Source organism: Lysinibacillus sp. G1-3, assembly GCF_056322905.1.
In genome coordinates this window covers 115,344-173,014 of the sequence record NZ_JBWHYQ010000006.1, presented here as the reverse complement: position 1 = coordinate 173,014, position 57,671 = coordinate 115,344, and the positions used below count along the sequence as shown (strand labels likewise).

The 57,671-nt window shown below is 36.7% G+C and carries 63 protein-coding genes and 4 pseudogenes (2 of these 67 cut by a window edge); 13 read left to right on the top strand and 54 right to left on the bottom strand.

Going from position 1 to position 57,671, the window contains the following annotated elements:
• Both ACVYAD_RS08100 and ACVYAD_RS08095 read left to right on the top strand, forming a co-directional pair.
• Positions 1-457, top strand: the 3' portion of a protein-coding gene (locus ACVYAD_RS08100) for a cysteine hydrolase family protein (protein WP_476425720.1). Its footprint begins 89 nt before the window's first position; only the last 457 of its 546 coding nucleotides appear in the window; its start codon lies beyond the left edge, outside the window; the stop codon is at positions 455-457.
• Positions 458-671: 214 nt separating this feature from the next.
• Positions 672-929: a GlsB/YeaQ/YmgE family stress response membrane protein gene (locus tag ACVYAD_RS08095; protein WP_079562065.1), complete on the top strand. Its 258-nt coding sequence runs from the start codon at positions 672-674 to the stop codon at positions 927-929.
• A 343-nt stretch (positions 930-1,272) separates the two neighbouring features.
• Here ACVYAD_RS08095 and ACVYAD_RS08090 read toward each other — a convergent pair whose 3' ends face one another.
• A complete protein-coding gene (locus ACVYAD_RS08090) occupies positions 1,273-1,971 on the bottom strand; it encodes a lytic transglycosylase domain-containing protein (protein ID WP_476425718.1) in 699 nt (232 codons plus the stop codon).
• 171 nt (positions 1,972-2,142) lie between these two features.
• Here ACVYAD_RS08090 and mscL point away from each other — a divergent pair, with 171 nt between their 5' ends.
• A complete protein-coding gene (gene mscL, locus ACVYAD_RS08085; protein ID WP_349661408.1) occupies positions 2,143-2,532 on the top strand; it encodes a large conductance mechanosensitive channel protein MscL in 390 nt (129 codons plus the stop codon).
• A gap of 79 nt (positions 2,533-2,611) precedes the next feature.
• On the opposite strand, the gene ACVYAD_RS08080 is transcribed toward mscL, so the two are convergent.
• Positions 2,612-3,160 carry a Rossmann-fold NAD(P)-binding domain-containing protein gene (locus tag ACVYAD_RS08080; protein WP_476425716.1) on the bottom strand — a complete coding sequence of 183 codons (549 nt, stop codon included), beginning with the start codon at positions 3,158-3,160 and terminating at the stop codon, positions 2,612-2,614.
• 200 nt (positions 3,161-3,360) lie between these two features.
• Here ACVYAD_RS08080 and ACVYAD_RS08075 point away from each other — a divergent pair, with 200 nt between their 5' ends.
• Together ACVYAD_RS08075 and ACVYAD_RS08070 are read left to right on the top strand one after the other, a co-directional pair.
• Positions 3,361-4,476 carry a methionine biosynthesis PLP-dependent protein gene (locus ACVYAD_RS08075; RefSeq protein ID WP_476425714.1) on the top strand — a complete coding sequence of 372 codons (1,116 nt, stop codon included), beginning with the start codon at positions 3,361-3,363 and terminating at the stop codon, positions 4,474-4,476.
• A 2-nt stretch (positions 4,477-4,478) separates the two neighbouring features.
• Entirely contained in the window at positions 4,479-5,639 is a 1,161-nt protein-coding gene (locus ACVYAD_RS08070) for an aminotransferase class I/II-fold pyridoxal phosphate-dependent enzyme (RefSeq protein WP_349661462.1), read from the top strand.
• 59 nt (positions 5,640-5,698) lie between these two features.
• Here the strand turns inward: ACVYAD_RS08070 and ACVYAD_RS08065 are convergent, their stop codons facing one another.
• On the bottom strand, positions 5,699-6,127 hold the full coding sequence (locus ACVYAD_RS08065) for an NUDIX hydrolase (protein ID WP_476425711.1): 429 nt from the start codon (positions 6,125-6,127) through the stop codon (positions 5,699-5,701).
• A gap of 68 nt (positions 6,128-6,195) precedes the next feature.
• Between ACVYAD_RS08065 and ACVYAD_RS08060 the strand changes: the two genes are divergently transcribed.
• Positions 6,196-6,684, top strand: a complete 489-nt coding sequence (locus ACVYAD_RS08060; RefSeq protein WP_476425709.1) for an N-acetyltransferase family protein — start codon at positions 6,196-6,198, stop codon at positions 6,682-6,684.
• A gap of 45 nt (positions 6,685-6,729) precedes the next feature.
• Here the strand turns inward: ACVYAD_RS08060 and ACVYAD_RS08055 are convergent, their stop codons facing one another.
• From ACVYAD_RS08055 to ACVYAD_RS08005, 11 genes and pseudogenes are all read right to left on the bottom strand, one after another.
• The gene (locus ACVYAD_RS08055) at positions 6,730-7,068 is read right to left on the bottom strand and encodes a cupin domain-containing protein (RefSeq protein WP_349661413.1); all 339 of its coding nucleotides are present in this window, start codon (positions 7,066-7,068) and stop codon (positions 6,730-6,732) included.
• A 15-nt stretch (positions 7,069-7,083) separates the two neighbouring features.
• Entirely contained in the window at positions 7,084-7,962 is an 879-nt protein-coding gene (locus tag ACVYAD_RS08050) for a YwqG family protein (protein ID WP_476425707.1), read from the bottom strand.
• A gap of 132 nt (positions 7,963-8,094) precedes the next feature.
• Entirely contained in the window at positions 8,095-8,247 is a 153-nt protein-coding gene (locus tag ACVYAD_RS08045) for a YpzG family protein (RefSeq protein WP_068984661.1), read from the bottom strand.
• Positions 8,248-8,318: 71 nt separating this feature from the next.
• Positions 8,319-9,116, bottom strand: coding sequence for a nucleotidyltransferase domain-containing protein (locus ACVYAD_RS08040; protein WP_476425705.1), 798 nt, complete (start codon positions 9,114-9,116; stop codon positions 8,319-8,321).
• A gap of 28 nt (positions 9,117-9,144) precedes the next feature.
• Complete coding sequence (locus tag ACVYAD_RS08035; protein ID WP_476425703.1) at positions 9,145-10,800, bottom strand: sensor domain-containing diguanylate cyclase; 1,656 nt, start codon at positions 10,798-10,800, stop codon at positions 9,145-9,147.
• 121 nt (positions 10,801-10,921) lie between these two features.
• Positions 10,922-11,170: a hypothetical protein gene (locus ACVYAD_RS08030; protein ID WP_349661418.1), complete on the bottom strand. Its 249-nt coding sequence runs from the start codon at positions 11,168-11,170 to the stop codon at positions 10,922-10,924.
• Positions 11,163-11,696 (bottom strand): annotated as a pseudogene (locus tag ACVYAD_RS08025) (RNA polymerase sigma factor). Before ACVYAD_RS08025 ends, ACVYAD_RS08030 begins: the two are co-directional and overlap by 8 nt.
• Positions 11,677-12,055: pseudogene (locus ACVYAD_RS08020) on the bottom strand (group-specific protein). The pseudogenes ACVYAD_RS08025 and ACVYAD_RS08020 overlap by 20 nt, the downstream one beginning before the upstream one ends.
• A gap of 90 nt (positions 12,056-12,145) precedes the next feature.
• A pseudogene (locus tag ACVYAD_RS08015) lies at positions 12,146-12,628 on the bottom strand (ABC transporter permease); the annotation flags it as partial.
• A gap of 28 nt (positions 12,629-12,656) precedes the next feature.
• Entirely contained in the window at positions 12,657-12,800 is a 144-nt protein-coding gene (locus ACVYAD_RS08010) for a hypothetical protein (RefSeq protein WP_476425701.1), read from the bottom strand.
• On the bottom strand, positions 12,797-13,519 hold the full coding sequence (locus ACVYAD_RS08005; protein ID WP_476425699.1) for an ATP-binding cassette domain-containing protein: 723 nt from the start codon (positions 13,517-13,519) through the stop codon (positions 12,797-12,799). The genes ACVYAD_RS08010 and ACVYAD_RS08005 overlap by 4 nt, the downstream gene beginning before the upstream one ends.
• A gap of 270 nt (positions 13,520-13,789) precedes the next feature.
• Between ACVYAD_RS08005 and ACVYAD_RS08000 the strand changes: the two genes are divergently transcribed.
• Together ACVYAD_RS08000 and ACVYAD_RS07995 are read left to right on the top strand one after the other, a co-directional pair.
• Entirely contained in the window at positions 13,790-14,380 is a 591-nt protein-coding gene (locus ACVYAD_RS08000; protein ID WP_476425697.1) for a hypothetical protein, read from the top strand.
• Between the two features lie 385 nt (positions 14,381-14,765).
• Positions 14,766-16,185: pseudogene (locus ACVYAD_RS07995) on the top strand (IS1182 family transposase).
• Positions 16,186-16,320: 135 nt separating this feature from the next.
• Here ACVYAD_RS07995 and ACVYAD_RS07990 read toward each other — a convergent pair.
• The 16 genes from ACVYAD_RS07990 to ACVYAD_RS07915 form a co-directional block, all read right to left on the bottom strand.
• The gene (locus ACVYAD_RS07990; protein WP_476425695.1) at positions 16,321-17,412 is read right to left on the bottom strand and encodes a C45 family autoproteolytic acyltransferase/hydolase; all 1,092 of its coding nucleotides are present in this window, start codon (positions 17,410-17,412) and stop codon (positions 16,321-16,323) included.
• An 86-nt stretch (positions 17,413-17,498) separates the two neighbouring features.
• On the bottom strand, positions 17,499-18,347 hold the full coding sequence (locus ACVYAD_RS07985) for a MerR family transcriptional regulator (protein WP_349661426.1): 849 nt from the start codon (positions 18,345-18,347) through the stop codon (positions 17,499-17,501).
• Between the two features lie 886 nt (positions 18,348-19,233).
• On the bottom strand, positions 19,234-19,554 hold the full coding sequence (locus ACVYAD_RS07980; RefSeq protein ID WP_349661427.1) for a hypothetical protein: 321 nt from the start codon (positions 19,552-19,554) through the stop codon (positions 19,234-19,236).
• Between the two features lie 98 nt (positions 19,555-19,652).
• Positions 19,653-21,221, bottom strand: a complete 1,569-nt coding sequence (locus tag ACVYAD_RS07975) for a hypothetical protein (RefSeq protein ID WP_476425692.1) — start codon at positions 21,219-21,221, stop codon at positions 19,653-19,655.
• Positions 21,190-21,927 carry an ABC transporter ATP-binding protein gene (locus ACVYAD_RS07970; protein ID WP_476425812.1) on the bottom strand — a complete coding sequence of 246 codons (738 nt, stop codon included), beginning with the start codon at positions 21,925-21,927 and terminating at the stop codon, positions 21,190-21,192. The genes ACVYAD_RS07975 and ACVYAD_RS07970 overlap by 32 nt, the downstream gene beginning before the upstream one ends.
• A 203-nt stretch (positions 21,928-22,130) precedes the next feature.
• Positions 22,131-22,226: a DUF3784 domain-containing protein gene (locus ACVYAD_RS07965; RefSeq protein ID WP_476425810.1), complete on the bottom strand. Its 96-nt coding sequence runs from the start codon at positions 22,224-22,226 to the stop codon at positions 22,131-22,133.
• Positions 22,227-22,258: 32 nt separating this feature from the next.
• Positions 22,259-23,551, bottom strand: a complete 1,293-nt coding sequence (locus ACVYAD_RS07960) for an alpha/beta hydrolase (protein WP_476425690.1) — start codon at positions 23,549-23,551, stop codon at positions 22,259-22,261.
• Between the two features lie 13 nt (positions 23,552-23,564).
• A complete protein-coding gene (locus ACVYAD_RS07955) occupies positions 23,565-24,644 on the bottom strand; it encodes a DUF1648 domain-containing protein (RefSeq protein ID WP_476425689.1) in 1,080 nt (359 codons plus the stop codon).
• Between the two features lie 7 nt (positions 24,645-24,651).
• The gene (locus ACVYAD_RS07950) at positions 24,652-25,029 is read right to left on the bottom strand and encodes a GntR family transcriptional regulator (RefSeq protein WP_349661431.1); all 378 of its coding nucleotides are present in this window, start codon (positions 25,027-25,029) and stop codon (positions 24,652-24,654) included.
• A 489-nt stretch (positions 25,030-25,518) separates the two neighbouring features.
• On the bottom strand, positions 25,519-25,896 hold the full coding sequence (locus ACVYAD_RS07945; protein WP_349661432.1) for a carboxymuconolactone decarboxylase family protein: 378 nt from the start codon (positions 25,894-25,896) through the stop codon (positions 25,519-25,521).
• Positions 25,897-26,108: 212 nt separating this feature from the next.
• Complete coding sequence (gene argH, locus ACVYAD_RS07940) at positions 26,109-27,482, bottom strand: argininosuccinate lyase (protein ID WP_476425687.1); 1,374 nt, start codon at positions 27,480-27,482, stop codon at positions 26,109-26,111.
• An 86-nt stretch (positions 27,483-27,568) separates the two neighbouring features.
• Entirely contained in the window at positions 27,569-28,759 is a 1,191-nt protein-coding gene (locus tag ACVYAD_RS07935) for an argininosuccinate synthase (RefSeq protein WP_079562025.1), read from the bottom strand.
• Positions 28,760-29,385: 626 nt separating this feature from the next.
• Positions 29,386-30,729: a serine hydrolase domain-containing protein gene (locus ACVYAD_RS07930; RefSeq protein WP_476425685.1), complete on the bottom strand. Its 1,344-nt coding sequence runs from the start codon at positions 30,727-30,729 to the stop codon at positions 29,386-29,388.
• On the bottom strand, positions 30,716-31,168 hold the full coding sequence (locus tag ACVYAD_RS07925) for a MarR family winged helix-turn-helix transcriptional regulator (RefSeq protein ID WP_476425684.1): 453 nt from the start codon (positions 31,166-31,168) through the stop codon (positions 30,716-30,718). Before ACVYAD_RS07925 ends, ACVYAD_RS07930 begins: the two co-directional genes overlap by 14 nt.
• A 133-nt stretch (positions 31,169-31,301) precedes the next feature.
• Positions 31,302-32,057 carry an SDR family NAD(P)-dependent oxidoreductase gene (locus ACVYAD_RS07920; RefSeq protein WP_476425683.1) on the bottom strand — a complete coding sequence of 252 codons (756 nt, stop codon included), beginning with the start codon at positions 32,055-32,057 and terminating at the stop codon, positions 31,302-31,304.
• 8 nt (positions 32,058-32,065) lie between these two features.
• The gene (locus ACVYAD_RS07915; protein WP_476425681.1) at positions 32,066-33,013 is read right to left on the bottom strand and encodes an MBL fold metallo-hydrolase; all 948 of its coding nucleotides are present in this window, start codon (positions 33,011-33,013) and stop codon (positions 32,066-32,068) included.
• 452 nt (positions 33,014-33,465) lie between these two features.
• On the opposite strand from ACVYAD_RS07915, the gene proC reads away from it, so the two are divergent.
• Both proC and namA read left to right on the top strand, forming a co-directional pair.
• A complete protein-coding gene (gene proC / locus ACVYAD_RS07910; protein ID WP_476425679.1) occupies positions 33,466-34,272 on the top strand; it encodes a pyrroline-5-carboxylate reductase in 807 nt (268 codons plus the stop codon).
• A gap of 45 nt (positions 34,273-34,317) precedes the next feature.
• The gene (gene namA, locus ACVYAD_RS07905; protein WP_476425677.1) at positions 34,318-35,328 is read left to right on the top strand and encodes an NADPH dehydrogenase NamA; all 1,011 of its coding nucleotides are present in this window, start codon (positions 34,318-34,320) and stop codon (positions 35,326-35,328) included.
• 74 nt (positions 35,329-35,402) lie between these two features.
• On the opposite strand, the gene ACVYAD_RS07900 is transcribed toward namA, so the two are convergent.
• The 5 genes from ACVYAD_RS07900 to ACVYAD_RS07880 all read right to left on the bottom strand — a co-directional run bounded on the left by ACVYAD_RS07900 (position 35,403) and on the right by ACVYAD_RS07880 (position 39,721).
• Positions 35,403-35,681, bottom strand: coding sequence for a YuzB family protein (locus tag ACVYAD_RS07900; RefSeq protein WP_476425675.1), 279 nt, complete (start codon positions 35,679-35,681; stop codon positions 35,403-35,405).
• Between the two features lie 246 nt (positions 35,682-35,927).
• Positions 35,928-36,281, bottom strand: a complete 354-nt coding sequence (locus ACVYAD_RS07895) for an immunity 51 family protein (protein WP_476425673.1) — start codon at positions 36,279-36,281, stop codon at positions 35,928-35,930.
• A gap of 282 nt (positions 36,282-36,563) precedes the next feature.
• Complete coding sequence (locus ACVYAD_RS07890; RefSeq protein WP_476425671.1) at positions 36,564-37,424, bottom strand: alpha/beta fold hydrolase; 861 nt, start codon at positions 37,422-37,424, stop codon at positions 36,564-36,566.
• 439 nt (positions 37,425-37,863) lie between these two features.
• Positions 37,864-38,190: a DUF5713 family protein gene (locus ACVYAD_RS07885; RefSeq protein ID WP_349661450.1), complete on the bottom strand. Its 327-nt coding sequence runs from the start codon at positions 38,188-38,190 to the stop codon at positions 37,864-37,866.
• 649 nt (positions 38,191-38,839) lie between these two features.
• Positions 38,840-39,721, bottom strand: coding sequence for a LysR family transcriptional regulator (locus tag ACVYAD_RS07880; RefSeq protein WP_476425669.1), 882 nt, complete (start codon positions 39,719-39,721; stop codon positions 38,840-38,842).
• A 122-nt stretch (positions 39,722-39,843) separates the two neighbouring features.
• Between ACVYAD_RS07880 and ACVYAD_RS07875 the strand changes: the two genes are divergently transcribed.
• Positions 39,844-40,863 (top strand): DUF2332 domain-containing protein, encoded by a 1,020-nt coding sequence (locus tag ACVYAD_RS07875; protein ID WP_476425667.1) that lies wholly within the window; start codon positions 39,844-39,846, stop codon positions 40,861-40,863.
• A gap of 76 nt (positions 40,864-40,939) precedes the next feature.
• On the opposite strand, the gene ACVYAD_RS07870 is transcribed toward ACVYAD_RS07875, so the two are convergent.
• The 5 genes from ACVYAD_RS07870 to cdaS all read right to left on the bottom strand — a co-directional run bounded on the left by ACVYAD_RS07870 (position 40,940) and on the right by cdaS (position 44,746).
• On the bottom strand, positions 40,940-41,506 hold the full coding sequence (locus tag ACVYAD_RS07870) for an NADPH-dependent FMN reductase (RefSeq protein ID WP_476425665.1): 567 nt from the start codon (positions 41,504-41,506) through the stop codon (positions 40,940-40,942).
• Positions 41,507-41,518: 12 nt separating this feature from the next.
• Entirely contained in the window at positions 41,519-42,574 is a 1,056-nt protein-coding gene (locus ACVYAD_RS07865) for an LLM class flavin-dependent oxidoreductase (protein ID WP_476425663.1), read from the bottom strand.
• A gap of 14 nt (positions 42,575-42,588) precedes the next feature.
• The gene (locus tag ACVYAD_RS07860) at positions 42,589-43,530 is read right to left on the bottom strand and encodes a ring-cleaving dioxygenase (RefSeq protein WP_476425661.1); all 942 of its coding nucleotides are present in this window, start codon (positions 43,528-43,530) and stop codon (positions 42,589-42,591) included.
• Between the two features lie 53 nt (positions 43,531-43,583).
• A complete protein-coding gene (locus ACVYAD_RS07855) occupies positions 43,584-44,027 on the bottom strand; it encodes a MarR family winged helix-turn-helix transcriptional regulator (RefSeq protein WP_476425659.1) in 444 nt (147 codons plus the stop codon).
• A gap of 98 nt (positions 44,028-44,125) precedes the next feature.
• Positions 44,126-44,746: a sporulation-specific diadenylate cyclase CdaS gene (cdaS, locus tag ACVYAD_RS07850; RefSeq protein ID WP_349661457.1), complete on the bottom strand. Its 621-nt coding sequence runs from the start codon at positions 44,744-44,746 to the stop codon at positions 44,126-44,128.
• A gap of 289 nt (positions 44,747-45,035) precedes the next feature.
• Between cdaS and ACVYAD_RS07845 the strand changes: the two genes are divergently transcribed.
• Positions 45,036-45,182: a hypothetical protein gene (locus tag ACVYAD_RS07845; protein WP_476425657.1), complete on the top strand. Its 147-nt coding sequence runs from the start codon at positions 45,036-45,038 to the stop codon at positions 45,180-45,182.
• A 274-nt stretch (positions 45,183-45,456) separates the two neighbouring features.
• Here the strand turns inward: ACVYAD_RS07845 and ACVYAD_RS07840 are convergent, their stop codons facing one another.
• On the bottom strand, positions 45,457-45,687 hold the full coding sequence (locus ACVYAD_RS07840) for an acyl-phosphate glycerol 3-phosphate acyltransferase (protein WP_349661459.1): 231 nt from the start codon (positions 45,685-45,687) through the stop codon (positions 45,457-45,459).
• A gap of 208 nt (positions 45,688-45,895) precedes the next feature.
• Positions 45,896-47,326: a DHA2 family efflux MFS transporter permease subunit gene (locus tag ACVYAD_RS07835; protein WP_476425655.1), complete on the bottom strand. Its 1,431-nt coding sequence runs from the start codon at positions 47,324-47,326 to the stop codon at positions 45,896-45,898.
• A gap of 163 nt (positions 47,327-47,489) precedes the next feature.
• Here ACVYAD_RS07835 and ACVYAD_RS07830 point away from each other — a divergent pair, with 163 nt between their 5' ends.
• Entirely contained in the window at positions 47,490-48,029 is a 540-nt protein-coding gene (locus ACVYAD_RS07830) for a TetR/AcrR family transcriptional regulator (protein ID WP_476425653.1), read from the top strand.
• Between the two features lie 145 nt (positions 48,030-48,174).
• Here ACVYAD_RS07830 and rnz read toward each other — a convergent pair whose 3' ends face one another.
• From rnz to cobI, 12 genes are all read right to left on the bottom strand, one after another.
• Positions 48,175-49,107 (bottom strand): ribonuclease Z, encoded by a 933-nt coding sequence (gene rnz / locus ACVYAD_RS07825; protein WP_476425652.1) that lies wholly within the window; start codon positions 49,105-49,107, stop codon positions 48,175-48,177.
• Positions 49,108-49,205: 98 nt separating this feature from the next.
• Positions 49,206-50,042 (bottom strand): class I SAM-dependent methyltransferase, encoded by an 837-nt coding sequence (locus tag ACVYAD_RS07820; protein WP_476425650.1) that lies wholly within the window; start codon positions 50,040-50,042, stop codon positions 49,206-49,208.
• Positions 50,039-51,538: a cobyric acid synthase gene (locus ACVYAD_RS07815; protein WP_476425648.1), complete on the bottom strand. Its 1,500-nt coding sequence runs from the start codon at positions 51,536-51,538 to the stop codon at positions 50,039-50,041. Before ACVYAD_RS07815 ends, ACVYAD_RS07820 begins: the two co-directional genes overlap by 4 nt.
• Positions 51,539-51,554: 16 nt before the next feature.
• Positions 51,555-51,740, bottom strand: coding sequence for a hypothetical protein (locus ACVYAD_RS07810; RefSeq protein ID WP_476425646.1), 186 nt, complete (start codon positions 51,738-51,740; stop codon positions 51,555-51,557).
• 10 nt (positions 51,741-51,750) lie between these two features.
• Entirely contained in the window at positions 51,751-52,287 is a 537-nt protein-coding gene (locus ACVYAD_RS07805) for a cob(I)yrinic acid a,c-diamide adenosyltransferase (RefSeq protein WP_476425644.1), read from the bottom strand.
• 14 nt (positions 52,288-52,301) lie between these two features.
• Positions 52,302-52,862, bottom strand: coding sequence for a nitroreductase family protein (locus tag ACVYAD_RS07800; RefSeq protein ID WP_476425642.1), 561 nt, complete (start codon positions 52,860-52,862; stop codon positions 52,302-52,304).
• A 32-nt stretch (positions 52,863-52,894) separates the two neighbouring features.
• Entirely contained in the window at positions 52,895-53,662 is a 768-nt protein-coding gene (gene cobA, locus ACVYAD_RS07795; protein ID WP_349660479.1) for a uroporphyrinogen-III C-methyltransferase, read from the bottom strand.
• Complete coding sequence (locus ACVYAD_RS07790; protein WP_476425640.1) at positions 53,659-54,297, bottom strand: precorrin-2 dehydrogenase/sirohydrochlorin ferrochelatase family protein; 639 nt, start codon at positions 54,295-54,297, stop codon at positions 53,659-53,661. The genes cobA and ACVYAD_RS07790 overlap by 4 nt, the downstream gene beginning before the upstream one ends.
• Entirely contained in the window at positions 54,290-55,657 is a 1,368-nt protein-coding gene (locus ACVYAD_RS07785; RefSeq protein ID WP_476425638.1) for a cobyrinate a,c-diamide synthase, read from the bottom strand. The genes ACVYAD_RS07790 and ACVYAD_RS07785 overlap by 8 nt, the downstream gene beginning before the upstream one ends.
• A gap of 11 nt (positions 55,658-55,668) precedes the next feature.
• Positions 55,669-56,790, bottom strand: a complete 1,122-nt coding sequence (locus tag ACVYAD_RS07780) for a cobalt-precorrin 5A hydrolase (RefSeq protein WP_476425636.1) — start codon at positions 56,788-56,790, stop codon at positions 55,669-55,671.
• Entirely contained in the window at positions 56,783-57,568 is a 786-nt protein-coding gene (gene cobM, locus ACVYAD_RS07775) for a precorrin-4 C(11)-methyltransferase (RefSeq protein ID WP_197143132.1), read from the bottom strand. Before cobM ends, ACVYAD_RS07780 begins: the two co-directional genes overlap by 8 nt.
• Positions 57,568-57,671: the 3' portion of a precorrin-2 C(20)-methyltransferase gene (gene cobI, locus ACVYAD_RS07770; protein ID WP_349660483.1), read on the bottom strand. It continues 604 nt past the right edge of the window; the window shows 104 of its 708 coding nt (coding positions 605-708); its start codon lies off the right edge, out of view — the gene reads right to left on this strand; its stop codon occupies positions 57,568-57,570. The genes cobM and cobI overlap by 1 nt, the downstream gene beginning before the upstream one ends.

Sequence of the window (57,671 nt, the reverse complement as noted above, 5' to 3'; positions counted from 1 at the left end):
AGATCAAAAAATTTCTTCTTTAATTCACCAATTTATTGCTGAAAAAGAATTTGTTGTTTTTGCAAATGATTTACATGAGGAAGATGACCCATTCCACCCTGAAACCAAACTCTTTCCTCCTCATAATATTCGCGGCACTAAAGGACGCCATTTATTCGGGCAAGTTGGTGAACTGTATAACCTTCACAAAGATAAAGTGATGTGGCTCGATAAAACGCGTTATAGCGCATTTGCAGGAACTAATTTATCGATTTTATTGAATGAGCGAGGGATCAAAGAAATTCATTTAGTTGGTGTTTGTACTGATATTTGTATTTTACACACTGCGGTTGATGCTTATAATTTGGGCATATCAACGATCATTTATGCAGATGGTGTTGCAAGTTTTGATGCTGCAGGTCATGAATGGGCATTGCGTCATTTTGAGCACACATTAGGTGCAACTGTTATTAAGTAATCCATTTCGCGTTGGCGTAATGTAGTTTATTCGCTACAGAAAACACTTACAAATGTTTTTTCACAAAAGTGAGGTATCAGCATAAGCTAAATATTAATAAAACCTTTTTGTGAATTTGTAATAATTGCTAAAGAAGCGAGGCGCGTTTAATATACTCCATTCAGGGCATAACTAAGCAATCGCCATTATATCTTAGTTTAAGGAGATGAAAAAAATGATTAGCTTCATTTGGTATTTAATCATCGGCGGAGTATTAGGTTGGTTAGCTGGCGTAATTTTAGGTAAAGATGTACCTGGCGGCATTATTGGAAATATTGTTGCTGGGGTTGTCGGTTCGTGGATCGGTAGTATGGTTCTTGGCAACTGGGGTTGGCGAGTTAGTAATTTTTACGTATTCCCAGCATTGATTGGTGCTGTAGTGCTGATCTTTATCGTAAGCCTTATTTTAAAAGGTATGCGTAAAGCAACCTAAATATGTAATAAAGAGCCATCATTTTTGATGGCTCTTTACTTGTTGTAAAAAAATTGTGTCCATACATAAAAATTAAATGGCTCTTCGGCAAAACAGAAGATTGATTTCCGCTCCGGCTGTGCGCTTAGTTGTTGCTGTCGCACAGTTAAAACATTTGTTGCTGTCGCTTCGCTTTCGCACAGTTAAAACATTTGTTGCTGTCGCTTCGCTTTCGCACAGTTAAAACATTTGTTGTTGTCGCGCAGAGCAAAGCTTCCCGGTGGAATTTGATAAGTCGCTTGGGGCCAAGCCATAACGAAGATCAACAAAGATGTATCTTCTGTCATTGCACCCATAAAGTAGTTTACTTTTCTTTATATAGGACTACTTCTTTTAGCTCATCATGATAATCATTATATAAATTAAAATAATGTAACACCTTATTAACATATTCATCACTGTGATTGTATGTATAGACCGCCTGCCGAATATGACCATCTACTGCACCATTTTTCGATAAATAATTCGCGGCACTAAATATAGCGTCCTCAATATCATAAGGATCTGCTATTCCATCTCTATTTGCATCTACTCCGTATCCACCATATTTTTGAATGATTTCTGGATTCATTAATTCAGTCTTCGATATATCCCCTTTTCCTAACCCCGAGCAGGATGAATGTTTCCATCCGACAAATGTACAAGGCATAAATTGTAAATGTCCTTCTGCCCCAGCTGGTGAAACGAGCGAACTCATTGAGGAAAATCGTGTTTCAACTCGATGATGGGCGGCAAGCAACGTCCAAGGCACACCGTATTTCTCTTCCGCTGCTACATAGATGGGAATATATTGCTCAGGAATGTTCATATCGAAATTTTGTTGAATTTCTTCTAGTTCTTTTTGCTTTGCTAATTTTTCAAATATAGTTAATGTTTGTAGCTCCTTCCATGCAAAAAAGGCGAAAACACAAACAGTTATCGCAATTGGTATTAGTAAAGCTATCATGCCTAATTGAACGGAAGGCGATAGCTTCGGTTGGTTTTTCTTCTTTTTATTCGCCATATGTCACACCTAATCTCTCTAATACTATTTCTATTTTACCAAAATTACCGTTATTTGTAGTAGATTTTTCTGAATATAATTACCACTATTTTAGTAGTTGAAAAGATAGGGAAAAATATAGTAAAATATAATTCGATTAATTTTATGGATAATTACAGGGAGGAATTTGTTTTGTGGAAAGACTTTAAAGAGTTTGCTATGAAAGGCAATATTGTCGATCTAGCAGTGGCAGTAGTAATCGGTGGTGCTTTCGGTAAAATTGTTACCTCCTTAGTTGAAAATATCATTATGCCATTAGTCGGTATCTTAACTGGTGGTATTGATTTAACAAAAAGCTTTAAGTATGGTTCAGGTGATGCGCAAATTCAGTTAGGCGTATTTTTACAGTCGATTCTTGACTTTTTAATTATCGCCTTTGCAATTTTCATGGCATTACGAATTATGACTAAACTATCTCGTAAAAAAGAAGAGGCTGTTGTGGAAGAACCAGCACCAGAATTAGATTCTAAAGAAGAGCTTCTAAAAGAAATTCGAGATTTATTAAAAAAAGAACAAGCTTAAACCATATTCAAAAAAATCTGCCCATTACCACGGATAAGCCGAGGTAATGGGCAGATTCTTTTTTATTGAAGAGATTTATTTATGGACGCAAATTCCATGGTTCAAATACTCCCACATGTTTTTCCGGTATTTCTTGTTTTATTGCATCAATAATTCCTTGTGCAATTTCACTATTTATTAGCCATCTTGAAGAGTTGTTCTTTTCTATGACAAATCCAAGTTGCACTTCTCGATAAACTATATTAGGAAGTAAATAACTTTTGATACCGTCATTTTTTATGAAAGAGCTACTTCCTTTTATATGGTATAAAATTATATTTTTTGTAGTAGGAATCGCTTCTAACAGTGACTCCCAAACTCTTTTATCAGAACCATGAATCCAAGCAATAATACAATCAAATGTTCCATTTTTTTGCTGAGACTCTGTTAATGCCAATTTAAAGTGATTGTAATTCGTATAATCAACTAATATAGGTGATAATTTCGAATCATTTTTAACTTCATCTATCAAATTTTGCATTTTCTTTTGTTGTCTACCGATAACGGTTACATAATTACCTTGCTGTATAAGCCATAAAGAAACATCCTTTAGCATTCCTGTCCCACCTATCACTAACCAATTTTTCATTTTATTTTCCTCCCTCACTTATCTCCTACTATTCCTAGATGATTAAATTTAAATAATCTCTCTAATTTTCTGAAATTATCTTGTTCTTCTTTAGTATACATGTTAAATTGGTAACTATTATTGAGAATATTGGGACAAGAAGTTCTAATCTTTTAGATATTTTGACTCCCCATTATTATGATGAAGAAAAGAGTGACGACATGACAAACAGCAGAAGTATTGAAACAAAACTTGTACAACTTGGCAATTTAAGTGATCCGTTAACAGGTGCTGTTAACCCACCAATCCATTTATCGACAGCTTACAAACATACAGGTATCGGTGAATCCACTGGTTTTGATTACACACGAACAAAAAATCCAACTCGTGCACTATTAGAAGCCGGAATTGCGGATTTAGAGGGCGGAGATATGGGCTTTGCCTGTAGCTCTGGTATGGCGGCGATTCAATTAGTTTTATCATTGTTTAAGCCTGGGGATGAATTAGTGGTGCCTGATGATTTATATGGTGGTACATATCGACTTTTTAATTTCTTTGAAGAAACATATAATATTAAGCCTGTCTACTCAAAATTCGAATCGGTTGAGCAGGTAGAAGCATTAATCACCGACAATACGCGTGCCCTATTCATTGAAACGCCGACAAATCCGCTTATGCAGGAATTTGATTTGAAATTATATGCGGAATTAGCTCACAAGCATGGGGCATGGTTAATTGTCGATAACACGTTCTATACACCTTATTTCCAACGTCCAATCGAATTAGGTGCAGACATTGTCATTCATTCAGCAACTAAATATATTGGCGGTCATAATGATGTGTTAGCTGGTTTAGTCGTCGCTAAGGGTGTTGAATTAGCAGAACGCATTGGCTTTATTCACAATGGTAGCGGTATGGTATTAGGTCCGATGGATTCCTGGTTACTTATTCGTGGATTAAAAACATTGCATCTTCGATTAAAGCAGCACGATGCAAACGCAAAAGCAATTGCTGCCTATTTAGAGGAAGAAGAGCTTGTAACAGACGTGCTCTACACAGGAAAAGGTGGTATGCTTTCATTCCGCTTGAAAAAAGCCGAGTGGATTGACCCATTCCTTCGAAACTTGAAGTTAATTACATTCGCTGAAAGTCTTGGTGGTGTTGAAAGCTTTATTACATATCCTGCTACTCAAACACATGCGGATATGCCTTATGAAGAACGTATTGAACGTGGAGTTTGCGACCGATTACTTCGCTTCTCTATTGGCGTTGAAGAAGCTGAAGATTTAATTGCGGATTTAAAACAAGTATTCGATACCCTTAGAAAAGAGGCTTAATGATGAAGCAGCATATTGAAACAAGTTTAATTCACGCAGGTGTTCGTGACGGCTATGAAAATAAAAAAGGTGCAGTCAATGTGCCTATGTATTTATCATCTACTTTCCATCAGGAGCGTATCGATGAATTCGGCGAATATGATTATGCACGTTCTGGCAACCCTACGCGGGATGCATTAGAAAAAGCAGTAGCAGAGCTTGAAGGTGGGGTCAGAGCCCATGCATACTCTTCTGGAATTGCCGCAGTATCTGCAGCATTAATGCTATTATCTCAGGGTGATCATATAGTTATTACAGAGGATGTTTATGGAGGAACTTACCGCTTCGTCTCAAAAGTCTTACCACGCTTCGGTATTTCACATACTTTCGTCGATTTCACAGATTTAGCGGCGGTAGAAGCTGCCATTACACCAGCTACAAAGCTTCTCTATATGGAAACACCGTCTAATCCAACACTTGGCATCACAGATATCCGTGGAGTAGTAGCACTTGCCAAGCAGCATAATTGCTTTACGTTTTTAGATAATACTTTTATGACACCTTTACACCAACGCCCACTAGAGCTAGGTGTCGATGTTGTTATTCATAGTGCTACAAAGTTTTTATCTGGGCATTCCGATATTATTGCAGGATTAACAGTCACTGCTGATGAAAAGATTGGTCAGGACCTTTACTTTATCCAAAATTCATTCGGCAATATATTAGGTGTACAGGACTGCTTTACTTTATTGCAAAACATGAAAACAACAGATGTGCGTTTTAGTCGATCTACTCAATCGGCACAAAAGATTGCGGAGTTTTTAGACACAAATGCTCTTGTCGAGCAAGTATACTACCCTGGGCTTGCATCACATCCTGGTTATGAGATTCATCAAAATCAGTCAACTAGTACAGGTGCAGTATTATCCTTCCGCCTCCCAAACTATGAAGCTGCAAAAGCACTTGTAGAAGCGATGAAAATTCCGGTGTTCGCCGTCTCTCTAGGTGGCGTAGAATCGATTTTATCCTACCCTGCTAAAATGAGTCATGCAGCAATGGAGCCTGAGGAACGTGCAAAACGTGGTATTACTGATGGTTTATTACGTTTCTCAGTAGGGCTTGAGCATGTTGACGATCTGATCGCGGATTTCGCTCAAGCATTAGAGGTTGCCGCAAAGAAATAATAAAACAAACGCGTTTCCCAAATTTGGAAACGCGTTTTATTTATGACCTTCTAGATGATTCAATTGTTCACACGAGCTAGTACTCGATATAAATAATCTCCATGTCCCTTCGCTAGCGTTACTTCTTGTTCATCTGATATCCAGTAAAATGAAAATTCTAAGTCTGCCTCGTTTACACCTGTCGGACAATGCTTCCACGAATCTCGTTTTTCATTTGCCGTTAAATGATAAAAATAACGCTTTTGTAATACCCCTGAATGATGATTAAAAAAATCTTGGGCAATTAACCCCTTCACTACTAAATAGTCTAACCCCGTCTCCTCAAACATTTCCCGAGTTACTGCTTCTAGCGGTGTTTCCCCTTCCTCTACCGTGCCTTTCGGAATCTGAATCCCTGCTCCTTCTGTATTTTGCTCAAATACTAGCACTTGTAACTGACCCTCATGCTCTCTCGTAATATAGCCAAATGCTTTTTCAACAACTTGCATGAAGTCATCCCCCTTCTCGTGATTTATGTTACAATAAATAGAAAAATTGGAATTGCAGGTGATAAGTATTGAGTTCAATTATACGACATATGCAAAAGAATGACATCATTTCTGTGCAAGAAATTGCCAAAAAGAGTTGGCACCAAACATATGAAGGAATTATCCCTCCTGAGGTTCAAAATCGTTTTTTACAAGCCGCTTATAGTAGAGACCGATTGCAAGGTCGTTTGGAAAAAAGTTTATTTTTAGTTGCTATAGTTGGAGAATCGATTGTAGGCTTTGCCAATTTTTCAAATGTTATAAATGGAGAGGCAGAACTTTGCTCGATATATTTACTTCCTGAAACTCAGGGCAAAGGAATTGGTACGGCTCTATTACAGGAAGGGATCAAAATGCTTCCAAATTTAATGTCACTTTTAGTTTGTGTAGAAAAGGAAAATACGATTGGTATGAACTTTTACGAGGCAAAGGGCTTTAAAAAAACAGAAGAATATGACGAGTTATTTGATGGCCACTTATTGAAGACAGTTAAACTTAGCTTATCACTAACTGCTTAGTGTAACGGAGTTAAAACTTACTCCGTTACACATTTTATATGTAAACTATGCAAGATGGATTTGCTCAGATTGGATAACAAGTGCTGTTAAGCCTGAATGACTCCCAGATTCATGGGCCTCTCCTGTTTGCCAAAGAACACCTTCTCCAGTCTTTAAAATTACTTTCTCTTGATCCTCACCACAAACCCATCCTTCTCCTTGAATGACAATAAACAACTGTGGTACAGGCGCCTCGTGCATCCCAACAACACCACCAGGTTCTATATAAATGAAGCCCATATTAGCAGGCTCCACAGTCTTCATGATTTTCGTATAAAAAGCATCTATCGATTGATAATTATTGATTTGTTTGGCCAATTCTTGTGTGAAATTATATTTTTCCATGTACATTACCCTCCTTTAAAAACACTGTAATACTACCCATGCTTTATCAAATTGTTTATTTTTACAATCTTCCTCACGTATCCAGAAGTACAATCTGCCACTATCGCCCCACATAAGCCCTAAATCATCCTCTGTATCAAATTGGAGTAATAATCGCCAATCAGTTGCGCCTGCCTCTAATTCCTTTCGCAAAGGATCGTCATATCCTGTTGAGTCTCCACAATATAAACCATTTGTCACCAGTTGACATTCTAAATACATATCACCTTGAATCGCATCTGGATAACCGTCTATGCGATGAGTAGTCATAGACAAATTATCTTCCTCCATCCACTCGTATTCAAAATCTCTGTAGCTATCAGCTTCTTCTTCACTTAATATCTCTTCTAAATACATCGAGTATGGCGATTCCCAAGATGGAAGTGTCAATTCATTCTTAAATTGTAGCGTCGCACTGTCGATGTTACCATGCTCGAGTAATGATACGGGAATTTCCATTCTATTCAGGCTACTAGTATCTTGAGAGAAATAGAAAACTTTAAAGCCATCATGATCTTTCGGGTCGTATCCCCAAGGTTGCTCGACAGCATCATAGAAAAAGGAAAGCACACCATCCACAGGTAATAAGCTGTTTGTATCATAAGCCTTGATTTCTGCTAGATTTAGTTGGCAAAGAAAATACAACGGTCTATTGTCGTTTGTATGTGGCCATGAGAAATCAGATGGTACATCCGGACAGCCACCAACTTTTGAGCCGCCAATCTGTATTTTTTCTTCATGTATTTGATTTACCATCATTCGAATGGATTCTTTTGCGAGAGGTAATAATTCCTCCGTTTTATGCGCTAAGCCAAATTCCTTTAATCCCTTCTTTATTTTTTCTACGCTGCTCATTTACTTCCGCCTCCTAAAATTGTCTTTTTTTTCATATATTCATTTTATCAGAACAAGAATGAAAAGCCCCGTAAACAACAAAAAAACCCAGAATATGTTCTGGGCTTGATGACACTTACATTTCTAGCATGATTAAAACTGTCGGGCTTTTGCTTCACTTCTCAAGATACGGTTATGGAGAGTAATCTCCGTTTCACCATTTACTTGAGATTTTGAATGCTTAATCCTTGACCAGTTGCGGTGGATTTTTTGAGATTTTGGGTCTAAATGTTCGAACCTACTCATTCGCGCCATCCTCCTCATCAATATAGATTTCATAAGTGAAACCTTTTTTAGTATGACCTTGCGATTTAAAATTATTCAGTTTTCGATCCCCATACTTCTTGCAATGTACTTCTAAATAACGCATCTAATTTTTGTGTAGGATCATCGACTTTAACGTGGAGGTTTTTACAGTATGCCTCAATATGCTCTATTTCTTTATCTAAATACTCATTAATACTTTCAATACGCGGCTCCATATTTAGTTCGTCACCAGCCATTTTCCTCTGCAAAAGTTGCTCAATTTCGGTTTTTAAAGGACCTTCAGAGATAATTGCATTTAACAATTCCTGAAAATCAATTGGTGGAACCGTATTGTTTTTCTCTATCCATTTACATGCTAAAACTGGTCTGAGGACATAGAAATATTTTTTTATTTTTACTTCTGATCCCTGTAAATACTCTCGATAATTGTTTTTAGCCATGTTTAAATAGTGATATAAACTTGCATTTGGATAAAATACTTCACTTTCCAGTAATAGTACATTGTCAATAAATGAATATTGTTGGTCATACACTATATTGCTTCGTAACCATTCTAATAGCGGTGGATTACTTTTGCGAAATAGTCTTAATGCCTTTGTTATTTCCCATCCACTAATATCCAACAAATCATTAATCGGTACTTCTATAACATCCCTTTTAGCACCAATACCTTGAGGGTCAATTGAAAGATACCACTGAGGTTGATGAATATATATAAAACGAACATCATAATCACTATCCTTGGAAGGAAATCCCCAAACACGACTACCTGATTCTACTGCATATAAAATTTTCACTTGATACTCTTTTTCAATTTCTTTTAATTTACTTAGTATAATTTCCTTCATGTAAATACCACTTCCCAAATTTAGTCTTCTAAAGTATCTGATTTGTATCAACTTTACCTGTATGATCACATACTCTCAGTTGGTTTCGACCGCTTTCTTTTGCAATATAAAGTGCTTGATCCGCCTTGTCAAGTAACTCATAAAATGTTGAAATGTTTTTAGAATGACCATACCCTGCGATGCCAATACTCACTGTCACATTGATCTCAACATCATCCGCATAATAAGGATGATGTTCAACATGCTTTCGAACTCTTTCCGCTATCTTTACTGCGCTCTCTAACGTAGTATTTGGAGATAAAATGACAAACTCCTCTCCCCCATATCTTGTAATAATGTCGATTTTTCGCACAGAATTTGTAATGATATTTGCGACGTGTTTTAGGACTTCATCACCGATTAAATGCCCATATGTATCATTGACCTTTTTGAAAAAATCAATATCAATCGCTATACATGAACAATGATTTTGTTCCTCTAAACATTTCTGAAAAACAAGCTCTCCATGTTCAATCAAATAACGGCGATTATACAGCTTCGTCAACTGACAAGTAACTGATAATTTTTTTAGTAAGATTGTATCCGTTTTCACCTTAGCACTCATTTCGTTGAAGGACGAACAAAGCTCCTGAAATTCATGTGCATAAGGTGCCAACTGTTGTTCATCTATTTGATAATCATAAAATCCTTGTTCTACTTTTCTAACGCCTGTAAGAAGCTGTTGGATTGGTTCTTCAATTTTTTTAGAAAGATGTAACATCATTTTAATCGTAAAAAACGAACCTACGACTAAACAAAATGTTATCAATAAAATTCTAATGATGAATGGTTGATACGCCTCAAACAGACCTATTTCTGATATGATAAACCATTTTCCTTCATTTATAGGCTTACTTTTTGCAAGTACTCGCTTATTATTCGCATCTTTATAAAGCTCTAGGTCACTTATTGTATTTTTTTCAGCTGCGTTTAGGATATGCTCATCCACTAAATAATTGCTAGAAGTCCGTTGCTGTTTACTATTAAAATCTGTGAGCATAGTACCATTCTGATCTATAATATAAGCTTTTCCTAAAAAGCCAACTCTTGATTCATGTAGTAGTTGATCGATTGTGTCTAAATTTACTGCACCAAAAACTACACCATTGAATTGTTGTTGTGCATTTAAAATAGGTGAAGCAAATGCAAGAATAGGCTTCTTCGTAACTTTACTAATTAAAATATCTGTTATATATGGTTGTTTCGTCTTTTTAGCAACCTGAAAATACTTACGATTCTTTACATCCATTCCAACACCAACACCAGATGTACTATATTCAGTAACGGTATCAAATTGTACGATGCCTTCTTTATTAACGAATATTAAGTCGGTAAAATCGGTTTTTTCTTTAAAATCTAGAAAAAAAGCTTGCGATTTTTCATAATTATAATTTTTTACAAAATCTAAATTAGCTATTGTATGTATATCACTGGATCGTTCTGATAACCAGCTTTCAAAAAAATATGTTTGAGCATCCAAATAATGCGTCATCTCTTCATTCTGATGCTGTATAGTTTGCCGATATTCAATGTAAAGCGTTGGAATAAAAATACATAGACCAATAATAAAAGTAATCCATAAAAGCGCTCGATGAAGCTGACCTTTTATCGTGTATGGTCGTGGAAATTTTTTCAAAACCCTCAAAGCACTAACCTCCAAATTAATCTAAATATTTCCTAAAAATGGGCAATAAATAGTATTTTATTCATTAAAAATACCACAACCGAATGATTGTGGCAGTGAGAAATTTAATAGTTGATAAAAATTATTGCAATAAAATTTGGAAAATTGTTATAAATACAGCCGCAGCAATGGGTACTATTTTCAAAGAGGTATAACCAACTGAAGATGTACATATTGGCTCTAACGGATCCTTCGTTGGTGAAGCTAAATATTGAAGAAAACGTTGCCAGCGACTTTTCTTGTATGTCATTAGCTGCTTAGGAATCTCCACTTTATCTTGATCTAAGCTGTCTTTTAACCATTGTTCCTTTTGAAATTCATCCTTAAGCATCGAAATCTTCCTTTAGCTTTTCCTTTAAAGTCCTTATCGCATTATGTAGCCTTGATTTAACTGTGCCAAGTAGAATGGACAAAATTTGTGCAATTTCCTCTTGTGGCAAATCATGATAGTAAACGAGCAAAATAACCGCTCGTTGCTTTTCGGGTAATTGAAGTATCGCCTCTTGTATCGTTAATTTCTCGTCAGCAGAAATTCGATGACTGGACGTCGGTACTAAAAACGGGAAGAGCGTACGCCATTTTTTGCGCCGATTCAATTTATTAATCATTAGGCGATAAGCAATTTAAAATAAAAAAGCTTTGACCGTACCCTTTTGCTCATCAAAATCTTCTTTTATATATTGTAAACGCTCAAAGGTATCTTGCACAATATCAATGCTTAGCTGATCTTCCCGAGTATAGCGAAATAAAAAGCAGTACAATGGCTCATACAAACGACTATAGAGCTGTTCAAAGCCCTCGACATCGCCGTTTTTATAGGCCTCCATCCACTCCTCATTACTCATCATCCAGCTCATCCCCCCAATGAGCCTTAATGGACTTCAATGTTATGGACACACGTGAAACTAAGTATGCGACTGTTACAATGACCCATACTTGCGATTGGTTTGTAAAAAACTGCACATATGGATTTTCGATTGTTTGTCCCTTTAGACACGAGCATATTTAATGCCTGCACACAAAGTATCGTATAAATAGCTAAGACAAGCGTTAATGTATCAAACACATTCCAGCGTAAATAAACCGTTGATTTTTTATAGTTAATTTTCCCATTCTCACGTACAATATATTTTCGCTCCATGGAAATAGTAATCACTATGAATACTACCATCATGATGCCACCAATAATAAGAGACACAATCCATCCAATTCCCATCAGATCACCTACTGTTATATATTTTTTTGCGATAGTTGCTAGCACCAAGCTAAGAACTGTTAAAATCATAAAATACTTATATTGTGGAAGCCATGTTTCGTCCATTAAATTTAAAGACACTTGTAAGCTGTCAAATAAATATAGCATCGGATTCCAAATTAAAAAAATAAAATAATCTTGGGGGTTTTTTTTCGCTAATGTTAAAAACATCGTTGACATTTGTATTGAAAACATAAATATCAACATAATCGGTTGCAACATACTTGTTGCCACTCTTTCATTTTTAAATAGACCAGCCAATATAAAACTCAATGGATATAATGCCAGTAACATAAAGTTACTCATTAAAATAATTAGCAAAAATGAAGATAATGAAATATCAATAATAAAAGAGTAGCCAATGAGTAGTAACCCTAAGAATAGATTTAATAAAGTAAAAACACCGATTCCCATTCCTATAAAGTAAGTGTGAGGCTTAACCCCCGTTCGCTTCACCCATTGAAGGGTTTTATTGGCCTTCATATCTGCTAAATAGATTGTAGCACTAGAAAAAGAAAAGAAGAAAATTAGCATTATTATAGAAATTGGTAAAAACTGACCTTTAATCTATCGCATTTCCACTCACTATATTTTTACAAATTACTGAAGTAATCATAAATATAAAGGCTGGAAGTATATTTCCAATAACCATTCCTGGATTACGTAAACTTTCCAACATATACATTTTTGCAATTTGTTTAATCATCCTACTTTTCCTCCTAAAATTTGACCTGTCACTTCACAGTAAAGACCTTCGATTCCCGGCAATTTAACCTCTGCGTATTTTCTATAGAGTTCATCCTTTGTGCTATTTTCAATGAGCTTCCCGTCTTTTAAAATCACTACATAATCAAATAACGGTTCTAACCCTGCCACCTCATGACTAATAATGATGATCATTTTGTTACGTTGGCGAATTTCATGCTGTAAGTAAAACATCAATTGCTTCTTCTTTGTTAAATCTAAATCAGCAAACGGCTCATCTAAAATGATAATTGGTTTATTTAATAAAAAAGAAAGGAAGATCGATACTGCTTTTCGCTGACCGCCTGACGCATTTTTCAATAATAGGTGGTCATAAGTCGGTAATCCTAATATTTCATATAGTTCTCCCAAATCAGCCTTATTGTTCGTCAATGTAGTAAAAAGAGCCATTACTTCACGAATTTTAAGATGCTGATAACTCGAAAAAAATTGGTATTGAAGCGCAACTTGTTCTTGTACATGTTGAGACGCTTCATTGAATACAATAGTACCTGCATCAGGTTTTACATCTCCAGCTATACATTTTGATAATGTAGATTTACCCGCTCCATTTTGACCTAATAATAAATAAGAATACCCCATTTTAAATGTGGCCGACACACCATCCAAAACGTTCACACCATTATATTTTTTCACAATATCCTTCACAATAAGCTCCAAAATAATCCCTCCTTATTACTATGTTCACTGACTATAAAAACGGCAAATAGAAAAGGTTCATTTTATTTTTAAAAAAATGAAATAAAATTATATATTTCTATAAAATGATTTTTTATGTAAAATACATAATTGTTGGGAATTAAGTAAAGATAAAGGAATATCATCTTAATATGGCTCTGACGAAAGATGTTTGATGAGCGGTTAGGGCAAGAAATTTTTATCTTGTTTTCCTGCAAGATTAATAATACTAACGTAAAAGGAGTTACCTAAGTGCGCGATTTTGAAGAACTTAAGTATTTTTTAGAACCTCATTTTGGTTTGAAAATAGGATGGGAGCTAATCGAATACGCTGTTATTGAACATCGACAATTAAGTAAAAAAGAACGATCCAACTTCAAAAAAGAACTTTTATATATGAAAGAACTGTTAGAACAAAAGCAATTTGAAAAAATACAACAAATTATTAAGAAGAATAACTTAGAAGATACAAAGCTTTACAATATTGATAAAATACAAAAATTTATTGATAAGGTTTTACCTATTATAGAGAAATATGAATATAAAAAAGGTATCCCTTATGTCCCCTTTAAAGCTTTAAACTATTTGTTTGATACAATTATTACTCCACCTAAAACAAAATTATCTTTCGACTTTATTGCTATAGATATTAAAAGAGAAGGAGATACATTTATTCATCATATTTTGCAAGATTTAAAATATGTAGAAAAAGCCTTTATGGAGAAAGATGAAGCTAATATTCAAAAGTTACTACAACTTTCTAGAGAAAAAGGGATTACTTTTTTTGAACCACAAGATCGAGATAAATTTATCGAAGTAGTTACGAACGAATTAAGTTATTAAATAAGTGTGTAATTGGTAAGTGCTATTTCAGTTGAACAAAATATGCCTTACCTTTCAGATACACGCAAAAAGACCTCTCATGAGGAGGGCACTGAAAAAGTCTATATCTTCTCACATTGCGAGGTATTCAACGATTAAGTCGTTGAATACCTCGCTTTTTTCATTTGGCATTGTGACTCTACTGTTGTTTTCCGAAGCATTCCGCTCGCTTTCCGCGAGCGAGCGCCGAGCCTCCTCCTACGCTTCGCTTCGTGCGGGGTCTCGTCTGTCTCGCTTTCCCGCAGGAGTCGAGCGATGCTTCTCCAAACAACGCAATGTATCACACTATTATTTTAGTCACGCTTTCCTTTATAATAAAAGAATTAATGTGCAGGTGGTGCTCCCGATGATTTCAAATCAAGAAACCCTTAATTTAAGTCCATATATGGCGATCTACGATATTGTTGTGCCAAAAGATAATATACTTCGCCAAATCAATGAACTTGTTGATTTTTCATTCATTTTAGAAGAGTTAAAAACAAAATATTGCTTAGACAATGGTCGTAATGCCATACCTCCAATTCGTATGTTTAAGTACTTATTATTAAAAGCGATTTATGATGTATCAGACGTCGACCTTGTAGAACGTTCAAAGTACGATATGTCATTCAAATATTTCTTGGATATGGCGCCAGAAGATCCATTCATTGATTCAAGTTCGCTTACAAAATTTCGTCGGCTTCGTCTTCAAGACGTAAACTTATTAGACATGCTCATTGGGAAAACAGTTGAGATTGCATTGGAGAAAAAATCATCAACAGTCAAACGATTATTGTGGATGCCACACATACAAAAGCACGTTACAACCAAAAAACGCCTAAAGAATTTTTACAAGAGAAATCAAAAAACGCTCGAAAAGCTGTCTACAAAATTGACGAATCGATGAAAGACAAATTCCCCGCAAAGACCACTTCTAACGAAGTAAAGGATGAATTAACCTACTGTAAGGAAGTTATTTCAGTCATTGAAAAAGAACCACAAATTGCACAAATGCCATCTGTCAAAGAAAAGCTGAATGTTTTAAAAGAAGTCGCAGAAGATTTCCAAGAACATCTAAATTACTCTTCTGATGCGGATGCGCGAAAAGGGCATAAGACGTCGGAGTCTTCTTTCTTCGGGTATAAGACACATATCGCGTTGAGTGATGAACGTATTATTACAGCGGCTGTCATTACAACAGGTGAAAAAAGCGATGGAAAATATCTTCAAGAGTTAATTGAAAAAAGCACACAAGCAGGTATGAAAATTAATACAGTTATTGGAGACGCAGCTTACTCTGAAAAGGAAAATATCAAATATACAAAAGAAGAGAAAATCGTGCTCGTGGCAAAGTTGAATCCTATTCTTACACAAGGACCACGAAAAGAAGAAGACAAGTTTAAGTTTAATAAAGACGCTGGAATGTTTGTTTGTAAGACCGGTCATCTCGCGACAAGAAAAGCACGTACGGGTAAAAAAGGAACGAGTAAGAGTCAAAGTCAGACATATTTTTTTGACATTGGGCTGTTATAAAGAAGGCGCAAAAAGTAAAACATATTCTGTCACAATTAAGTCGGATACACATGCCGAACAAGAGGCATTTCAAAATACGGAAGCATTTAAGTAATTAGCCGTAAATCGCTACAAAGTAGAAGCGAAGAATAGTGAATTAAAAAACGGACACGGATACGGCATCGGGTTTATTCAGCATGGAAATTCAAGGTGCTACAACGATATTCGCTGTCAATTTGAAACGGATATTAAAGCTACTAAACGAAAATGAATAAGGAATAGAGAAAGAAATAAGGCACTTCCTGTTCAAAATTGAACAAGAAGTGCCTTATTTTTATCTGAAAAAGGTTCGCTTTTATGAAAACGTAAGTTTTTCGGTGCTCCCCTCATGTGGGAGGTCTTTTTGTTATTCAGGACTTTATAATTTTCCAAAATTCCGTTCCATAGCTTTTATTAGTAAATCCAACAGGTATTTGTGTTTTTGCAAAGTTTTTGCCGACCTCTATCTTGTTTACCTGATTTTGTATTGGTGAGCCAAATGAAAATTCTAGTTGTAAGTCAGTAAGGTTAAACAAAATTGAATGGACGGTTCCAAAGCTTTCGTTGTAATTATGAACAGATAGTCCTTTAGGAAACTCCTTTAATAGAAGTTCTTGGATTTCTTCAACAGATCTTTTACCACTTTCCGAAAATTCCCCCTCTAAAATATCATATCTTAATTGAGAATGCTCAAGTTTGCCTGGCTCCATTTTTTGTATTGAAGAAAATAGCCCATGGTTAGTGGCAATAAGATAATCTAGTTCTGCACATTTCACTTCTTTTATTCCGTCATATGTTCCAATCAAGGCTGCGGCGCCATTTGCATCCGCTATCAGTAAATTCATATTCGTTCCTACTGGCATATTATTTACCATATTAATAGCTTCTTCTACATTTTCACAATTTTCTAATAGAGCTCTGACAATAACCATAAACTGTAAACCAGGTACTACTGGTGGTCTCATACCAGGATATTTGCCAATGGGCATGCCACACGATGCATACGCAACACATAGCCCCTTCTCATTTAAACCTTCGCTCCGACCGAATGTAGAAACAGAAAACCCTGTATGAATATATTTTCCTTCGACGACCGTTGTACATAAACGCATATCTGAAATAGCTGGCGATAAATCATAATTTCTTATGACATATGTTTTACCATCCGCCATTTTTCCAGGCAAAATAGCCCCTAAACTACATCCTCCAGGAATTAACCACGCATTTTGATAGAAATGTAGTTGTTCGGGCTTATATCCAAAGCCTTCTAATTCTTCATTTAAACTTGGGCAATACTGCTCTATTTGTGCTTTCATTTGAAAATAAGCTTTGTCCGAAGTTAATTTTTCCGTAAAGAATAGCGATTTCGCAAAAGGTTTTTTTTGAAATTCTCGTGCTTGATGTTGTCCAATCTCATACGAACTACCTTTAAGATATGCAAACTGTCCTATATTTGTTGTCATTGATGTACTCCATTCTGTATGTTACTAGCAAGACGTTGTTACCTTGCTAATTACAGAATAAAGTCTCCATTTACTGGAGAGTTTAGCTAGTTTCTTATTTTCACAAACACTGTTGTCAAAAAATCGTTTGGATGGATCTCAATATTTGGTTTGATATTAATTGGGTTTACTACTTCGGATGGGATTAACCCCTTTATGTATTGCTCCATAAACATCCCTTCTGTCTCAAGGGATTGCTCCGTCAACCATTCTTGCAAGCGACTATAGCCAAAATTCAACTCTGAATACGGTCCCTTTACATTTATACAAGCATATCTGCCTTCTTGTATTAGTTTAATATAATTTGCCGGTTGAGTTGCTTTTACTGGCAACAGTAGTTCAACATCTGCTACATTTTGCTTCTTATCATGTTGATGAAAAATTGCAGTAAGCTCCCCAACTACCTCTAATTGATAGGCATAAATTCGTTCAAATAATTTTTGTACTAGCCTATCTATTTCTATAATATTAATTTTTTCCCGAATGAAAAGCACCTGTACTTCTGGTCGTTCTTCTATGTAACAACTTGATAATGTTGGCTTCGGATTAAATGTCTCAGCGTTCTTAATAGAATTTTTCACATGGACAATATTTTGAATTTGTTCAGCGATCATTTCTTGTTGGTGCTCTAATTCCTGAACTTTTTTATGTAATCTTAGCTCTAAAACTTGCTTATCATTTTCCCCTTTTATAACCTGTTCAATTTCTTTTAATGAAAAATGACAATCTTTTAGAATCTGAATAGTATTCAGCTCTTTCATTTTATCGTAATCATAATAACGATAGCCAGTCACTTCATCTATAAAAGATGGCTCGAGTAACCCAATATCGCTATAGTAACGAATGGTTTTTACAGGAACATTGCATAGATTCGAAAATTTCCCAATGCTATACATAAAAGCACCTTCTTTTCAATTTAGTTTCGATTCATCATGCTATTTCATCCACCTTGAATGAATGGAAATACACCTCTCCTTGCATAGTTATTGTACGATAAAGTTGTAATAATTGTTTCACTATAATGCACTTCACCATAACGTGAGGTTGTTTTAGGCTTCCGTTGAATTGCATTGATCTACGTCTCAACAATCTACTTTCGCTCTAATCAACGTATTGAAAAATAACAGCGACAGTTTGCCCAAATACAAAAGGTGGAAAAATGCCTAAAAACCAAAAGAGTATGCTCATCATTTTTTGAATTGAGCATACTTCTTTTGATTTAATACTAATTTGATTCGTATGTGCATTACCTTGTTTCTGTGGATATTGCCCTCTGCTCGCGGGATTTACCTTTTACTAGTATTTACTTTCCTTCTATTTAACTGCTAAACAAAAGTAGTCAATTATCGCTCAATAAGATTGAACACTTTTTATTAGAATCAAAATTATCCATAGTATGATAGATTAGTTGAAGACTATCAGAGATGGATGGTGGTGCAGAGGGTGGAAAAGTGGAAAATGCATAATCAAATTTTTCAGATGCGAGAACTAGGCTTTTCAAAAAGTAAAATTGCAAAGAAGCTTGGAGTTGCAGAGGAACTGTTAATCATTATTTAGAAAAGGATCCAGATGAAATGTCTCTTTGGCTGTCTTCTACGAAGCGTAGAACGCGAAAGTTAGATAAATATAGACTAAACATATTAGAGTGGTTAAGAGACCATCCTGATTTATCATCAGCTAAAATTGCTGATTGGTTACATCGGTTTGTCTTAGTTTGCCCATAAGTTACATTCTCACCTAAAACATATACTTCTCCTTCTTTATTCACCAATTATTTTAAAATTACATATTCCAATGTGATAAGATTGTATAAACCATAAATCCACCTACTATTAAGTTCCCTATAATTATAAATAGTAAGTTTCCTTGTAATTTAGTATTTTTCTTTTTCCCTAATCCACCTAATGCAGTAATCCCTATAAAAAATGACAATACAGGATAAATAAAGATAAAATATTTACTGCCGTTCAAATTGGGACCGGCCATGTTGAAGGTAATAGGAATCTCATCCGATATATTTTGTACACCAATAATTGAAAACACAAAAAACAAGGCACAAAATATCCAAGGAATTATACTTACTGACTTTTTAGATTTATTCATAATAATCTCCATTCTCATAGATTTTTCAATTAATTGCGGTCTTTATTTAGCTTACTTTTTTCAATTTATTTATTTAGTCTTCACACTACTCTTCCCAATTAAATAGGCTCACCATTTATTGATTTAGCATATAACTTGCTAGTTACGATGCCCAAGCATAAAATAATAACAACATCATATATGCCTACTATCGAACCTGACCATAGTACTCTTGGAACTGCTGCAATGAGTACCAGAATCATTCCACCTAACATCCCCAATAAACTTGATACACTCCGCTTTATTACTTGGAGCTCTGATTGCCAACTATAATTTACATATCTTAAATTAATAACAATTCCGTATACTGCTGAAAATACTGCAAATGCACATGGAAGAAGTACTAATATGATGGAATCAAATAATGTTGCTCCAAACACTCTTCCGATTATTATTCCGTTTATAATCGTAAGAGGTATTGTAACCGTAAGATTAACAAGTATCTTACTCTTTACAACCATTTCTTTCGACAATGGAAAAGTTTTGATTATCCAAATATTTTTACCTTCAAGTGAAAAAGATACGCTACTTGTATTTGACAAACATACCATCAATGACATTATGTACGGTGTTACTCTATACAGAATCTCTACTGTATTAATAGTATCTATCGGCATATATTCCATCACTTTTGTGATTGAAATCATTAAAGAAATCGTAAAAATAACCATCATAATCACTCCGAATGCTTTGTTCATTAAGTACATTGTGGACGAAAATAGTCGTTTGATTTCTTTCACATATAATGCTTTTAAAATACTTGATTGTTTTAATGTTCTTACTTCATATTTTTTGTTACTACTTATTGATTGAATTTTAGTATTTAGTCTTTTGTATACAAACGAAAGACCAATAATGAAAATCACTGTTAACACTAATGAAACTGCTATATATATAAGAAAATCTCCTACTTGTCCTGTTACGAGTATTTTATTATACAAATAAAACATTGGATACACTTGGTTAAACTGATTCAATACATTTGTTAATATCAATTTCATATCGCTTGGATCTAATTTATAACCACTCAATGTTGGTGCTAATACTAAAAATAAAAAAATACACATATAGCTAATTGAAGAAAACGCACGAGAATATTTTGCTCTCGATGAAACTTCTAAAACTAATATACTAACAATTGACGCTACAATTGATGGTACTAATGCAACTGTAAATATTCCAATCATTATCTTTATCCAAAAAACTCCGCTTACTGTTCCTGTAAAGAAATATACCGCTCCCATTAAAAGCATGATTATTAAAGATACTACCGTATTCAAGAAATATATATAAAAGAATCTACTTACAACTATTATTGATGTTTTAATAGGAAGTGACATTAATGTGTCATAATCTCTTTTTCCAAATAACTCATCACTAGCATTAAAAAATGCTATAAATAATGATATAAGAGTACTCAATAAAAATGAAAATGCAAGTATGTGTTCTCTCATATTATATTCATTCAGCATATATCCAAGACTTGTAAAATACGCTAGCAAGATAACAATCGGAAGAGATATACCGATAATAACCATTTTATCACCAATGCTGGCTTTACCTTTTAGGGTATTAAGTCTCGCCAGTGAAATAATCCTAACTTTTAGAAGAATAAGAAAATGACTCATCTTTTAACTCCTTCATAAAGAACTCTTCCAATGTTTGATTTTGTATTATTTCATCCATCGTACCACTATAAACTAGCTTTCCACGATTAATCATAGCCACCTTATTACAAAGCTTTTCTGCAACATCTAAGACATGTGTTGAAAAAAATATTGCATTCCCTTTAGCAGTCATTTTCTTCATTATCTCTTTTAAAACAACTACTGCTTTTGGATCAAGACCTACAAATGGCTCGTCCAGAATCAAAAGCTTTGGTTCATGAATAATAGCTCCAGTTATTGCTAACTTTTGCTTCATTCCGTGAGAATAAGAGGATATTAGATTCCCTAGACTTTCTGTTATTCCAAACATTCCAGAATGTTCTTTTATTCTCATTACTCGAACATCTTCCGGCACTCCGAAAATATCTGCTACAAAATTTAAATACTGTATTCCTGTCAAATGTTCATATATTTCGGGACTATCAGGGATATAAGCAAATTTCGATTTGCATTTAAGAGGCTCTTTCTTAATAGAATGCCCATCAATGTAGATGTCGCCTTCCTCAAAATCTAGGATTCCTACTACTGATTTGATCGTTGTACTTTTCCCTGCGCCATTATGACCTATAAATCCAAAAACATCGCCATTTTCAACAGATAAACTTATGTTATCGACAGCTTTTTTTTTATCTTTATACACTTTTGAAAAATTTTTAATATCTAGGATTCCCATTCTTTCATCTCCATTTCTTATTATTACCGATTGATTACCTACAACTTCGCTAATGACCTTCGTAAAGCTTTCATGGAAATCATCACAAGTAAACAGGGAAAAGTGATCAAATGTTTGAAGTTTATATCCTTTCACTATATTCAGGATTAATTATCTTATCGCTAAGCATCATTCTTTCAAAAATCTCTTCAACACTTTTATTTCTCTTTCTCACTAGCGGGCATAGTATTATAGCCCGCTAGTAAAAATGCACCTTTTCCTTGAGTTAGAACTATCACAAAGATTGGGATCATAATGATAAAACAAACAATGGCATTCACCATACCTAGTCTCTATTTTCATTCATAATAAATTGCTGGATGGCAGGCAACAATTCTTTATGAAGTGGTAATGTTGGGTCTGCATACGTCGCAAAATTTTTCGCGCGATCTGCTGGAGCATTTTTTAACACATGATTCATTCCGTCCATATATATAAGCTCGGCATCTGGTTTTGCTTTCTTTAACGCTTCCGCATCAGTCGCAACTACTTGTAAGTCAGTTGTACCTTGAAGAATTAAAATTCGGCTATTCACTTTTACTAACTCACTTGCAGGGTTATATTTTAACCATGAAATCATATACGGTTGAACGGAAGGACGGAAAAGAGATTGTAATTCTTGTGAAACGTTCTTCACTAGCTCACCTTTTTTCAAAGATGCAAGAACATCGGTTGATTCTTTTAGAAGGGCTGGTGTTAACTGAACTTTTAATTGCTCTAATAGAACTTCATCTATTGATCTTCCAGTACCTGCTATGGAAACAAAGGACTCTACATTTGCTTTTTGTGCTGCTAGCAAACCGATCAGTGAGCCTTCGCTATGGCCAATAATATGAACACTTGAATAAGCTTTATCAGCTAAAAGGGTATTAATTACTTGAACTGCGTCATCTACGTATTGGTCAAAAGTTATATCCTCTTCCTTTGTTAAAAGGGATTGATTATCGCCTATTCCACGTTTATCATAGCGAACACTTGCAATACCGTCTTTTGCTAATCCTTCTGCTATCATTTTTAAGCTATTATTTTTACCAGCTAATGCTGAATTTCCATCCTTATCAGTTGGACCAGAGCCTGCAATAATAAGTGCAACTGGAGTTGGTTCGTTACTAGCCTTTTGAAGAGCCACTGTTAACTCACCATTTTGAACGGGAACCTTTAACGCTTCATACGTAACTGGTTGTTCTGGCTGTTCTTTGAATGGCTTTAAGACAAGTGGGAATATGCCACCATTTTGTTGGAATGTTGCTTCAATTTGCCCATCTTTTAATGTGCCTTTAATTTCAATAGCTGAGCCATTTAAGTTAATGGAAACATTCACTTGATTGCCATTATATGCAATACCATTAAATAGGAAATCCCCTTGCGCAGGTACTGATAATTTCCCGTTATCTTTTTGCAAATCTAAGATAATTGGAAATGCTCCATTCGGTGTTTCAATATTCCCTTCCCATTTTCCTATTAGTTGTTCATTCATTTTATTGTCCCCTTTCGTCTCTTTACCTTTTGCTTTGTCTTCCTCCTGCGCGCACGCTGCTAATAATAAGAGTGCACAACATAAAAACAATAATTTCTTCATAATATCTCTCCCTCTACAAGGAAATGAATAACAAAATAGGTACAAATATCACGAGTAAAATGATGTAACTCCATTTATTCGCCATATTCACAGTCCAACCAACACCGTATTTCTTTTGCACTAATAGTGATGGATCATTTTTATTGATGTAAACAATACCCCATTTCCAGTAGCGATCATCGGCTGCAGCTGTTTCGTTTGTATGTAAATCACCAAAGCGCTCATTACTTTTACTTAATTTCCAAGTAAAGAGGATAAGTCCCCCTAAAGTGACGATCATAAAAACAATAAAAAGAGGGAAGAAGTAAGGAACTGTTTGATTCTTTAAAATCACTGTTGTGTAATGTAAAACAACAAGAAGAATGGTCATATTATGATTCATCGCTGCTAAATACCAGCTGCCATATTTTCGCTGTGCAAGCTCTCTATTGGCAGAAGCTTCTTTCGCCTGTGCGCTCAATTGTATTTTGGCACTTTTCATTCCAAAACTCATGATGAAAACGCTAATTTGTATCCCTAGTAAAATAAGTGGCATTACTATTACTGAAATCCATGTTTTTTCAGTCCAACCGTCTACCTCACCTGCTGCATTCCAATGGGTAGCAAATACATCTGGGATGGAATTGTAATTCATATAGGTAAAGGTGATTAACGCTAAATTCACAATAATTGGTAATACAAAAAATTTAGGTGAGAGTACTTCATCTCGATCACGTATAGATAGATCCGTCACATAAACTGTTTTGACATGTGCTTCCCAATATTCATGTTTTTTTAGTTTTATTATTTTTATATGATAAAACATATAAAGAGCTGCTGATATGAGTAGGATGACAAATAACAATATAAAGGATAGTAAAACAAATTTTTCTTCCTGAATGGACGTAAATAGTAGTGAAATTTGGCCTAAAAGAAATGCAGCTGCTATGCTCCCTACCAGCATACTGTAGTGCTTTTTAAATAGTTGTAATTGCTGATGTTGCACATAGGGCTCAGGAATTGAAACACCAAACACTGTTGTTTTTCTAGACAAAAATGGTGTTAATGTTTCCAGTACGCCTACAAAGATGAAGATGCTTACTATAAAAAGCATATTTCCCCTACTTCCATTGTTTTAAAATTCGATGAATCAAACTTGTCATCTGATCTTTTTCTAGGCCACGTGCAAATGCCTCTGCCATAATTGGCTTTAATGCATTTTCTACTTTTTCAACTTCCGTCTCTTTCAATTCTTTTTTTTGACCACCGATAATGAGAGCCTTTGCCTTTGGCTTTAATTCAATTAACCCTTTTTCTTCGAGTTCGTGATAGCTCTTACTTACCGTACTAACATTAATCCCTAAATCTGCAGCCATTGAACGAACTGAAGGTAATGTATCACCATTTTTTAGCTCTCCCTTAGCAATTAACTCAATTAATTGATTCGCTAACTGTTTATAGAGCTGTAATTCACTGCTTGGATCTAAATGAATATTCATCTTATCCCTCCAATCTGTATCGCTTATCACCAAACAGAAATCTGTCATACTTAGAGTAAGACAGATTTCTTAAAAAGTCAAATTTTTCTATAAAATGAAAATTAATCTTTGATTCTTCTTCATTACTCTGGCTTTACGGCTATAATGCGAGATAAAAAAAGGACCCAGAAAAATTCTGGATCCAAGAACACTTATTTCTATTGATTTTATCTGTATCGGTTTTTGCTTCTTCTTAAGATACAGCAAAACAGAATATCCTCTGCTTTACCTTTTGCTTAAGATTTTAGAAGTTCACCCTATACAATTGTGGCGGACTTTCCTGAGATTCCTGGTCTTTGGGTGTTTGACTACTCATTCTACATCCTCCTAATCATATTAGATTAATAAGTGATTCCGCTCTTAATATGAACCGTTTCACAGGTGTTTATTCATTTGATGCGCATTTTTATTAAAGTGCCTTCGTATAGCATGAAACACCAAGGAATAATTTTACGCTTCTTCTTTAAAAACCTGTTGAGCTATAGTTAAAGCGTTTTGCACACGCGGAAAACCTATGTAAGGCACTAATTGTAATAATGCTTCCACAATTTCTGTCTGTGCCAAACCTGTATGTAAACCACGTTTAATATGTGTTTTTGTTTGCGGAGCAGCACCTTGTGTTACGACTGCTGTAATGACAACAAGTGCGCGACTTTTCGCATCTAGCCCTGGTCTTGAATAAACATCACCGTATGCAAATTCAATAATCATTTTTCGTAAATCTGGTGCGATGTCAGCTAGTGCATCCGCCTCAATCATTCTTGCCGCTTCTTCCGTTGTCACATACTGCTTTATTGTTTCGAACCCCTTTGTAAAACGCTCATTCATTGAAAACACCTCTCATTATCATTTAATGACACAAAAACCCCAATTCCGCGTCTCCAGAATTGGGGATTGTCCTTCACCTATGTAAGGGGCTCTTTTGCGTTTCACCCTCTGGCTCTAACGAAAAAGGAAAATGGTTTATCATAGTGCCTCACTGGACAGCTTTAATGAATATCTATGCAAAAGTCACAAGGACATGCACGCTAAAATAATTGTTAAATTAGACAAGCTTTTGCCTTTTCGATTTGGATGATTACTTGATCAAATCCTGTACCACCTAATGAATGACGACGACGAACGGCAGCTTCAGGTGCTAATACATCGTAAATATCCGCTTCGATAAGTTCACTTTCTTTTTTCATGTCTTCAAGAGGTAAATCTAATAAGTAGATGCCCTTTTGAATACATGTGAATACAAGCTTTCCTGTCACTTCATGTGCTTCACGGAAAGGCATACCTTTTGTTGCTAAATAATCTGCAAGCTCCGTAGCATTAGAGAAGTCAGAGTGTACTGCCTGGTGCAAACGCTCTGTATTGACAGTCATCGTGCGAATCATACCTTCAAAGATTTTTAATGAACCAAGAATTGTGTGGACTGTATCGAACATACCTTCTTTATCTTCCTGCATATCTTTGTTGTATGTTAACGGCGTTCCTTTAAGAACTGTTAATAAGCCCATTAAGTTCCCGTAAACACGCCCTGTTTTCCCACGAATTAACTCCGCCATATCAGGATTTTTCTTTTGTGGCATAATAGAAGATCCTGTTGAGAAGGCATCATCTAATTCAATAAATTTGAATTCATCTGTCGACCACAAAATAATTTCCTCTGCAAAACGAGATAAATGCGCCATTAATAAAGATGAGTTGCTTAAAAACTCAACGATAAAGTCACGATCACTCACTGCATCCATAGAATTTGCATATACCTCGCTAAAGCCTAAAAGCTCAGCGGATTTTAAGCGGTCGATTGGGAAAGTTGTGCCCGCCATGGCACCTGCACCTAAAGGCAGAATATCGATACGTTTAAGTGACTCCATAAAACGTTGTTTATCACGCTCTAACATCCAGAAATAGGCCATTAAGTGATGCGCAAATGAGATTGGTTGTGCACGTTGTAAATGTGTATAGCCTGGAGCAATAGTTTCCACATGCTCCTCTGCCTTTTCTAGCAATGTCTTTTGGAATGTCTCTATTAAACCGATTGCTTCCTTCACACGTTTTTTCAAGAAAATATGCATATCTGTTGCTACTTGGTCATTTCGGCTACGACCAGTGTGAAGTTTACCGCCGACAGGACCAATTAAATCAATGAGCATTTTTTCTAGGTTTAAGTGAATATCCTCATTAGCAACAGTAAATTCAAGCTCCCTTGCGATAGCTTTCTCTTGTAATTGTGCAAGTCCATCGAGAATTGTCTCTACGTCAGCTGCTGATAAAATTCCTGTTGCACCAAGCATCGTAACATGCGCAACGCTACCTTCAAGGTCTTCTAGAACAAGCTGTTGGTCAAAGCCAATCGATGCGCCGAACTCGTCCACCCATGCTTCTGCTGATTTTTGGAAACGTCCGCCCCAAAGTTTTGTCATAACAGCTCACCTTTTCCTTCATTTCTTTTTGAAAAGGTGCAGTACAGCATAAGTCTATACTACACCTTGCTTGTCAAAATTAATTTTTATTTATTTACAGAAGAGTTAACCACTGTTGGCAGACCCCATAGTTCGATGAAGCCCACTGCTGAAGCATGGTTGAATTGGTCTTCTTTAGAGTATGTTGCAAGTTTTTCACTATATAGTGAATTTGGGGATTTACGTCCTTCCACGATCGCATGACCTTTATAAAGCTTCACGCGCACAGTTCCGTTCACAAATTTTTGTGATTCAGCTAGGAATGATTCCAGTGCTACACGTAATGGAGAGAACCATAAACCATCATAAATTAATTCCGATAATTTTTTCTCAATGACTGGCTTAAAGTGCGCTAACTCTTTTACAAGTGTTAAGTCTTCAAGCTCTTTATGAGCTGTTAATAGCACTTTTGCTCCTGGAATTTCATATACTTCACGAGATTTAATACCAACTAATCGGTTTTCTACGTGATCGATACGACCAACACCATGTGCACCAGCTACTGCATTTAGCTCTTGAATTAAATCAGCAAGCTTCATTTCCTTACCGTTTAAAGCTACTGGCTTACCAGCAACGAATTCAAGTTCAACGTATTCCGCTTCATCTGGAGCGTTTTCAACAGAAACTGTTAAACCGTATGCTTCTTCAGGTGGAGATACCCATGGATCTTCCATTACGCCCGCTTCATTTGCACGGCCCCATAAGTTTTGGTCGATAGAGAATGGTGAATCTAATGTTGCAGGAATCGGTACATTATGTTTCATGGCATATTCGATTTCCTCATCACGGCTCCAGCCCCACTCACGTACAGGTGCTAAAACTTCCAAGTCAGGATTTAACGCTTTGATGGAAACTTCGAAACGAACTTGGTCATTCCCTTTACCTGTGCAACCATGAGCTACTGCGTCCGCACCTACTTGATTCGCAATTTCTACTAATTTTTTTGAAATTAATGGACGAGAAAGCGCCGATACTAATGGATATTTTTGTTCGTACCAAGTATGAGCTTGTAATGAGATTAATGCATATTCTTCCGCAAACTCATCTTTCGCATCTACCATATATGATTCAATTGCTCCTACTTGAAGAGCTTTGTTTTTTACGAATTCAAGATCCTTACCTTCACCAACGTCAAGACACACTGCAATAACGTCCCAACCTTGTTCTTTTAACCAAGGAATTGCTACAGATGTATCAAGACCTCCTGAATATGCTAATACTACTTTTTTATTTGCCATAAAAAATGCGCCTCCAATTAATCTATAAGATATGTATGTTTATACACTCAACTAAAAGTTTATACACGAATAGTATCATGTTATAAAAATAAAAACAAGTGTATTTTTATAAATTAATAGACTTTTGTGTTTATTGTAAAAAGTGTGTCATTCCAATACTTTAAGTGCTTGTACAAACCATGTATATTTTTACTCGGAAAAACGATTTTTTACTCGCAACATGAATGTATATAGTATAAATTTCGGGATAGGTAAATGGTATTCGGCAAAACGAGGGGTTGATTTCCGTTCCGGCTGGGCGCTTTCCTGGGGGCGTCCGATGAGCCGCTTCACTCGCGGTGCTCGCTCCAGGGTCTCATCTGTGACGCTGTTCCCCGAGGAGTCACCCATCCTCCACTCCAATCAACAGCTTCACATAGCATGTATATTCTTACATGTCTCTATATTCTTTGCTTTTAAACGTTATTAAAAAAGAACCCACTGTGTAAAATGAGTTCTCATGACAACAAAAAGGTACATATTAATTTATGTGTATAAATAAGCAAAGGTTGATTTTTTACTCCACCTTTAACCTACAAATGATTAGGAAGAAATTTTAAACTATCTTCTTTGTAAACAAAAATATGTTATTCCACTTTAAGCACGTGGTCGTTTATTTTTCTAGCGATCGTTTTTTGACCTTCATTGATAACTGTTAAAATGTCTTGCTTTATCGTTACTAGAACGCCGATACCACGTAAGAAAAATTCATCTTCTATTATCGCATGTAGCTCAAGTGGCATTGTAGCTGGTAGGATAATGTATAAACGATTATCCTCTTGTAACGCTATTTCCACTGCATGTTCAGGATGTTCTTGAAGTTGGTATTTCCCTACATAGCCCTGTAAAACGTTGACTGGTAAAAGCACAGCTTTATATTGCTCAGGCTTTTTCGGCAAATGGAACTCATGTGTCGTTATTGCTTTTTCAATTGCTTCACCGATCGCTATTTCATAATCTAATTCTTGCTCTTTACTGCGTAAAAACACAAAGATTGTCTTAGACTGCGGGTAAATTTTAAATGTAGTTGCATACCCTGGCCAACCGCCATTATGCCATATACATTTCCCAAGTTGTTCATCCTCGGAAATAATCCACCCCATCCCGTAAGAAAAAGGTTGTTCCGCTGTAAGAGTTGAGGGCGTAAAGGCTTGCACAAGTAAAGCTTCTGCCCAAAGTTTTGACTGAATAACAGCACACCCTAATTTCCATAAGTCCTCTACCGTTGAATAGATCCCGCCATCGCCAGTAATATAATTCAAACAAGTAGTACCTTTCGTTTCCTCAAATTCCGAAGGGTCCACATATTGTCCAGCATACACATCAAACACATAGCCCTGTGCAATTTCATACCTATATTGTTCAGTAAAAGTAGTTGATGTTACAGTTGTGTTCATCATCTTTAGCGGTTTAAAAATAGCTTCTTCCATATATTCAGTATAAGTTTTATTGGTCACACGCTCGATTAAAAGAGCTAATAAGACATAACCGGTATTGCTGTACTCCATTCGTTCTCCTGCTTCAAAAAGTCGAGGTGGCGCATGTTGAATTAATAGCTGCAGCACGTCTTCATTTGTAGCAAATGTAGTTTCATCCCAATTTGAAAACAATGCCATATAATCAGGCAAACCTGATGTATGATGTAGTAAGTGGCGTACAGTTATATTTATGTAAGGTAAATGCTCGAACCATTGGTTAATATCATCATCAAATGTTAATTTCTTTTCTTGTACTAAAAGTAAAATTCCCAATGCTGTAATTGGCTTTGATACAGAAGCTAAGTTAAAACGTTGATGGAGTTCCATAGGTGCGTGTGTTTGAATCGAGGCTTCACCATAGGCACCTTGTAATAAAACCGTCTCATCTTGTGCGAGTAGCACAGTACCATTAAACGTATCGTTAAGCTGTTCTTTCACTTTATTCCAATCCATTTGAAATTTCCTCCTCAACAATTTGATTTAGGCGCTGGATTAAGCAACGCAATTGTTCTAAATCTTCCAAAGGCATTTTGCTATAAATTTTATCAATAATGAGTTCATTAATTTGCTCATCACGATGATAGTACGCCTCTCCGTTTTCAGCTAACATGACAACCACTTCCCGACGATTGTTAGGATTAATATCGCGTTTTACGTAGTTTTCTTTTTCAAGTCTCGCTACTATTTGACTCACAGCACTCGGGGAGATTTCCATGAAGTGAGCGATTTCGCCCATTGTACACTTTTTATGCTTATGTACAAAATCGATTACAATCGTTTGTTTCATCGATAAATCATCTTTAAATAGAGCTTCTTGAGCCTTCGCTAATTTTACATTCATTTCATAAGTATATTGATTAATGTCATCAACAATTTGCTTTATATTAGTCATCTTTACCAGCCTTAATATTTTAGTTAACTTAAATGTTAATCAATATAAATTATTTTGTCAATAAAAAGGGAATATAAACAAAAAACTGTAAACACACTCAATTTTTCACTTGAGTATGCCTACAGTTAATTACTTACTTTTTATTAAAAAATGATTTACCTAAAAATTCGACGGTTGCAGGTGCCATTGCATATAGCTTGCTTGTTAACCCCATGATCCGTGGTAAATTAACCTCACGAACAGGGCGCTCGATTGTTTTTATCGTAGCTTGTGCCACTTCTTCAGCTGTTAATAAAAATCTCCCTAAAGACTCTCGATAGCCACTTTCATCACTCGCCTTGTCTAAAAAAGGTGTATCGATTGGACCTGGATGTATCGCTGTGACTTTCACATTATACGGAGCTAGTTCCATGCGAAGCCCATTTGTAAAGCCAACAATCGCATGCTTGGTAGCAGCATAAACACTTGCCTTAGGTGTCGCTACCTTTCCTGCCTGTGAGCCGATGAAGATGAGTTGACCTTGCTGACGTTGTATCATAGGCGCTGCAAGACGTTTTGCTAAATATATCGGTACACTGACATTTAGCTCTACCATTTGTCTAATAGCTTCATCTGTTAATTCAGGTGCAATACCGAATTTACCTACCCCGGCAGATAAAATAGCTACATCGAGAGGCGGTAGCTGTGCACATACTTCGTCGATAGTAGCTAAATCAGTTAAATCAGCTTGGATCACGTTTGCCCCAACGCGTTCTAATGCTTTCAATGCCACTGTATTGCGCCCTGTCGCATAAACGGAATGGCCTTGTGCTACTAATAATTCTGTTATTTTCAGTCCAACACCACTTGTTGCACCGGTCACGAAGATCGTCTTTTTATTCACGCTCATGTTTACACCTACTTTCTATGAAATAAATAAATACCTTCTTCAGATTTTGTAGATGTAATCAAATTGTTGGCCTCTAAGTAATCTAAATATCCGAGCGTTTTAGACAGTGTCAGTCCAAGCTGTCGTTGAAAAACTGCTGGGTATAAGCGCTTCGTTACTTGTACAGCAGTTAATGATTCATCACCAAATAATTCGCAAACCTTCAAAGCTTGCTGATGCTGACGTTCTAATCGTTTATCAATTAAATCAGGAATATTGTGCAACTCTGCACCATGTCCTGTATACATTGTTTTAACGGGTAATCGTCGTAATATTTCTAGCGATTCATTATATTGTAGTAACGATTTCGTACGTCCTAATGTACGGTCTAGTGGTGGCTCAATTAACGGATTTGGTGTTATTTTTTCAAGCAATAAATCTCCACCAATTACATGGTGCGTTTTTTCATCCCAGAAGATTAAGTGACTTTGTGCGTGTCCTAATGTTTCAATAGTCTTTAATCCAGGATGTCCTGGCACTTCATCCCCATCGTTAAGAATTTGTGTTAATGGTCGTTCACCTACAAGCTCTATTTCACGGCGGACATGTACACTCGGCTGGATATATTGTTGAGGAACACCGTGTTCAAATAAGCGTTCACTGTAAAATTGCACATGGTAACGTAAAAAATCCTCGTCATGACGAAGCCATTTATCATTATAGGCATGCCCTAAAATTTCTGCATTTGGAAAGGCATCCACCCAACCTGCATGATCTGGATGATGATGGGTTAACACAACCTGTTCAATATCTTGCATGTCAAAGCCCGCTGCGCGAATCCCCCATTTTAGCGCGTCATAGGCTTCCATTGTTTTTGGACCAACATCAAAAATTGTCAATGCATCACCTTTTACAACAAATGCATTTACATCTCCTACATCATAGGGTGTTGGTATTTCTATTTTGTATGTAGACAAAAGCTGTTTCCCCCTTTATGCAACTAGTGAACAACGGTTCATTCTATTTTACAAGTTTTTTTTCTTTTCGTCACCCTTCTGTTGACAGGTTGACGTCTTAGCAATATAATTTTGAATAATCTAATTATTTTTATGCGTTGATGAAGCCAAGTACGTAATTGGTGAAGGTGTCTTAGAGAGTGTTACATTCGCTGAAAGTAACATCACCACTCCCATTACCGAACCTACTTCTGAGCAGTTATGAAAACATAACCGTCTCCCTTGCGATAAAAGGGCTATGAGTTGTGCCAATTGGCAAACAAAGGTGGTACCGCGGAAACTACAGCGTTTTCGTCCTTCTTAATAAGGACGGGAGCGCTTTTTTATCTTCATTAAGAATGCTTGGTAACGAAAGCAAAGCTACAGCTACAATTACGCCAAGGCGAAAATGACTTTAAACTGGAGGTTTTATTATGAAAAAAATACTATTTATAGGTGCAGGCTCTATGGCAGAAGCATTGATTCAGGGCTGGATTAAACAAAAAGTATTTACAGCGCAAGAAATTTACGTCACCAATCGTTCAGACAAAGACCGTTTACATTTTTTACACGACACATATGGTATAAATTGCAATTTTGATGATGCTATTTATCAGAACGCTGATTTAATCATTTTAGCGATGAAGCCTAAAGATGCCATTGCAGCGATGCGTGAGTTAAAACCTAAAATTACAGAGCAATCAGCCATTCTCTCTATTTTAGCCGGTATCGCTATTGCGACTATTATAGAACATTTAGGTGCTCGTCCAGTCGCACGCGTTATGCCTAACACTTCCGCTACTATTGGGATGTCTGCAAGTGGGATTGCATTTAATGACAAAGTGACTGAAGAACAGCGCTCCACTTTCTTACAGCTATTAGAGGCGGTTGGTTCAGTAATTGAGGTGAATGAGGATCAATTACATGCTGTAACGGCTCTTTCAGGGAGTGGCCCAGCTTATATTTATTATTTAATGGAGGCATTTGAACGGGTAGGTACAAAGGTCGGTCTCCCAAAAGATACAGTACGACTATTAATGACGCAAACGCTTGCTGGTACTGCAGAAATGCTAAAGCAATCGGTCGATGAGCCTGATGTATTACGCCGTAAAGTAACAAGTCCTGGCGGTACAACAGAAGCTGGAATAAAGGCTCTTGAACAATATCACTTTAATGAAGCGATAGAAGCATGTATTAAAGAAGCAGAAGCTCGATCCCGTTTACTTGCAAATAGTAAATAATGGGTGCAAAATAAAGTATATCACTAGGGATTAGGGGGCTTTATTTTGGCTAAATTATTCGAACCTTATCAATTACAAAATATCTCATTAAAAAATCGTGTTGTGATGGCACCGATGTGTATGTACTCAGCACAGAATGATGGGCTTGTAACACCATTCCATCAAGTACATTATGCAACGCGGGCTGCTGGTCAAGTTGGTTTAATTATCGTCGAAGCTACAGGTGTTGTACCAGAAGGTCGTATATCTAGTAACGACCTCGGAATTTGGGATGATGCTCATATCGAAGGTTTACGTCAATTAGTTCAAGGAATGAAGGCGTACGGAGCAAGAACTGGCATACAGCTTGGTCACGCGGGACGTAAAGCAACTGTAGATGGCGAAATATTCGCACCGTCAGCCATTGCATTTAGCGATGATTATAAAACGCCTACTGAGATGACATTAGAAAACATTGAGTATGTTGTAGAAGCTTTTAAACAAGCAGCTGTCCGAGCAGCTAAAGCAGGCTTTGATGTTCTCGAAATCCATGGTGCACATGGCTATTTAATTAGTGAATTTTTATCACCAGCAACGAATAAACGTAATGACGAGTATGGTGGTTCTCAAGAAAATCGTTATCGATTGCTACGCCAAGTCATCGATGCAATTCGTAGTGTTTGGGAAGGTCCTTTGCTTGTGCGTGTTTCCGCTGAAGACTATGCAGAAGATGGTACAACAATGGATGACTTTTTCGTCTTCAGTCGCTGGATGAAATCACAAAGTGTTGATTTAGTGGATGTTTCTACTGGTGGTGTCGTTCAAGCGCATATAAATGTTTTTCCAGGTTATCAAGTGCCTCATGCTGAAGCAATTAAGCATGGTGCTGATATTCCAACTGGAACGGTCGGCCTTATTACGTCTGCCATTCAAGCAGAGGAAATTTTACAAAACAATCGTGCTGACTTAATTTTCCTAGCACGTGTTCTTCTTCGTGAGCCCTATTGGCCACTTCATGCTGCCAAGGAATTAGGAGAAGACGTTACACCTCCAGTACAATACGTACGTGGCTGGTAAAAATAACGGGGTAGCCGCTATTCACTATAAAGTAAAAAACAGCTTGTTGAATTATGTTAACAAGCTGTTTTCATTCAATAAAGAGGATTTTGTATAATTTCTTCATCAATTGCTTTCACTAACATCTCTGCATCACCTGCAGTGACGACTTCTCCATTGACGATGGCGAAGATCCCTTGTTCACAAATTTCACAATGTGATGTACAGCCCGATTCTTCAATTTCGATATCAGATCTTTCAACTAGTACATCATAGGCATCTGCCGCACCTAGTGATAAGTTTGTAATACAAAACTCTACTCTATTTTTCAATTGCTGCGGCTCTTTCTTTTTCTTAAAAAGAGAAAACACCATCTTTTGATCTCTCCTACTCTCTCAAACAAATGTTTTTAAACAAATTGACTGATAGTCGCTGTTTCTGAAAAATAATTGCTATAATACTAAAGTTTATACACATCTGCTTCATTTGAAGGGACAAAGGTAATGCCTTATAATTTATGTTTTTCAGCGTCTTTTTTAAATTCTTCTGAACAAAATAATGTACTTAGAAGCTTAGTATATTATTTAGTAGAAATAGAAAACATTATGAAAAGAACACCCTCAATCCAATTCTGCACGAGAAAATAAATCCGTAATAGTCGATTCATCTTCACATGTATTTTTAAATGAAATAGCAAACTTCTCTAATGCTTCTTTATCGAAGGAATAAGCACAAAACATGCTAGCTTCTGAATCAAACTTGACAATACCTTTTAATTCTGGCATTTTTTCTTCAAGAAAGACAATCGCCAAGGATTCCCAATCATAACCTCCTCCTTCAAATCCCTCATCCGATCGTGTATCAAAAATCTCTTGCTTATATTCCCCAACATCTAAACATAACGACGCAGAGCCCCTATCATGATCCACCCAAATAAACGGAGCTATTTTCTCTTTATCATTAGTAAAATTCATCTTAACCCTCCACAAAAATAAATTTTTTAAATATCAACATTTGCATTACTATATTTTATTAATCAATAGCATTAATAACGCAAATTATTGCCGTACTTTTCTAATTCAGTAAAGAGTTCATCAGCATTTTCTTTAATACCTTCTCTATATTTAGATGGCATCTTTTTTTCACACCTATTGAATCATTCGTTAAAGGTTTCTCTTAGCCAGCCTGTCTTGAAAAAGAATGGCCGATACTACAAATTAGAAGGTTTCGGAAGAAATGCTCGGACTTTAAAGTTACTAAACACTAAAAAAATCAACGATCATTTTCTGTTCCCGCTCCGGCATCATATGCATGTGTCCGCACCCTTTTAACATATGAACAGTGTTATTTGGTATAATTCTTTGGGCTCTTGGTAATACTTTTTCCGCTGGAAATAAACAATCTTTTTCTGCTGCCATAATAAGCGTCGGTGCTTTACACTGTTGCATTAATTGCTCGCTCACATTGGATGGCATCCCTATTTTTGTTTTTACATGATCAAAACTATCTTTCACCATATTCAAAGTATCTTTATCAAGAATTTCTTCGTTAATAGCCATAAATAAAGCTGTTTTTTTTATATATTTTTCGTTCTTTGTTAGTTTATATTTTAGTAGTGGTATCATCATTTTTACAGTACTGATTGGAAAGGCATTGTTAATACCCGATGGCACAATTAATACGGATTTTTTTACTTTCTCTGGTGCTGTACACATCAGTTTTGCCAGAATTCCGCCTCCAAACGAAGTCCCAAAACAAGCGATTCTATCAAATCCAAGCGCAGTTATAACGTCACTTGCCCACTTTCCATAATCATAATTGCGAGGAGAGAGGTTAACCTCATCACTTTTTCCAGGGTGGCCAATAATATCAACCGCATAGATATGAAAATCCTTAAGCAGGAATCTGTACATTAATAAATTATAGGCAGTCGTACTATTCCCTCCATGAAATACTAACAATGGTTCACCCGATAAATTGCCAGTTTCAATGATATGTGTTCTTCCAAAACGAGTATGAACGTAAACATCCTTGTATGAATATTCCAATTTCCTCAATTGAGCATCATAAAGCTTTAGTGACATTTCTCTTCCAAATTGTGTTTTGTATATACTCATATAACCCTCTCTTTTAAGTTATCTCATCCATTAATTTAATTACGATGCAGATGTTCCATCAAACATTCCAACCATATCGAATGATTCTGAGACCACGGAATAGACTTCTCTATAATTTTACATCCTTTGCTAATAGTAATTACCATTAGGATGAAGTATATGTTCGATGGTATATGAACTAGGAAATATTAATGACGACTTACCTACTGTAACAAACCATTGTTCATAATTTTTTCACTTTCCTGCATCAATTTTTTCTCCTTTGACAAAAACATTTTTTTCACATCAAGCAGGTCAGGAATCGGTAACCCTTTCTTTATCATACGTTTTTCTTAAAAGTATCTCACTATGATAACCTTATAGAGCCTTATCATATGTCAAAAACAATACTTTCTAAAACCCCTTGATAAAGAAGAAGTTAGAATCACATACAAATTTTTCACCAATCTCGTTCTCTAAGTGCTTCTTCAATATCGATATCAATCTCAAAATATTGTAAAATCTTTTCTACTGTTAATCCGATTGAATCCCGTGCAAACGTTTCTATTTCACTGTCATTTTCATAAAACTCATTTTGTAGCTCATTGATCGCTATAGTCATTTCGTCTAATTTTTCTTGAATCTCTTCTATTGTATAAGTGTTCTCCTCAATAAAATGTACTACATTAACAATATGAGATTTAAGTTTATCTACTAAAAATGATGGAAAGTAAGAATCTTCATACATATCCTCTAGAAAATTGAATTCAGAATCAAGTTTCTTCACAATGTTTCCTCCTTTGAAATCAAAGTTTTTTATACCTATTCTTTTATCTTCTCATACTATTAACTTTGTCTATTCTGAATTTTGTAGAAATAGCCACACATCTTAAACAAGCTTAAAATCCATTTTTTTTGCGGTTAAAGTCTTAAAAGCCCAAATCTGTTCATTTTGACTATCATTATTGATCGCCATAATCATAACCACCACAACATATACTATAATTACCATAAACAGCTCTGTTCTTCCATAAGGATTATGTCATTGTTTTATCCAGTTTTTCGATATAAACGTTTTATGTATTGTTATAGCCAAGATGCAATAAGGTTCTCGGCTACCAATATTACATATTCTTTTTTAAGCATACTAAAAACTCAATCATGCCATCTTCTATTTTGGCCGTTGCACCTCTACCTAATTTTTCTGCTAGCAGCCTGACAATAGATAACCCTAGTCCAATATTTTTACGTCTGGAATTATCTGTTGTATAAAATCGATTAAAAAGCTAATTAGTATCTAGTTAACTATTTTCGTCAATCGGATTCTAAAAACAGATTTATGTATATTCTTCTTACAACATCTTGATAGTCCATCACTCTGCGAATGCAGGCGTCAGCACCACGAAAACGGTACAATAAATAAGAATGGTTGACAATCACAAATAATTCCTCGTCTGAAATAAACATACTAACTCTTCTGGAACTTGGACCGAATCCTTATAAAAAAGATATACAGGAACGCTTGGCAAAGCTATCTCATCGAAGGGAACGATATTAAACCGACCTTCCATCCGCTCTCTTCTAACAATCATCCGTGGTAAAAACGACATACCTAGCCCATCTTTTATTAAGCGCTTTACCACATAGGATTGTGATATGGACACTTGCTTGGTAACTACATATTTTTCCTGTAGCTTATGTAATAAATCCTCCCAAATGGTTGGATGATGGTGTGTAAATAAAGTGTAGGTTTGAAACAATTCCTCATAGTCAATATAAGCTCCCGTCTCATCATCGAAAGCATCCAGTGGAATAACAAGTTCTAAAGGACTTTCTACAAGAAGCTCTTGGTCCCAATGTCGATAACGAGTTGGCAATAAGGATATACCAATATGTGCCTTATCACTACTTATTAAATCCTCAATTTTTGCTGATTCCTCCACTAGAATCGATATTTCAATGGACGGGTGTTCATTGATAAACTGATAAATTACATGAGGTAATATTGTTTCCACCATTAAGGGAGTCATTGCAATAATTAGCTTTTCTTCAATGCCTTTTGTCGCTAACTGAAAACGTTCAATACTTTTATCCCATTGATAAATGATTTGCTGGGCTTCTATTAGAAAAAGCCGCCCTGCCTCCGTTAATTGCACACGGTTTTTTTCACGTTTAAATAATTTTACATTCAAAAATTGTTCTAATTGATGAATATGAACTGTAATACTTGGCTGCGATAAATGTAACTCTTCTGCTGCCACTCGAAAATTACAGGATTTAGCGGCTACAACAAAAGACTGTATCCATTTATAATCCAAACTCTCACCTCTTTAATTAATATTTCTAATCAACTTCATTAACTATATTTAATTTACTAAATTATCCAATAATAATAAACTCAAAAGTAGATCGATCACTTTTACACAAAGGGGAGAATCGTATGTTAGCCAAATTAAGTAAACAATTTCGTACTTTTGCAAAAAATGAATGTGAAAACTCAAGTCCACTGTACGAACATTTAGCGAATAAGATTGCTGAAGATGATGAACTATTAAAAGTTGCGGCGTTTATACCTCAAGGACAACCTGTACCCAATTTATTATTAGCTAGTGTTCAGTATTTGCTGTCATCATCAAAGGATGATTTAGTTCAATTTTATCCGTCTTTAACGACAACACCAAAAAGAATAAGTGAAGCGTACCCAGTTTTTAAAGCTTTTGTCTTGTCTCATTCAGACGAATTGAAGACTTTATTTCAAGAAAAACTTGTTCAGACAAATGAAATTCGCCGTTGTTCTTACCTTTATCCGATGATGACAGAAATATATGAACGCCACAAAAAACCATTAGCCTTCATAGAAATTGGTGCAAGTGCAGGGCTTCAACTTGGGATGGATCAATACAATTACTGCTATAATGAACAGCTTCACATAAACAATTCTAATAATGATTTCATTTTGTCATCAGAAAATCAGGGTCAGCCGCTTCCAACTTCTATTTCAAATGCACCAGTTGTTTGTAATCGAGTGGGCATCGATTTAAATCCTATTGATATTCATAATGAGGAAGAGCTCCAATGGCTCCAAGCCTTAATTTGGCCAGAGCATCAAGAACGTAGACTATTGTTAAATCAAGCGCTCCCTATTTTAAAAGAGCTCGATTTACAACTGATAAAAGGAGATGCCATTAAACTTATTAAAGATATTAGTAGAGAAATTAATGAAGAAGCAATGTTAGTTGTTTACCATACACATGTGGCCAATCAAATCCCAATAGAGTTACGCCTTAAATTAATAGAGCAATTAAAAGAGATTAGCATAGAACGACCTCTCTACCATTGCTATAACAATTTATTTGATATGCAACTGCATCAAGATTTTATGGATCTAGGAGAAATAGAATCTATACGGACAATGGAACGCCCTGATGGCCATGCTCGATGGTTCAAGTGGTCCAACTAAAAATAAAATTGGCACGAAAAACGCTGTATAAGCTTGCCCCTTATACAGCGTCTAAAATTTATTAAATTAGTAATCTCTAAAAATCATATTCCGCATCTTTTTTAGCACGAATTTCTGCAAACGCATCAGCTACCATCACTGTATCCTCAGCTAAACGCTCAAGGCGGAATAAGACGTCATCATTCACAATTTCCTTCCGTAAAAAATCCTTTTCTTCTATAAATACATACGTTGGAACAATATGAGCTTTCATATAAGCAAGAATTGGCTTTAACTGCTGCTCAATCATTAGGTAGTGCTTCGCTGTGCCAGCTGTAACAACCGTACTCACCACTTTATCGCGAAACGCATTGACAGGTAGTAAGTCAAAAATATTTTTCAACGTTGCCGGAATAGAAGCTTGAAATGTTGGTGTTCCAATGACAATTGCATCTGCAGCCATAATTGTTTCGGCTACATATTTTGTATCTCCATCATATTCAAAATAATTTCGTCCATCACTAAACTCCATTTTGTATTCAGCAAGATCTAGTAACACTACCTCATGCTCTGGATATTTATTTTGTATGATTTCAACCACCTTACTGATGGCTGTTTTTGTTTTTGAACCAACAATTGAACCAGCTAGTGCAACAATTTTCATGCTGAACACTCCTTATTTTACTGTATATTTTTTAATTGCAGGTAAAATATCGTTCCCTATAATTTCGATATTTTTCATTAATTTATCGAATGGCACACCGCCAAAATCAATTTGTGCCATAAATCGTTGCATGCCATAGAGCTCGTATTGATATAGTAATTTTTCAATAATTTGATCTTTACTTCCGACCATTAAGGCGTCTCGTGTATCTGGCGCTTGTGCAAATTGCTGCTTTGGATAACCTGAACCACGAATTGCTTGGAATCCACCATTTAAATGTGGATACATCCCTTGTAGTGCCTCTTTCGTCGTATCAGCAACATAAAATAGACTTGTTGTAGCAATCGGTAACTCTTTCGGATCAAAACCACTTCGCTCTGCTGCTTCTCTGTAGGCATCTACTGATGGCTTAAAGTTCACAGCGGGACCACCTAATGTCGTTAACATCATTGGAATGCCCATATAGCCTGCTTTAATGGCACTTGCTGGTGGTCCACCAACAGCTCGCCAAATTGGCAACGAGCCATTTTTAGGTTGTGGCAAAATTTGCGCATTACGAAGTGGTGCACGGTATTGTCCTTCCCAAGTGACAAGGTCATTGTCATTTATTTTTTTCAGCAGCTCTAATTTTTCTTCAAAAATTTCTTCATAATCCTTTAAATCAACGCCTAGTAAATCATATGCACCAACTCGAGAGCCACGCCCCGCAACAATTTCTGCGCGACCATCTGAAATTAAATCAATCGTCGCAAAATCTTCATATACGCGCACTGGGTCCGAGACACTTAGTACCGTAGCGGAGCTTGCTAATTTAATTTTTGATGTAGCTTGTGCGATTGCTCCTAAAACAACCGTGTGTGCCTGTGTAGTAAAGTACGATTGATGACTTTCGCCCACACCAAATACATCAATACCTGCTTGTTCTGCAAGCTGACTTGCTTCAACAAGCTCTTGGATTCTTTGCTGAGCTGAAATACGTTCGCCTGTTAATGGATTTGGAATATGATCCCCTAATGAATAGAGACCAAATTCAATGCCTTTCGATTGATCAATGCGGTATTTTTCCATGATTAATCCTCTCCTTAATCTAGTGGTTCTAAAATAGCTTCGATTTCTGCACGTTTTTCTTCTAAAAACGGTGGGAGATCAAGTTCCTTGCCAAGATCCTCTACTGCCGAATCAACTGTAAACCCTGGACCATCTGTCGCCATTTCAAATAAAATTCCATTACGATCTCTAAAATAAAGACTTTGGAAATAATAACGGTCCACAACGCCAGTACTTTCAAATCCCCACTCTTTAATTTTGGCATCCCATTCTTGCAATTCCTCCACTGTACTAACACGTAGTGCTAAATGATGAATACTACCACGACCAGGTTTCTCACTAGGCCCTTCTAATTCTTTAACGACGATTTCTCCAAGTACTTCTCCAGAAATAGATTGCAATACGGCCTCTTTTTCACTTTCTATAACAGCTGTATAATTAAATAGCTCTTTTAATAAGCTCACTGTCCGTTGCAAGTAACGAACTGTCATTTCAACTGTACCCATTCCTAAAATGCGATGTTCCCCCGGGATATCAGAGCCATCCCATGGTTGCCAATGAGCTGGTGTTTCGTGACCATGATTATTTAAAAGCACCATTCGTAACCCTTCATGATCCTCAAAAAACAATGCATCTTTACCTGCATAAGTTGTTATTTCACTATGTTCAACCTCTAATTCTTGAAAACGATTTTTCCAAAATTGCAGACTTCCATAGCTTGGCACTAGTAGTCCAATACGTGTAATGGCATTTGTTCCTCGAACTGTTCGTCCTGCTACGGGCATTTCAAAAAATGTTAATTCTGTACCTGCAGCTCCTGTTAAGTCTCCATAAAATAAGTGATACATGGAAGGCGAATCTTGGTTGACTGTTTTCTTCACACGACGTAGGCCGAGAATTTTTGTATAAAAATCATTATTACGTTTGCCGTTTTTTGTTAGCATTGATATATGATGATGTCCGCTTAATTTGTTCATAAATGTTTCCTCCTCGTTTTCACTTGACTAAGCAAGTGATGTTACAAAAAAAATCACGCTTTTGGTAATTTTTTTTCGCGACTATGCTTTTCTAATTTTGACATGAGTCTATTTAAAGTTTTCATTTCTTCTTCTGTTAATACTTCTTCAAAAAATGAAGATTGAAACTGTAGCTGACTTGGTGTTGCCTCATCAATCATCTGCTCGCCTTTAGCTGTCAGAGAAATTGTTTTGGTCTTCCAATTTTGTTTTCGTTCAATAAGTCCATCTTTTTCTAGACGAGCAAGCATCCGAGACATACCACCTTGCGTCACTGTCACTTTCTCTGCTAACTGTGATTGCGTTAACGGTGCAAATGTCTTTATTTGTATTAGGACATCAAACTGTGCAGTCGTTAAGTCAAAATGCTTTAAAAAATCATTGGATAGCTGATTACTTTGATTTGTAAAGCGCATCATCCGAATCCATGTCAGTGATCCGAGCGTGTGTTTTCGCATCGCTTCCTCCTCCTCTTATTTATCACTTTACCACGCAAGTGATAAATAAGCAAGGAGAATATCTCGAATTCGAGATATTATCCAGTGTGAAGCTCACACTATATAATGCCATGCGTCGTAATTGGATATAAGTTTCCTTTAAAGGCAAAAGAAATTCTCCCTGTTTCTTCGGACACTATCATGACAAGTGCATCACTGACTTCACTTAATCCTAATGCTGCACGATGTCTCATTCCTAATTTTTTTTCCCCTGTGTATCTCTCAGAAAGTGGCAGTACATTTGCTGCTGATTTAATTAAATTTTTGCTTATTAAAACAGCGCCATCATGCAGTGGATTTCCAGGAAAAAAAATAGATTCTAATAAGGAATGCGTCACTTCAGCACCAATATGAATACCAGGCTTTAAAATAGATGATACAGAATCCTCCCGTTCAATAACAATTAGTCCCCCGTGTCTTCTTTTTGACATATTTTGTACGCTATGCGAAAGCTCAGGATATTTTTCAGTAAACGGTGAAAGATAGCAATTCAAATAAAACGTAGCAGCCTTCATTTCAATCGTTACAAATTTCTCTTTTATTTTTTCAAAATTCCCCAAAAGACAGTTTGTATTAGTATCCATAGCTTCTACACTTTGCTGTAATGAAATAATGACCTGCAAAAGCTCTTCCTTTAATGTTTGTTTCATTGGTGAAAAATCGCAATTTGTTGGATCCAAAAAAACACCCCGCTTTTCAAATTTATTATGTATTTATTTTTAGTTTCTCTAAATGGAATTATTTTATTCGCTTTTAATTTCATTATGTCAATTTTTCTAAAAAAATTGTTTTCAGAAAATATAATGAGGAATCGTGTAATTAACTTTACTTTTCAAAGATTTTTCAAATCCATTCAATATTTCCATTTTATTAATTTATAATTAAAATAAAATGATTACTTATTGGAAGTGCTTTTTCAAACGAATTACGTTGTTGTCGTTTTTACTTTTACTTATGATTTCGCCCTCTGTGCAAGCACTATCTTGGGCTTATCCTGTTGTCGTTTGGAAAGGAAACGTTTATGAAGTTAAAAAAGAAGAATTAATTGAAGATAATAAAATCGGTAAAATTATAGGAGAAGTAAAGACCAAGCCAAATAATATGACAGGAAATTAATACGGAAATGCCTCAAACTATTACCCAAAAGAGACACATTATTATGAAATAAAAGGGACATCAACTTCCATTGCAATTGCAGTAAAAGAAGATCGTCACTGGGTGAAAGCTGTTTTTGTTCATAAAGCCCCTTTTCACATAATGAATGTAATTACTAACTTTTACTTCATATTAGCTGTTGTTCTATTTGTAATTAGAGTTATTTTATTCAGAATTAAAATGTCCAACAAGTGTATCCATTAGCTTATCTAATGGATACACTTGTTGTTTTTGCTTACATTTGTCCAGCACGAATTTTCTTAATAATGCTAAATGTCGTGTAGGCAGCAGCCGGCGCAAGAACAAAAATAAAAATAAGCCAAACCGTTAAGTTGTCCGTAGCTTTTAGCGTGTCATAATTAGAGATAACAAAAAAGATAAGTCCAAATAATAATAAATAGCTCAGCACATTTGGAAAAATAACAATTAAACGCAATAGTGCTGGTGGCATTTTTTGCTGATTCATATTAAACCACTCCCCTTTAGTCAATTATACGAAAATCTACTATTTACTGCATTATTTTTCTTCAACATTCTAAATTTTCGCATTACATCAATTACTACATTATATATGGTCTTTTTTCTATTAATAGTCGGGATAATTTAATAGTATAAAAGCCTTACTTCATTAATGTAGCAAGGCTTTTCAAAGTTATTTATTCAAATCTATACATTCACAAACTATTGTTTACTCTTTTTTTAGATGGAACAAATAAAGTTAAAATAAATGCGAGTATCGCTAAGATGGTCATGAAATAATAAGCATCACTTGAACCTAAAATGGAAGCAAGCGTACGTATACCTTCAGCCGTCGCATTCGGTGTTTCTACTAGCAATGTTTTTGCATGGTTTGTTGTTTGTGCTGTGAAAATTGTAATGACAACAGCAGAACCGATTGCACCTGCAATTTGTCGTAATGTATTATTCACTGCTGTACCATGTGTGACAAGTGTTTTAGGTAATGCATTCAAACCAGCTGTGTTCAATGGCATTGTAATAAAACTCAACCCTATACGTAGAAAAATGGTACGTATCATTAAAAAGCTAAATGTTGTTGTTTCTGTTAAATCTGTTACAACCCACATGGAAGGAATGACGAAAATCAAACCGATAATAAATAACGGCTTTGCACCAAAGCGGTCATACATTTTTCCGGTCACTGGAGACATAAAGGCATTTACAAGAGCACCCGGTAATAATAATAAACCAGCGTCTAATGCCGTAAACCCTCTTCCATTTTGTAAATACATCGGTAATAAAATCATATCCGCATACATCATCATTGTGACAATAATGTTGATGATGGACGTTAGCGTAAATAGTTTATTTTTAAAAACGGATAAGTTAAGAAGTGGATCAGAAGATTTCATTTGGCGAAGACAGAATAATACAGTAGTCATTATCCCCACAAGTATAGTAACTATTACAATGTTATCATTCCAGCCATGGCTACCTGCATTACTAAAACCATACAAAATAAAACCAAAGCCAATTGTCGATAAAATAACACTCACTACATCTAACTTCGTGTTTGCTGTTTCTGAAACATTAATTAAATATTTCATTGCCATGAATATAACGATCACGACAAATGGAATTATTCCGATAAATAACCAACGCCATGAATAATAATCGATAATGAAACCTGCTAAAGTTGGTGCAATGGCTGGAGCGAAAATCATTGCAAGCCCAATTAACCCCATCATACTACCTCTTTTTTCAGGAGGGAAAATAAACATTACGATGCTCATTAGCAATGGCATAATAATTCCTGCTCCAACCGCTTGAATCATACGACCTATTAGTAAAGTTGTGAAGTTCGGAGCTATTGCACAAAAAATAGAGCCTACTAATAAAAACAGCATTGAACTTATAAATAATTGTCGTGTTGAAAAACGTTTCATTAAGTATGCTGTAATAGGGACTAGCACCCCATTTACTAACATAAATCCAGTAGCTAACCACTGGACTGTTGTAGCAGAAACGGAAAATACGTCCATTAAATTACTCAATGCAACGTTTAACAGCGTTTGATTAAGAGTAGATAAAAAACACCCGAAAATTAATACTGTTAATAATACTTTTTTATTTATTGATTCCGACATTTCATTCTGCCTCTTTCTACTTGTTTTATTAACAACATGTCAATAAAATAGATAATAACACGTTTATTTTTTGATTCCTATTTACAATTTTTCAAGAAGTGTCAATTAAACAACAAAAATAAAAATACTATTAATTAAATTTGTATTTAATAGATAAAGGAGAATGAAATTGCCCACACAAAAAAAGCAAGACCCACGAGCTATTCGCTCTAAACGCGTCTTTAAAGAGGCTGTCGTAGATATATTAATCGAAAACCCAGATATTTCGAAACTTACAGTACAAAAAATAGCCCAACGTGCAGAGCTAAATCGAGCAACTTTTTATTTACATTTTGTCGATATAAATGATTTATTAAAACAAGTAGTTTACGATATTTTCGACGACCTGTTGTCGAAAATGTCTCCAACTTTACAAATTGATAATTTAAATAATCAAGAACAACTAATTACGTTTTTAGATTATATTTATAAGCACAGGAAAATTTTAGCTGTGCTATTTGAGCACCCTGGTTTCAATAAAAAAATGCATATGACATTAAAGGACTTGATTGTCATACAACGTAAAAGTGAAGGTGCTGATAGTACACTATCAATGGATATTCTCGCCTCTTCAATACTGGGAATCCTTATGTGGTGGCTCAGAAATGGGGTACATTTTAGCTCCGAGTATATAGCAAATCAAATCGTTGAATTATATCGATAAAAAGGTCTTCCGTCCATGCTTTTGATGCAGAGACAAATTAATTGTTGTTGCTTTCGCACAGAAAACACTTTGCTAAATAAAGATAAAAGTAGCTTTTAAATGAAATGTCATTTAAAAGCTACTTTACGTTTTTGGCTGAAAGAAGTTAAATTAACTTATTGTTATTCCATGTAAATACTGATTGATCGGATGTAAGGAAGGTTTGTGGGAAAATCTCCTGTGCATCTGCTAAAAATTCCGGTAAATCTTGTGGTAAAAAGCGGGCACTTAAATGGTTCAGAAGCAAATAGTTTGCACCTGCTTGTTGTGCTACATTAGCCGCTTCGACATTTGTAGCGTGTCCATAGCTCGCTGCTAAATCTGTCGTAGTGCCATCAAAGGTCGCTTCATGAATAACGATATCTGCTTCATTAGCTAATGAAACAGCCTCTGGACAGTATTTTGTATCGCCTAATATTGTGAGCGTAAAGCCTTTTTTCGGCGGAGCAACGACATCTTTTGCATAAACAATAGTGCCATCTGCAAGCTCAATATCTTTCCCAGCTTTTAGTTGTCCTAATATCGGGCCTTTAGGAACACCTAGAGCCTGTGCTTTTTCCATTAACAATTCACCAGGTAAATCTTTTTGTTCTATACGGTAGCCAAAGCATGGAACTACATGTCGCAATTCACTTGCACTTACTGTGAAGTGTTCGTCCTCATAAATAACACCTTCACGGACTTCAACAAATTGTAATGGATATGTTAAATGTGTCTTTGATAAGGCTAAGGTTTGCTCAATCCATTGCTGTAAACCTTGAGGGCCAAATATTGTTAATGGCTCATCTCCACCTTGAAATGAACGAGAGCTTAAAAAGCCAGGTAGGCCAAAAATATGGTCACCATGTAAATGTGTAATGAATATTTTCGTTACTTTACGTGGCTTTAACGATGTGTGCAAAATTTGATGTTGAGTCGCCTCCCCACAATCAAAAAGCCACATTTCCCCCACTTCATCTAAAAGCTTCACCATTAAGGCACTTGTATTTCGTTCCTTTGAAGGCATTCCTGCGCCTGTTCCTAAAAAATGTAGTTGCACATATGCCACCTCACTTCTATTTCTATCGCTTTATTGTACCTTATCGTGCACAATAAGAAAAACCTTTGGTCATTAAGTGCAGTCCAAAGGTTTCGTAATTATTTCGGCTCCCATGATACGAGCGCAGCGTGGAAATCATGACGATAATAATAACGCCCATTCTTTTCTTCAATAAATGGCAAAAGCGACTCTTCAACATGTGCTCTATTAAAAGAATCATTCAATATTTTTTTACTTTGTGTTGTTACAAGCTGCTCATAGCTGTCATATTCATATACTCGTTCTAATGGGATAATTTTGCATTCGGCATAAATATCCATTTCATACAGCAAGTTTAAAAATTCTATATAATCTCTTCGTGGAAATTTAATATCGTAGCTATACTTTTCGTATAAAATTTCATAATGGGGTTGAATCGGCCCTGTCGTCATGCCAATAATTGCACGCTTTTTAGCTAGACGATTCATATGGTAAAGTGCTGATTTGATGTCATACATACGATAGAAGCAATTGACACCGATGACGATATCGTGCGCTTCTACTTCATCCTCAGCAAGGTTTTCCCATTTTGCGTGAAGATAAGAAACATGTTGCCTAGCTTCCATGCAATTTTCTAAATAGGTAAGAATACTTGCTGAGCTATCTACACAAGTTAGCTTTCGCACATGCTCAGCAAGCGGAAATGTATAATTGCCCCAGCCTGGACCAATTTCCAATACCGATTGCTCGGCTTGAATACTTTTTTTAATTTCTTGAAAAATTTTAGCAGCATAAGGATCTGTTTGTCCAGCCTTTTTACGGGCGATGGACTGCGCCCAAAACTGCTCCTCTAATTGATCATTGATCATTCTTTCTGGCATTTGGCCATGCCAGTCTTTCATACCTTCCTGCCATAACGCCTCATAATCAATGGCTAACGGACCTTTTCTTGTCATACAGGTACCTCTAAATTCATAATTTCGTATACTTTTTTCATATCAAGATTCGCACGCACATGCTTTGCCAGCATATTGTATGCATCTTCTCTACGTTCTGCGTCACTTTTTACATCACTTGGTAAAGCAGAGAGGCCCTTTTTCAGGCGAATGTCGTTGATGAGCTGTCGTGTAAAGGTGCGATTATGGAATAAACCGTGGAAATATGTTCCGATTACTAATTCATCTGCACTTACTGCCCCATCTAAGCGCCCATCTGCAAGCTGTAAAAATGGCGATACTTCATCACGCAAAATTTTTGTACGTCCTAGATGAATTTCATAACCAGTAAACGTATCCTGCCCTCTTGTTCCTGTCATTTGAACTGTCTTTTTATCGCCAACAAATACAGTTTCCATTGGCAATAATGCTAAGCCTTGCGCTGACTCGCCATTTCCTTCTACTGCATCAGGATCTAGCAACGTTTCACCTAGCATTTGGAAGCCACCACAAATGCCAATAATTTTTGTCCCTCTTGCACGTAAATTAGCAATCGCTTGATCGAATCCCTGTGCCTTTAACCAAGCTAAATCATCTATTGTACTTTTGGTTCCAGGTAATATAAGTAAATCGGGCGTACCAAGCTCATTGACATTGCCGATTAAACGTACACCAACCTCTGGCTCATCGAAAAATGGATCAACATCTGTAAAGTTTGAAATGCGCGGCAAGCGAATCATGGCCACATCCACCGCAAACTCTCCAGGCTTAGGCTTTTTAAAGCGTAATGAAGATAATGCTAGTGAGTCTTCAGCCTCTATATTGACCTCTACATACGGTACAACTCCAAGGACAGGAATCCCCGTTTCACGTTCTACCCATTCAATGCCATCATCAAGTAACTCACGCATTCCTCTGAATTTATTAATAATCAGCCCTTTTACACGTGCCCGTTCTGCATCGTCAAGTAATGCGAGCGTTCCAACAATCGATGCAAACACGCCTCCTCGATCGATATCTGCAACTAGCACAACCGCAGCATCCGCTAGATGAGCCATGCGCATATTAGCTATATCACGGTCTTTCAAATTAATTTCTGCCGGGCTTCCCGCACCTTCAAGGACAATGACATCATATGTATTTTGTAAAGTCCGCACTGACTTTTCAACGATTGGCATCGCTTCTTGGACGAATTGATTGCGATAGCTTTTAGCATCCATATTTAAAAAATGCTTACCATGAACAATCACTTCCGATACCATATCCTGCTTAGGTTTTAGCAATATCGGATTCATATCCGTAGTAGCGACAACACGTGCCGCCTCTGCTTGTACACCCTGTGCACGACCAATTTCCCCGCCATCTTGAGTAACAAACGAATTCAGGGCCATATTTTGCGATTTAAACGGTACTACCTTTAACCCATCGTCAGATAAAATACGGCACAGCGCTGTACATATCATACTTTTCCCTACATCAGAAGCCGTTCCTTGAATCATGATAGATTTTGCTGGCATAGTCTTTTCCCCTTCCTTATTTTTTGTTGAAGCGCGGATGTTCTGCTTCCTTCCGCGGGTATTTCACTCCATATCGCGGGTATTCTTCCTCGTTCCGCGGGTATTCTTCCTCGTTCCGCGGGTATTTCACTCCATATCGCGGGTATTCTTCTTCCTTCCGCGGGTATTTCACCACAAAGCGCGGGTACCCTTTCCGATTCACTGTGCATCAATTAAAATTCTAAACCTTTAACTGCTGGTATGCCTTCCTCATAATAGTGCTTAGTCGCATCAATTGTTGATACTAAATCGGCCATTTCCACAAGTGCTGGGTTAGCGCTACGTCCGGTTACTACTAAATGCATGGTAGGTGGGCGTTGCTGAATAGCTCCGATAACTTCGGATAATGGGAGCACATCATCGATTGGGAATTTTGTTATTGCAAGTGCATTGTTGAGTTCGTCTAATACGAGTAGATCAATGCTGTCGTCTTGCAGGGCGGCCTTTGTTTTTTCCCATGCCTTTGCTAAAGCGGCACGATGTTCCTCGGGTGTTTTTGTCCAAGTGAAGCCGATGCCCATTTGCTCCATTTCTACGCCAAGCTTTCGAAAAGCAATTTGCTCTCCGTATGTGCGCTCGGGTGATTTTATAAATTGCATATATCGGACATTTAGGCCTCGACCAACTGCGCGTAATGTGACACCTAGGGAAGCTGTTGTTTTGCCCTTTCCTTCACCTGTATAAACTAAAAACAAACCTTTTCTAGCCATTGTTTAAGCCTCCCTTAAAGCCATGTTGTTTTTTCTTCGATTGGACTTCTTTTCTTGTCTTTAAGCTCTTGCTCTTCTGGATAGCCGATAAAGATTGTTCCTACTACTTTTTGTGATTCATTTGCGCCTATAAATGCATGCATACGTGGGTCATGAACTAGCCCTACACCGCGTGTACGCCATACAAAGCCAAGCCCTAGCTCCTCTGCGGCAAGCCACATAGACATGATGGCACTGCATACGGCAAAGACATTATCTGCTGTTGCATCAGCATCATTTTCAACAATATCTGCTGTAACAACAATGGCAACAGGCGTTGTTTGAACAACCTTTAGCGAGCTTTCTACTAAATTGAGCTTTGTAGGGAATCGCTCCTGTAAATAAGCATTTGCCATTTCCTCATAGCGTTTCATCGCATCGTCTTGAATAACATAAAAATGCCAAGGCTCACGCATACGGTCATTTGGAGCATATGTGGCAGCTTGTAAAATTTGCTCGATTTTCTCTTTTTCAACAGACTGTTTCGTGTAATTGCGAATCGCCCGACGATTTTTTAAAGCCTCCATAACTGTCATGATGTGTTTCCTCCTTATGCTCAAATAACTTTTTATGAAAGGGCAAGTCCTTGCTCTTCAAACCATTGAATTTTCTCTCGTACATTGACAACCTCGCCAACGACAATCATGGACGGGTTATGGTAGCCTTCTCGTTCAATAATAGTAGCTATTTCATCAAGCTGACCTGTAATGGTACGCTGTTGATCTGTTGTTCCCCACTCAATTACAGCGACTGGGGTTGTTGCCTTACGACCATTTTCGATGAGTTTTCGAGAAATATAAGCAATATTACCAACACTCATGTAAAAGGCAACTGTATCAATACCTGTTGCAAGTGCAGGCCAATTTAAAAAGTCCTGTCCTTTTTCCTCACGACCGTGCCCTGTTACAAGAGCAAAGCTTGTTGCAAAATCACGGTGTGTTACAGGAATACCAGCATACGCCGGTGCAGCAATTCCTGCTGTAATACCAGGTACAATTTCATAAGCAATACCATGATTTTTTAAGATTTCCGCTTCCTCTGCACCGCGACCAAAAACGAATGGATCGCCACCCTTTAAACGTGTGACAATCTTGCCTTCCTGCGCTTTTTCGACGAGTAATGTATGAATCTCATCTTGAATTAAGTGATGCTTTCCAGGTAATTTACCACAGTACACAAGCTCAGCATCTTTTTTTGCAAACTCTAGTAATTTCGGGTTCACAAGGCGGTCATAAGCAATGACATCTGCCTTTTGAATACATTCGAGCCCGTACACTGTAATGAGCTTCGGATCTCCTGGTCCAGCTCCAACTAAATACACTTTTCCGTCTTTCATCGCGCTACTCCCATCAGTATTTGTTGTAAAAATGCTTCACGTCTATCAATCTCTCCATTGCGTGTCCATTCTAGTAAGCTCGGTTCCAGTAATGCTTGTAGAGCGTTGCGTCTTTCTGGACCTTTTTCAAAGTTCGCAGCAATCATTAAACGTGCTTGCTGTAAGAAGCATACATAGTCATCATAGACTTCATCAAATTGCTCTTCGAGGTCATCTTTAATTTTACGCGCTAGCGCAGGACTGGCACCTGACGTTGAAACAGTTAACACTAAAGGACCACGGCGCACTGTTGCAGGCGTTATAAAGTCGCTTTCAGCCTGTGCATCAGCACGATTGATGAGCTGCCAATGCTGGGCTGCTTCTTGTACAGCCTCATTTACGGACGTATCATTTGTTGCCGCAATAATGAGTGATGCATCATCTAAATCACGCGGTTCAAATTCTTTTTCATGCCACGTAATTTGACCGGATTCCGCAAGTGGCAACAATGAGTTATCTAGAGTAGGGCTTACAACGACAATATTCGCTTTAGCCGGTAGTAGTGATGCAACCTTTTGTGTTGCAACGTGTCCCCCACCAACAATTACTACGGTTTTAAATTCAATGTTCATGTGAATAGGAAAATAATTAGTCATGATTTTTCACCTTCTTACAAGCTGTTAACCAATTGTCAACTAGCTTTGGGTTCGATACAAAATGAAAATGAGTGTAGCCAGCTACTAAATTTCCTGCTTGGTAGCCCTCTTGTTTGTTACCAAAGCGCCCCTTCGTTTCATAGGCAGGCGTATTGTGTGAGCCGCTATATTTAGAATAGTGGAATTCATGTCCTTTAGCTTCTTCATCCGTACCAATTAAAAAATTATGCTGTGTGCCAAAAATTTCACGGTAACCTAGAGCTGCTAGCTTTGTTTGCATCGCTACTTCTCCAGGAATAACACCAACCATGTCATAACGGTCACCATTACTATTCGTAATAGCCTCCGTCAAATACATGAAGCCTCCGCATTCAGCTAATGTCGGTAGACCTTTGGCAACCGCTTCACGAATAGACTTTTTGACATCCGAATTTTCCGCTAAAATATCTGCAAATTCCTCTGGGAACCCTCCACCTATATACAAACCGTCTGCTTCTGCGGGAACAGGCTCATTCGCAAGTGGTGAGAAAAATTGCAGCTCTGCTCCTTTTGCACGTAGCAGCGCCAAATTTTCTTCATAATAGAAGTTAAACGCGGCATCCTTTGCTACGGCAATGCAAATATTTTGTGATGGTTGTTCTGCAAATAGTTGCCCTGATTCTTGTAGAACAGGAGCCTTTGTTAATTCAAGCAATAGCTCTAAATCAATCGTTTCCGCCATTAAAGAGCCTAGCTTATCAAAAAATGTATCGAGTTCTCCTCGTTCAATCGCTGGCACTAACCCTAAATGGCGACTAGGAATATCAATCCCTTGCTCACGCTTCAAATAGCCGATCACAGGAATACCGCACTCCTGCTCAATAGCAGCTTTCGCAATTTCATAATGGCCGACACTTCCTACTTGATTGGCAATAACGCCAACGATATTCGGTTGATCGGACAACAATTGGAAGCCTTTCACAACTGCCGCTACACTTCGTGCCATACTCGCACAATTGACAATTAAAATAACAGGACTCTCTGTTACAACACTAATGTCTGCTGCAGAGCCAGCATCCGATAGTGGACTTTTGCCATCATAAAAGCCCATTACTCCTTCTATAATGGAAACATCAGCATCTTCACTTGCGCGCGCAACTATATCACGCACTGCTTCATGTGAAAACATCCAGCTATCGATATTACGTGATACCCGTCCTGTAACAGCAGTATGATAAGTAGGGTCAATATAATCCGGACCACATTTAAAGCCCTGCACAATTTTGCCCTTTTCTTGTAATGCTTTCATGAGTCCAATAGTAAAGGTTGTTTTACCAACTCCACTGCCAGTACCTGCAAGTACAAAGCGATTTGTTTGCATAGGCTTCCTCCTTAAAATGTTAATCTAGCAACAGAAATAGTAGCATTGCCTGATTTTTTCTTTTCTAGCACAAGCGACTCCACTTGCGTATAACGCATTGCGGCAGGCTCACTCACTCCGTATGCTCCGGTATATTTAAAAACGGTTTCCGAAGGTGATGGGAAATCAATTTCATTTAATTCCTCCGGTGAATATGTAACAAATTCCCAATCGTATTTCTTCGTTATTTCAAGGAAGCATTGCTCGTCTTTCTTTAAATCAATCGTACATAACGCTTTGACACTTTTTTTCGAAAGCTTCAGCTCAGCAAGAGTTTCATCAATAACTTGCTCAATTTCTTCCACAGATGTCCCGCGATTACAGCCCATACCAAGCACGACGGATTTTGGTCGATAAATAACACCATTTTCAAGAAGCACTTCTTCCTCTTGTTCAATGATGCGATCAGTAATGAGCAATGTCGCATGTGGTTTCGCTGTAATCGCCGCATATGTTGACGGATAAATTTTAATTTCCTCTGGCATCGGTGTGTCACGCATCCACCAGTCACGTTCCCCCGTTTCCTGAACGATTGCGACGTGCTCCTCGTTTACAACAGAGGCACTTACAGGTGTCAGTTTATCAGCACTATCCCATACCCAACCAAAACGTGCCCCAAATAAATCAACCGGAATCGTTTTTTGCACATCTGAAGCTGTCGTAATAATTGGATTTGCTCCAAGCGCCGCAGCAACTTCATGCGTCAGCTCATTGGCGCCACCAAGATGTCCCGATAAAACACTAATTACATTTTCACCACGATCATCAATAACAACTACGCCTGGATCTGTCTTTTTATCCTTTAAAATCGGTGCTATCATGCGAACAACTGCACCGAGTGAGATGATTAAAATTAAGCCTTTATATTGCTTAAAAAGAGTAGGAAGCAGTAAACGCACAGTACCTGTAAACATTTGAATATGCTTTTCTGCTTCATCCCCCTGCTCAAATTTGCTCATGTAATATAAGTCGCTCGCAGCAAAAGTATGCTGCAAGCGACGTCCAATTTGAACACCATGCTTTGTAATGGCGACAACTGCATATGGATTTCGTTGGTCAACCTCTGGTAAGACGCCCTCTTGTAACTCAATCACTTGTCTTCACACCTTTTCTAAAGCCATGTGTGAAAGTAGCATCATATAATTTCGAACGATATTGATCTTTATCATGAATAGTCGGATCTAATGCCCAGCCAGCTAAAATCATCGCATGCTTACGAATACCGTTCACACGCATTGCTTCATCCAGTTCAATTAATGTTGTACGTACGATTTTTTGATCTGGCCAAGAAGCTCGTTGAATAACAGCGACTGGTGTATCATCAGCCCAGCCAGCACTTTGTAATTCTTTTACTATTTTCTTCGTTAGCGTTGCGCTTAGGAATAATGCGATCGTACAGTGATGACTCGCTAAATCACGTAGCTTTTCGAATTCTGGTACAGGGGTACGTCCTTCGGCACGCGTTAAAATAAGTGTTTGTGTTAAGTCAGGAATTGTTAATTCAGCCCCGATTGCCGCTGCAGAAGCGAAGACAGAGCTTACACCAGGAATAACCTCATAACCAATGCCTTCTTTTTTTAATAGGGCCACCTGCTCCATGATCGCACCATACATAGCAGGGTCTCCCGTATGCATACGAGCTACTACTTTACCTGCATTAACACGATCTACCATGACCGCTACCATTTCCTCTAAATGCATACCTGCTGTACGAATAACTTCAGCATCTGGCCTTGCCTTTGCGATCAGGTCTTCATTCACTAAAGAATCTGTATACATAACAACGTCTGCTGTTTGTAGCATATGTAAGCCTTTAACTGTAATTAAATCTGGATCACCAGGACCAGCGCCGACAATATATATTTTCTTCATTATTTACGCACCACCATTAACGTTAAATATTCTAGATCGACACCGTCTAGTTCGCGTACATCCCAAATGATTTCCTCATCAGATGTTACCTTCGTTACGACTG

What these genes read in the sequence shown, in the direction of transcription:
- ACVYAD_RS08095 (WP_079562065.1), top strand. Translation starts at nt 672, where the DNA reads ATGATTAGCTTCATTTGGTATTTAATCATCGGCGGAGTATTAGGTTGG.
- ACVYAD_RS08090 (WP_476425718.1), bottom strand. Translation starts at nt 1,971, where the DNA reads ATGGCGAATAAAAAGAAGAAAAACCAACCGAAGCTATCGCCTTCCGTT.
- ACVYAD_RS08080 (WP_476425716.1), bottom strand. Translation starts at nt 3,160, where the DNA reads ATGAAAAATTGGTTAGTGATAGGTGGGACAGGAATGCTAAAGGATGTT.
- ACVYAD_RS08075 (WP_476425714.1), top strand. Translation starts at nt 3,361, where the DNA reads ATGACAAACAGCAGAAGTATTGAAACAAAACTTGTACAACTTGGCAAT.
- ACVYAD_RS08070 (WP_349661462.1), top strand. Translation starts at nt 4,479, where the DNA reads ATGAAGCAGCATATTGAAACAAGTTTAATTCACGCAGGTGTTCGTGAC.
- ACVYAD_RS08065 (WP_476425711.1), bottom strand. Translation starts at nt 6,127, where the DNA reads ATGCAAGTTGTTGAAAAAGCATTTGGCTATATTACGAGAGAGCATGAG.
- ACVYAD_RS08055 (WP_349661413.1), bottom strand. Translation starts at nt 7,068, where the DNA reads ATGGAAAAATATAATTTCACACAAGAATTGGCCAAACAAATCAATAAT.
- ACVYAD_RS08050 (WP_476425707.1), bottom strand. Translation starts at nt 7,962, where the DNA reads ATGAGCAGCGTAGAAAAAATAAAGAAGGGATTAAAGGAATTTGGCTTA.
- ACVYAD_RS08045 (WP_068984661.1), bottom strand. Translation starts at nt 8,247, where the DNA reads ATGAGTAGGTTCGAACATTTAGACCCAAAATCTCAAAAAATCCACCGC.
- ACVYAD_RS08040 (WP_476425705.1), bottom strand. Translation starts at nt 9,116, where the DNA reads ATGAAGGAAATTATACTAAGTAAATTAAAAGAAATTGAAAAAGAGTAT.
- ACVYAD_RS08030 (WP_349661418.1), bottom strand. Translation starts at nt 11,170, where the DNA reads ATGCTTAAGGATGAATTTCAAAAGGAACAATGGTTAAAAGACAGCTTA.
- ACVYAD_RS08010 (WP_476425701.1), bottom strand. Translation starts at nt 12,800, where the DNA reads ATGATTAAACAAATTGCAAAAATGTATATGTTGGAAAGTTTACGTAAT.
- ACVYAD_RS07990 (WP_476425695.1), bottom strand. Translation starts at nt 17,412, where the DNA reads ATGACAACAAATATAGGACAGTTTGCATATCTTAAAGGTAGTTCGTAT.
- ACVYAD_RS07985 (WP_349661426.1), bottom strand. Translation starts at nt 18,347, where the DNA reads ATGTATAGCATTGGGAAATTTTCGAATCTATGCAATGTTCCTGTAAAA.
- ACVYAD_RS07980 (WP_349661427.1), bottom strand. Translation starts at nt 19,554, where the DNA reads ATGAATAAATCTAAAAAGTCAGTAAGTATAATTCCTTGGATATTTTGT.
- ACVYAD_RS07975 (WP_476425692.1), bottom strand. Translation starts at nt 21,221, where the DNA reads ATGAGTCATTTTCTTATTCTTCTAAAAGTTAGGATTATTTCACTGGCG.
- ACVYAD_RS07965 (WP_476425810.1), bottom strand. Translation starts at nt 22,226, where the DNA reads ATGATCCCAATCTTTGTGATAGTTCTAACTCAAGGAAAAGGTGCATTT.
- ACVYAD_RS07960 (WP_476425690.1), bottom strand. Translation starts at nt 23,551, where the DNA reads ATGAAGAAATTATTGTTTTTATGTTGTGCACTCTTATTATTAGCAGCG.
- ACVYAD_RS07955 (WP_476425689.1), bottom strand. Translation starts at nt 24,644, where the DNA reads ATGCTTTTTATAGTAAGCATCTTCATCTTTGTAGGCGTACTGGAAACA.
- ACVYAD_RS07950 (WP_349661431.1), bottom strand. Translation starts at nt 25,029, where the DNA reads ATGAATATTCATTTAGATCCAAGCAGTGAATTACAGCTCTATAAACAG.
- ACVYAD_RS07945 (WP_349661432.1), bottom strand. Translation starts at nt 25,896, where the DNA reads ATGAATGAGCGTTTTACAAAGGGGTTCGAAACAATAAAGCAGTATGTG.
- argH (WP_476425687.1), bottom strand. Translation starts at nt 27,482, where the DNA reads ATGACAAAACTTTGGGGCGGACGTTTCCAAAAATCAGCAGAAGCATGG.
- ACVYAD_RS07935 (WP_079562025.1), bottom strand. Translation starts at nt 28,759, where the DNA reads ATGGCAAATAAAAAAGTAGTATTAGCATATTCAGGAGGTCTTGATACA.
- ACVYAD_RS07930 (WP_476425685.1), bottom strand. Translation starts at nt 30,729, where the DNA reads ATGGATTGGAATAAAGTGAAAGAACAGCTTAACGATACGTTTAATGGT.
- ACVYAD_RS07925 (WP_476425684.1), bottom strand. Translation starts at nt 31,168, where the DNA reads ATGACTAATATAAAGCAAATTGTTGATGACATTAATCAATATACTTAT.
- ACVYAD_RS07920 (WP_476425683.1), bottom strand. Translation starts at nt 32,057, where the DNA reads ATGAGCGTGAATAAAAAGACGATCTTCGTGACCGGTGCAACAAGTGGT.
- proC (WP_476425679.1), top strand. Translation starts at nt 33,466, where the DNA reads ATGAAAAAAATACTATTTATAGGTGCAGGCTCTATGGCAGAAGCATTG.
- ACVYAD_RS07900 (WP_476425675.1), bottom strand. Translation starts at nt 35,681, where the DNA reads ATGGTGTTTTCTCTTTTTAAGAAAAAGAAAGAGCCGCAGCAATTGAAA.
- ACVYAD_RS07895 (WP_476425673.1), bottom strand. Translation starts at nt 36,281, where the DNA reads ATGAATTTTACTAATGATAAAGAGAAAATAGCTCCGTTTATTTGGGTG.
- ACVYAD_RS07890 (WP_476425671.1), bottom strand. Translation starts at nt 37,424, where the DNA reads ATGAGTATATACAAAACACAATTTGGAAGAGAAATGTCACTAAAGCTT.
- ACVYAD_RS07875 (WP_476425667.1), top strand. Translation starts at nt 39,844, where the DNA reads ATGTTAGCCAAATTAAGTAAACAATTTCGTACTTTTGCAAAAAATGAA.
- ACVYAD_RS07870 (WP_476425665.1), bottom strand. Translation starts at nt 41,506, where the DNA reads ATGAAAATTGTTGCACTAGCTGGTTCAATTGTTGGTTCAAAAACAAAA.
- ACVYAD_RS07865 (WP_476425663.1), bottom strand. Translation starts at nt 42,574, where the DNA reads ATGGAAAAATACCGCATTGATCAATCGAAAGGCATTGAATTTGGTCTC.
- ACVYAD_RS07860 (WP_476425661.1), bottom strand. Translation starts at nt 43,530, where the DNA reads ATGAACAAATTAAGCGGACATCATCATATATCAATGCTAACAAAAAAC.
- ACVYAD_RS07855 (WP_476425659.1), bottom strand. Translation starts at nt 44,027, where the DNA reads ATGCGAAAACACACGCTCGGATCACTGACATGGATTCGGATGATGCGC.
- ACVYAD_RS07840 (WP_349661459.1), bottom strand. Translation starts at nt 45,687, where the DNA reads ATGAATCAGCAAAAAATGCCACCAGCACTATTGCGTTTAATTGTTATT.
- ACVYAD_RS07835 (WP_476425655.1), bottom strand. Translation starts at nt 47,326, where the DNA reads ATGTCGGAATCAATAAATAAAAAAGTATTATTAACAGTATTAATTTTC.
- ACVYAD_RS07830 (WP_476425653.1), top strand. Translation starts at nt 47,490, where the DNA reads ATGAAATTGCCCACACAAAAAAAGCAAGACCCACGAGCTATTCGCTCT.
- ACVYAD_RS07820 (WP_476425650.1), bottom strand. Translation starts at nt 50,042, where the DNA reads ATGACAAGAAAAGGTCCGTTAGCCATTGATTATGAGGCGTTATGGCAG.
- ACVYAD_RS07815 (WP_476425648.1), bottom strand. Translation starts at nt 51,538, where the DNA reads ATGCCAGCAAAATCTATCATGATTCAAGGAACGGCTTCTGATGTAGGG.
- ACVYAD_RS07805 (WP_476425644.1), bottom strand. Translation starts at nt 52,287, where the DNA reads ATGGCTAGAAAAGGTTTGTTTTTAGTTTATACAGGTGAAGGAAAGGGC.
- ACVYAD_RS07800 (WP_476425642.1), bottom strand. Translation starts at nt 52,862, where the DNA reads ATGACAGTTATGGAGGCTTTAAAAAATCGTCGGGCGATTCGCAATTAC.
- cobA (WP_349660479.1), bottom strand. Translation starts at nt 53,662, where the DNA reads ATGAAAGACGGAAAAGTGTATTTAGTTGGAGCTGGACCAGGAGATCCG.
- ACVYAD_RS07790 (WP_476425640.1), bottom strand. Translation starts at nt 54,297, where the DNA reads ATGACTAATTATTTTCCTATTCACATGAACATTGAATTTAAAACCGTA.
- ACVYAD_RS07785 (WP_476425638.1), bottom strand. Translation starts at nt 55,657, where the DNA reads ATGCAAACAAATCGCTTTGTACTTGCAGGTACTGGCAGTGGAGTTGGT.
- cobM (WP_197143132.1), bottom strand. Translation starts at nt 57,568, where the DNA reads ATGAAGAAAATATATATTGTCGGCGCTGGTCCTGGTGATCCAGATTTA.